Source organism: Streptomyces sp. NPDC058457, from assembly GCF_042720695.1.
GTDB lineage: Bacteria > Actinomycetota > Actinomycetes > Streptomycetales > Streptomycetaceae > Streptomyces.
Map to the genome: position 1 here is coordinate 1 of NZ_JBHXLU010000039.1, position 57,671 is coordinate 57,671.

A 57,671-nucleotide genomic window follows, 5' to 3' on the forward strand; every position below is an offset into this window, starting at 1 on the left:
GCACCCCCCCCCTGGCCCGCCCCCCCCCCGGCCCGACTGCCGCGCGAGGACGTCAGAGCGTCTTGGCGGGCTTCTCCTCGGCCGTCACCGGCCCCACGATCAGCCCCTCCCCGAACGCGTCCACCCGGATCGTGTCGCCGTCCTTGACCTCGCCGGCCAGGATCTCCTTCGCCAGCCGGTCGCCGATGGCGGTCTGCACCAGGCGGCGCAGCGGACGGGCGCCGTAGGCCGGGTCGTTGCCCTCCTCGGCCAGCCACGCCAGCGCCTCCGGAGTGATCTCCAGGGCGAGCCGGCGGTCGGCGAGGCGCTTGGCCAGCCGGTCGATCTGGAGCCGGGCGATCCGGGCCAGTTCGTCCTTGGCCAGGGCGGAGAAGACCACCAGGTCGTCCAGCCGGTTCAGGAACTCCGGCTTGAAGGACACCCGGACCGTCTCCAGGACCTGCCGCTTCTTCTCCTCCTCGCCGAGGACCGGGTCGACCAGGTACTGGCTGCCCAGGTTCGACGTCAGCACCAGGATGGTGTTGCGGAAGTCGACCGTGCGGCCCTGGCCGTCGGTGAGGCGGCCGTCGTCCAGTACCTGGAGGAGGATGTCGAAGACCTCGGGGTGGGCCTTCTCCACCTCGTCGAGGAGCACGACCGTGTACGGCTTGCGGCGGACCGCCTCGGTCAGCTGGCCGCCCTCCTCGTAGCCGACGTATCCGGGCGGGGCGCCGACCAGCCGGGCCACGCTGTGCTTCTCGCTGTACTCCGACATGTCGATGCGGACCATCGCCCGCTCGTCGTCGAAGAGGAAGTCGGCGAGGGCCTTGGCGAGTTCGGTCTTGCCGACACCGGTCGGGCCGAGGAAGAGGAAGGAACCGGTGGGGCGGTCCGGGTCGGCGATGCCGGCGCGGGAGCGGCGGACGGCGTCGGAGACCGCGCGTACGGCCTCGGTCTGGCCGATGAGGCGGCGGCCCAGCTCGTCCTCCATGCGGAGCAGCTTCTGGGTCTCGCCCTCCAGCAGGCGCCCGGCCGGGATCCCGGTCCAGGCCGCCACGACGTCGGCGATGTCGTCGGAGCCGACCTCGTCCTTGACCATGGTGTCCTTGGCCGTCTCCTCCTCGGCCTCCGACGCGGCCTCCAGTTCCTTCTCCAGCTGCGGGATCTCGCCGTACAGCAGCTTGGAGGCGGTGTCGAAGTCGCCGTCGCGCTGGGCGCGTTCGGCGGTGCCGCGCAGTTCGTCGAGCTTCTCCTTCAGCTCGCCGACCCGGTTCAGGGACTGCTTCTCGCGCTCCCAGCGGGCGTTGAGACCGCGCAGCTCCTCCTCCTTGTCGGCGAGGTCGCGGCGCAGCTTCTCCAGGCGCTCCCGGGAGGCCGGGTCGGTCTCCTTCTCCAGCGCCAGCTCCTCCATCTTCAACCGGTCGACGGAGCGCTGGAGTTCGTCGATCTCGACGGGCGAGGAGTCGATCTCCATGCGGAGCCGGGAGGCGGCCTCGTCGACGAGGTCGATGGCCTTGTCGGGGAGGAAGCGGGAGGTGATGTAGCGGTCGGAGAGGGCCGCGGCGGCGACCAGCGCGCTGTCGGCGATCTGGACCTTGTGGTGGGCCTCGTAACGGCCCTTCAGGCCGCGGAGGATGGCGATGGTGTCCTCGACGGTCGGCTCCGCCACCAGCACCTGCTGGAAGCGGCGCTCAAGGGCCGGGTCCTTCTCGATCCGCTCCCGGTACTCGTCCAGGGTGGTCGCGCCGACCATGCGCAGTTCGCCGCGGGCCAGCATCGGCTTCAGCATGTTGCCGGCGTCCATGGCGGAGTCGCCGCCGGCACCGGCCCCGACCACGGTGTGCAGCTCGTCGATGAAGGTGATGATCTGCCCGTCGGAGTCCTTGATCTCGGCGAGGACGGTCTTCAGCCGCTCCTCGAACTCGCCCCGGTACTTGGCCCCGGCGACCATCGCCCCCAGGTCCAGCGAGACCAGCCGCTTGTCCTTCAGCGACTCGGGGACGTCGCCCTTCACGATCCGCTGGGCGAGCCCCTCCACCACGGCGGTCTTGCCGACGCCGGGTTCACCGATGAGGACGGGGTTGTTCTTGGTCCGGCGGCTGAGCACCTGCACGACCCGCCGGATCTCCTGGTCGCGGCCGATGACGGGGTCGAGCTTCCCGTCCCGCGCGGCCGCCGTGAAGTCCGTCCCGAACTTCTCCAGCGCCTTGTACTGGCCCTCGGGGTCGGCGGTGGTCACCCGGCGCCCGCCGCGCGCCTTGCGGAAGGCCTCCACCAGCTTCTTCGCGGTGGCACCCTGCCGGTCAAGGACCTCGCCGGCCGCGCCGCCCTTGGCGGCGATGCCGATGAGCAGGTGTTCGGTGGAGAGGTAGTCGTCGCCGAGTTCGCCGGCCCGCTCGTCGGCGTCGGCGAGGACCGCGAGCAGTTCGCGGTTGGGCTGCGGGGGCGCGACCGTGGAACCGGTCACGCTGGGCAGCGCGGCCAGCACGCGTTCGGCGCCCTGGCGTACGGCGGCCTGGTCGGCGTCGACGGCCGCGAGCAGGTCGGTGATGTTCTCGTTGTCCTGCCCTGCCAGCAGAGCCAGCAGCAGGTGGGCGGGCGTCAGGTCCGCGTGCCCCTCGGTCACGGCCCGGCTGCTGGCCGCGTTGATCGCGTCCCGGCTCCTGTTGGTCAGCTCGGCGTCCACGTTCGCGTTCTCCTCCTCGGCGTCGTACGGCTGACTCAGCCAACGTACACAAAGTTGAGTCTATTCCACTCAAGGTGCGATCGGGAGCCCTTCCGGGGACTACCTTCCGGACCATGAGTACATACCGCGTGAACCCCGCCGCACCGGACGAGGCGTACCTGCGCTTCTGGCAGGAGCACCACCTGTGCACCCTCACGACCCCGCGCCCCGACGGCAGCCCGCACGTCGTCCCCGTGGGGGTGACCTACGACCCGGAGGCGGGGCTGGCCCGGGTGATCACGAACAAGGCGAGCGCGAAGGTGTCCCATGTGCTGGCCGCGGGGCCGGACGGGGCACGGGTGGCGGTGTGCCAGGTGGCGGGGCGGCGGTGGGCGACGCTGGAGGGGCGGGCGCACGTCCGGACCGAGCCGGCGAGGGTCGCGGAGGCGGAGCGGCGGTACGCCGAGCGATACGGGAGGACACCCGGGGAGAACCCGTCCCGGGTGGTGATCGAGATCACGCTGGAGCGGGCCATGGGGCGGGGGTGACGAACAGGAGTGAGGGGCGCGGGCGAGGGCGGGTGCGGGGCCGGGGTGACCGCCCCGTTCCGGCGGCTGGTTTCGGCCACCATGGGGTATGGCCGAAACCAGTCGATACGGCGAAATGTCCCCCCAAAACTGCAGCGGCGTCACCGTGTTCAGGTCACGGTGACGCCGCTGCCGGGGGAAGCACCTGAGCGATCTTTTACGACGGGGGAATCGCGTCAGGCACTGCGGGGGGTGGCCGAGATGGTCCTCACGTCCGGGACGTCCGGCTCAGCCAGCCGGTGGTCCCGTTGGTCCAGGTTCACAAAGATCATTCCGTACCGGATCGCACACCGCACGGGCTGCGGCGCACCCCGGGGCTTGCGCAGGCACCGGTACGCCCGTACGTCCTCGTCCTCGTCCCGCGTGACGACGACCGGCTCACCGAAGACGGTCACCATCAACGAGTCACCACTGTGGGGGATGGCGGTGACCAGGTCGATGAAGTGCCAGCCGGATCGGTACGCGGTGGCCATTTCACGGCGGAAGGATCGGTCGTCGGGTGGGGTGGTCACTTCAGCTCCCGGCTCCATCGGTCACGGAATCAGTAGTGCCGGCAGTCTCGGAGTCCGCGGCAACCGACGGCCAGCTGCTGTTCGCACGAACCTCACTCCCCCCGGCGGCCGAAAAGCCACTGAGCACCCCGAGAGCTGCGACGGCGGAGAAGGCGGCGACAAGCAGCGAGCGAAGCAGTTTGTTACGCATCTTCGGCTTCGTCCTCACTTGAAGGTCCCCTTTTCCCCCGTCACGTACGACGATGGCTCATTCGGGCACGTCGTGGCCACACAATCGGTGCATCATGTTCCTGCATGTTCAGGACCCTGGGGGGTGGAGTTTTGGTAACAAGTCACTCGAATGCGACACATCCCCACGCCTCGAACCAGCTGTGCGAGGAGGGCAGTCGTCTGTATGCGGCCGCTCTCCGTTCCGGGCGGATCGCCCGGACGGACGTGGAACCGGCTCCCTGCCTGATGGACTCCGCCCTGCTGCATCCGGATCCCGACGATCCGAACTGGCTGCGCCCGGTTCCGCCGGCCATCGCCCTGGCCCAGCGTCTGAACCCCATCGAGCGCGAGATCACCGAGCGCCGCCAGCTGGCCACCGACATCGCAGGCGTCTTCGAGCCCTTCATGTCCATCGGCGGTCAGGAGTCGGGCGGCGGCTCGATCACGGTGCTGGAAGGCGGTGAGCGCATCAACAACGCGCTCAACCTGGCCACCGCCCAGTGCCATACGGAGATGCTCACCGTCCAGCCGAGCGACCGGATGCCCGAACGCAGCGCCCTGCGCGGGCTGGAACGCGACAAACCGCTCATAGAGCGGGGCGTGCGGATCCGGACCCTGTACCAGCACACCGCCCGGTACAGCCAGGAGAAGCTGGCCTACGCGGCCCACCTCGCCGACGGCAAGGTCGAGTACCGCTCCATAGACGAGCTGGTGGAGCGCCTGATCATCTGTGACGAGACGGTCGCCTTCATCCCCATCCGGGACGACCAGCAGGTCGCCCTGGAACTACGCCATCCGGGCCTGGTCCGCTACCTGGTCAAGGTGTTCGAGTTCATGTGGAACCGGGCGGTCCCGCTGAGCGCCGGCGCCCCCTACGAAACCGCTCCCGACGGCATCACCGACATCCAGCACTCGATCGCCAAGCTGCTGGTAGAAGGGCACGTCGACGAGGCCATCGCGCGCCGCCTCGGCATGAACGTCCGCACCTGCCGGGCCCACATCGCCAAGCTGGCCCAGGCGCTCGGCAGCGGCAGCCGTGCACAGCTCGGCTATCTGATCGCCCAGTCCGGGATCCTGGACCAGAAGATCCCCGGGGAGGGCGGCTTCCGGTGACGTCGGCCCCGCACACCGAGCACGGCGCCGAGGATCTGTGCGTCGCGGGGGCGGAACTCTACGAGCGCGCACTCGGCCACGGGCACGTCTCCGTCCGGGACGCCGAGGAGGTGCCCTGCCTCGTCGGCCTCGGCCTGCTGCACCCGGTACCGGACGACCTCGCCCGGCTGGAGCCCCTGGCCCCCGCCGTCGCCCTGAACCGGCTGGTGCGCGGCGCCCGCGGCCGCATCACCGGCGAGTGGCGGCGGCAGGAGCGCCTGGCGGAGCTCTTCGCACCGCTGCTGCGCATCGCGCCGGAACCCGGCACGGTGCCGGACTCCCCGACCCTGCGGCTGCTCAGCGGCACCCGCCGGATCAACCAGGCCATCGACGAGGCCATGGCCCAGGCGCAGGACGAGGTCCTCTGCATCCAGCCGCACGCCGGTATGGTCGGCGCGCGCGGCAACCAGGCGGAATCCGCCGCCTACGACCGCGACAAGGCGTTCCTCGACCGCGGCGGCCGGTTCCGCACGCTCTACCAGCACACCCTGTTCCATGTGCAGGCGATATACACCTACGCCGCGGCCATGACGGGCGACAACGTGGCCCGCGGCCTCGACGAGGTGCCCGACCGGCTGTTCGTCATCGACCACACCGTCGCCTTCCTCCCCGCCGACGGCGACGGCAGCCTCGCCCTCGAAGTCCGCCATCCCGCACTGATCACGTACTTCGTCACCGCCTTCGACCGCCTCTGGCGACTGGCCACCCCCCTCTACCCCACCCTCGAACACCGCCCCACCGTCAACGGCATCACACCCCGCCAGCAGGCCATCGCCGCCCTCCTCGTCGAGGGCCACACCGACGCCGTCATCGCCGAACGCCTCGGCATGAACATCCGCACCGCCCGCGTCCACATCGCCAAGCTCGCCACCACCCTCGGCAGCGAGAGCCGCGCCCAACTCGGCTACCTCATCGGACGCTCGGGGATCCTTGATCAGGAAGACTGACCGCGGCCGGTGCCGCGCCGGTGCCGCCCGGCGGGCGGTCCAGGCCCACCTGCGCTATCCGCACGCCCAGTTGGGTACGGCTGGCCGCGCCCAGCGTCTCCGAGAGGCGGGCGATGTGGGCCCGGCAGGTGCGGACGCTGATGCCGAGGCGTTCCGCGATCACCGCGTCCTGGTGGCCCTCGGCGAGCAGCGCCGCGATGGACTGCTCCCGGTGCGAGATGCCCTCGATGCCGGTGTCGGGGAGCGGGGCGGTGAGCGGGATCGCCAGCCGCCAGAGGCGTTCGAAGACCGTGAGGAGGTACTCGACGAGGGCGGGGTGGCGCAGCTCCAGGGCCATCGTGCGGTCCGCGTTCGCGGGGATGAACGCCACCGTGCGGTCGAAGAGGATGAGGCGGTCGATGACCTCGTCGAGCGTGCGGGCCTCGACCGCGTCGCCCATCAGCTCCAGGTAGTTGAGCAGGCCCTGGCCGTGCCGGGCGACATGCGTGTACAGGTCGCGCATCCGCACGCCGCGCCCGCGCAGGGCGACGGCCCGGTGCAGCCCCTCGGTCAGCTCCGACTCGCGCCGGATACCGCCCGGCTGCACGGTCAGCACCTCCTGTGTGCAGGCCTCCGTGGCCTCGTCCATGGCCGCCTGGATCCGTGACAGCCCGTCGAGCACCCGGATGGCCGCCGTGCCCTCCGCGGACGCCGACACGGCCTGCAGATGCCGTCCCAGACCGGCGTACCACTCGAAGGCCGCGACCGCCGACCCCATCCGCCGCTGGCTGTCCGTCACCTCGTCGTACACCCCGCGCAGCAGCCGGGTCATGACCTCCTGCGGGGCGGTCGGCACCAGCCAGTCCATGTCATCGGGGTCGGGGTGCAGCAGCGCCAGCTCCAGCAGGCAGGGCACCGCGTCGGCGTCCGTGCGCGGCACCCGGCCCCGGCGCACGGCCCGGGAGTACACGCGGTCCCCGGCGGCGCACAGCCGGTCGGCACCGTGTGGATGCTCCTCCGTCCCGTGCCCGGCCATCGCCCATTCCACCCCCGGTTTGCTGCCTCTTCCGCAGCGCAACTATGAGCGGTCCGGACCGGGTCCGCAACACGGCTTCGCCTGCCCGGGGCGTCGTAATACCCGGATACGGCCGGATTTCACACCGCCTCCGCACGCCGCGTTGCAACAAGATGACGGTGGTGGCAGGGGGGTGTGCGGGGCAAGGTGGAAGCCGCTTCCCACGGGTGCCGACGTACACCCGGCGGGGCCCCGGGCCATCCTCCCCCGATCGGGCCGGGGCCCCGTGCAACGCACCAACGGGGGAGGTGCGTTGCAGGGAGGGTCGCTCGCGGGCGCGTGACGCGGCGGACCGGCGGATCCCCGAAATCCGCCAGTGATCGCCGTGTTACGTGCCCGCTCTAACGTCCCTACATGGCGGACATATTTGACGCGTACGCGTTGGCCGACGCGTGGGACGAGATGTTTGTGCGGCCGGGTGAGGTCAGGACCGCCTATGAGCCGGTACTGGCGGCACTCCAGCCGATCGAACCGAGTGAACTGCGGTTCCGGGCCGACCAGATGGCCCGGGCCTTCACCGACCGGGGGGTGACCTACGCCTTCGCGGGCGAGGAGCGGCCCTGGCCGCTGGACCTGGTGCCGAGGATCCTCGACGCCCTGGAATGGGATCTCATACGAAGAGGCGTGGCCCAGCGGGTCCGGGCCCTGGAGGCCTATCTGGCCGACGCCTACGGACACGCCCGGGCCTTCGAGGACGGGGTGGTGCCCTGGCGGCTGCTCCTCGGCTCGCCGCACTTCCACCGGGCGGCGCATGCGGTGGAGCCGCCCGGCGGGGTGCGCATCCATGTGGCCGGAATCGACCTGGTCCGGGACGAGGCCGGCGCCTTCCGGGTCCTCGAGGACAACGTGCGGGTGCCGAGCGGGGTGTCGTACGTCATCGAGAACCGCAGGGCGATGACCCGGATCTTCCCCTCGCTCTTCGCCGAGCAGCACGTCCTGCCGGTCGACGGGTACCCGCAGCGGCTGCTGGCGGCGCTGCGGGCGGCGGCGCCCGGCGGGGCGGCGAGCGATCCCCGGGTGGTCGTCCTCACCCCCGGGCCCAGCAACGCGGCCTACTTCGAACACGCCCTGCTCGCCCGGCTGATGGGCGTGCAGCTGGTCGAGGGGCACGACCTGGTGTGCCGCAGCAACCGGGTGTGGATGCGGACGACCCGCGGCGAGGTGCCCGTGCACGTCGTGTACCGGCGCCTCGACGACGACTTCCTCGATCCGCTGCACTTCCGCCCCGACTCGGTGATCGGCTGCCCCGGCATCCTGAGCGCCGCCACCGCGGGGAGCGTCACACTCGCGAACGCCGTCGGCAACGGCATCGCCGACGACAAACTCCTCTACACCTACGTCCCGGACCTGATCCGCTACTACCTCGGCGAGGAACCGATTCTCCCCAACGTGGAGTCCTACCGGCCCGATGAACCAGGCCAGTTGGAGGCGGTCCTCGACCAGCTGGACCAGCTGGTGGTGAAGCCCGTCGACGGCGCGGGCGGGCAGGGCATCGTCATCGGCCCGAAGGCCGACAAGGCGACCCTGGAACGCACTCGCAAAGCCGTCGCCGCCGACCCGCGCGGCTTCATCGCGCAGCGCCCGGTCGCCCTCTCCACCTCCCCCACCCTCTCGGGTGAACGCATGGCCCCGCGCCACATTGACCTCAGACCGTTCGCCGTGAACGACGGCGACGACATCTGGGTACTGCCCGGCGGCCTCACCCGGGTCGCCCTCCAGGAGGGCAACCTGATCGTCAACTCCAGCCAGGGCGGCGGCTCCAAGGACACCTGGGTACTCGCCGAGGGCCCCGCCGAACGCCCCGAGCCGGTCGACGCGGGCCCGATCCCCGCCGTCGCCCCGCGCCGCCTCGGCCCGGACGGGACCCGTGCCGTCGTACCGGAAGGAGCGCAGCAGCAGTGAACGACGTGATCCTCTCCCGTATCGCCGAGTCGCTGACCTGGACCGGACGGTACGTCGAACGGGCGGACGCCACCGGCCGGATCCTCGACGCCTACCTGCACCGGATGCTGGAGGACCCCTGGCGCGACGAGGACGCCGCCTGCCGGTCGCTGTATGCGATCCTCGGCGTCGACGCCGGTGCGGAGCGGGTCGACATGCAGCTGGTCCTGGACCAGCTCGCCTTCGACGCCCGCTCCACGTGCTCCATCGAGGGCGCCCTGGGCGCCGCCCGGCTGAACGCGCGCAGCGCCCGCGAGGCCGTCTCCTCCGAGATGTGGGAGTGCCTCAACTCCACCTGGCACGCGCTCGGCGACCGGCGCCGCGCGGCCCGCCGCACCGGCCCCTACGCCTACCTGGAGCTGGTCCGCAGCCGGGCCGCGCTCTTCTTCGGCCTCGCCGACTCCACCATGAGCCGGGACGACAGCTGGCGGTTCGTCGTCCTCGGGCGGAGCCTGGAGCGGGTGGACATGACCGTACGGCTGCTCTCGGTGCGCGTGCTGGACGCGGCGCACGCGCCGGACTGGCCGACGCTGCTCAGCGCGAGCGGCGCCGACGAGGCGTACGCACGGGTGCACAGCGGGTTCGGCGACACCCCGAGAGTGGCCGAATACCTGCTCCTGGACCGGGACTTCCCGCGCTCGGCGCTGCATGCGCTGACCACGGCCGAGGAGTGCCTGGCCGCGCTCGGCCGGCCCCGCCAGGACCCCGCCCGCTCCCCCGTCGGCCGGGCCCGCACCCGCCTCGAATACCTGGACACCGCCTCCCTGGAGGAGCAGCTGCCCGGCCTGCTGCGCGACCTCCAGCAGGCCTGCATGGCGTCCGCCGACGCGGTGGCCGAGCGGTTCTTCCCGTACCAGGGGCCCGTCGAGTGGGCCCAGGAAGGAGCCTGAGATGGCTCGTCGCCTCCGTATCCGGCACACCACCCGGGTCCCCTACGCCCAGCCCGCCACCTCCTCGCACAACGAGGTGCGGATGACCCCGCTGACCCTGCCGGGGCAGACCACCCTGGACGCGCGGGTCACCGTGCAGCCGGCCACCGCCGTCTGGTCGTACTGGGACTACTGGGGCACCCAGGTCACCGGGTTCGATCTGATCGACCCCCACGAGGATCTGACGATCACCGCGTCGAGCCTGGTGGAGACCTCGGCGCCGGGGCCGCTGCCGGCCGCGCCGGACTGGGCGGAGCTGGCCGAACGGGCCGCCGGGTCGCGGCTGCTGGAGTTCGCGGGCCCGACCTCGCGTACGTCGGTGCCGAAGAAGCTGGTGAAGAAGGCGCGGGCCGCCGCCGCGGGGCTGGGCCCGCACGAGGCCGCGGTGGCCGTCTCCGAAATGGTCGCCGACCGGGTGGCCTACCTGCCGGGGACGACCGGCGTGAACACCTCCCCCGCGGAGGCGTGGGAGCAGCGGGCGGGCGTCTGCCAGGACATCACCCACCTCACGATCGCCCTGCTGCGAGGGCTGGGGCTGCCCGCCCGGTACGTCTCCGGGTACCTGCACCCGGAGCGGGAGGCCGAGCTGAACCGGCCCGTCGCCGGGCAGAGCCACGCGTGGATCGAGTACTGGGCCGGCGACTGGTGCGGGTACGACCCGACGAACCGGGTGCGGGCCGGGGAGGACCACGTGGTGGTGGGCCGGGGCCGGGACTACGACGACGTCACGCCGCACAAGGGGATCTACCGGGGGGTGCCGGGAGGGGCTCCGGAGGTGACTGTGGAGTTCACGAGGGTGGCGTAGTCGGGTCGGGTGCGGGCCCGGTGGGGGCTGGTCGCGCAGTTCCTCCCCCAGCCTTCGGCCGGGGGTACCCCCAGCGCCCCTTTGGGGCGCGCTGCCCCGCCGTGTCTTTCATCTGGCCGCGGGCAGTCGTGCCGCTGGGGCGGCACGGGTGGGCGATGGGGGTCCCCCCGGCCGAAGGCTGGGGGAGGCACCCTGCCAGCGCCGGTAAGTGACACCCCGCCCGGCGCGCCCACAGCGGCCCCGTTCCCTGCGTGGGGAACGGGGCCGTCGGCAGGGGCTTACTTGAGGCCCGCCTCCGCGCAAGCGGTCTTGTAGGCGGCCGTGCAGATCTGCGAGATCTTGTAGATGCCGTCCGCGACGACGGTGTCCTTGATCTTGCTCTTGGTCACGGCGTTGACCTGGACCAGCTGGGACGGGATGTTCTTGTTGGTCGGGCTGTCGACGGTGTCCTGGGTGAGGGCGTCGAACTGGATGTCCTTGCCCTGCACCTTGTAGACGGCCATCTCGGCGGCGGCCTCGGCCTCGGACGGGTAGGGCTTGTAGACCGTCATGTACTGCTCGCCGGTGAGGATCCGCTGGATGGCGTCGAGGTCCGCGTCCTGGCCGGTGATCGGCGGCATGGTGGTGACGCCGGCCGCCTTGAGGGCCTTGACGACACCGCCCGCCATCGCGTCGTTCGCCGAGTAGACGGCGGCGATGTTGTCCTTGCCGATCGAGTTGACCGCCTTGGTGACCTCCTGCTGGGCGATCGTCGGGTCCCAGTCCTTGGTGTCGTACGAGAGGCCCGCGGTCGTCACCTTGCCGTTCAGCTCGGACATGGCGCCCGTCTTGAACTGCTTGGCGTTGGGGTCGGTCGGCGACCCGTTGATCATGATGACCTTGTCGGAGGTGTCGACGTTGCTGCCGAGGCCCTCCAGGAGCGTACGGGCCTGGACCTCGCCCACCAGCTCGTTGTCGAAGGAGACGTAGGCGTCGATGGGGCCCTCGGCGAGGCGGTCGTAGGCGATGACCGGGATGCCCGCGGCCTTGGCCTTCTTCACCGTGCCGGCGATGGCGTGCGAGTCGACCGAGTCCAGGATGATCACGTCGACCTTGTCGTCGATCATCTTCTGCATCTGCTTCGCCTGCGTGGAGGCGGTCGACGCGGCGTTCTGGTAGTCGACCCGGCCCTGCTTGTTGGTGAGCTCGGCGATCTTCGACTTCATGATCGGGTAGTCGAAGTTGGTGTACCGGGTGTTGATCTTGTCCGGCATCAGCACACCCACCGTGATGTCGTTGCCCTTCGTCGGGGTCGCGGACGTAGACGATCCTGTCGCGTTGAGCACGCCGCAGCCGGCAAGCGAAAGGGTCATCGTGGACGCGGCCACAAACATGGCTATACGACGCATACGGGGGCTCACTTCAGGTGCGTTCCGGACGTGGGCTGCTTTGCGACCCAGATGTCTGAAAAGCCAACGCGTACGCCACACCCGGCGTCAAGCGGAACTACTTAACGAGTGCGCAACACCACGCTCCGCTGCACCTGTGAAGGCGGAGCGGAACCCCCTCCAAACTCTCTTTACGGACCCTCCATCCAAAGGGAGTTCATGCGCAGGCAAAGATCAGTACAACCAAGTCGTTTCCTCACGAGTCGTGATCGTCGGCAGCCTGCCCTGCCGTACGGATACGACCAGAGGATCGAATGAAGCCAGCCAGAACCGCCGCGGCCGCCGCCGTGGCGCTCAGCACCGCCGGCACCCTGCTCGGCGGCGCCACCGCGACCGCCTCGGCGGCCACGTCCTGCACCTCCCCGGTCTACAAGCGGCAGTTGTTCGCGAACACCACGTTCAAGGGCACACCGGAGAAGACCGGCTGCGACTCCGCGATCGACGAGAACTGGAGCGGAGCGCCGGCGTCGGGGCTGCCGAAGGACAGGTTCGGCGTCCGCTGGACCGTGACCCGTGACTTCGGCTCCGGCGGGCCCTTCGCCCTGACCGCCTCCGGCCTCGACGGGATCCGGGTGTACGTCGACGGCGTCCGCAAGGTCGACCTGTGGAAGGACACCACCAAGGCGGTGAGCAGGACCGTCGACGTGACCCTCGCCAAGGGCAGGCACACCCTGCGGATCGACTACGTCAACTGGACCGGCGCCGCCAAGGTGAAGTTCGCCTACTCGCCCCGTACTTCCGCGAGTGCCGACAAGGTCGGGCCCCTCGCTCCCGGCGGAACCGCGGTGTCCTACGACTCCGCCACCGGCAGGGCCCGGCTGACCTGGTCGGGGAACAAGGAGATGGACCTCGCCGGCTACCGCGTCTACCGCCGCCCGGCGGGCGCCGCGTTCGGCGGTACGCCCCTGGCGACGACCGGCGCCACGTCGTACACCGACAGCTCGCTGCCCGCGGACGGGAAGACCTACTACTACGAGGTCCGCGCCTACGACAAGGCGGGGAACGTCTCGGCGGGCTCGGCCGACCAGGGCGTCACCACCGCCGACCGCACCGCTCCGGAGCGGGTGACCGGGGTGGCCGTGCGCGCGAGCACCGCGGGCAACGTGGTGACCTGGCAGGGCTCTTCGGCGAAGGACCTGGACCACTACGAGCTGTGGGCCTCGCGGGGCGGCGAGCCCGACCCGGACGGGCCCGAGTTCCTGCTCTCCCCGGACCACACCGACGCCACCGCGGAGGCCGGCACGCCCTACACGTACACCGTGCAGGCCGTCGACACCGCCGGGAACGTCTCCCCGGTCTCGGCGGGGGTCACGGCCGCCCGCCCGGCCGCGGCCGCCGTGACCGCCCCGGCCGGGCTGACGGGCACCCCCGCCGACGCCGCCACCGTGCTCGGCTGGACCGCGTCCGAGGACCCGGCCGTCACCGGCTACCGCGTCTACCGGCGGACCGTCCACAACGGCGGCTGGACACCGGTGGGGAGCACCACCACCGCGTCGTACGAGGACACCTCGGCCCCCCGGGGGAAGTCGTACTACTACGTCGCCGCCGTGGACGGAGACGGCGCCGAGTCGGCTCCCTCGGCAGAGCTGACCGTCGAGCGGCTCACCCCGGCCACCGCGACCGGGCCGGCCGCCCCGAAGCTGACCCTGGTCACCACCGGAGTTCCGGCCCGGTCCCCCGTCGAGGTGACGGCGGCACCCGGCGCGGGTGACGAGAACCGGGTGCTCCAGGGGTACTCCTGGGAGATCTCCGGAGCCTGCGGGGACAGCGGCGTCCAGCTGTCCGCCACCGGCGACATCTCCTGGAAGCCGCCCTACAACGGCCCCTGCACGGCGACCGTGTACGCCGTGGACGCCTACGGGCGGCAGAGCGGACAGAGCTCGTCGCTGGAGTTCTTCGTCGGCCGGTGACACGCGCAGGGCCCGGAGGTTCAGCCGAACCTCCGGGCCCTGCACATCGACTGCGCCTAGTCCTTCGCCTTCTTCGGCCGCCACACCACGAGTGCGCTGGTCTGCTGCACCTCCTGGTACGGGACCAGGTCGCGGCGGTAGGAGGCGTGGACGGCGGCCTCGCGCTGCTGCATCGCGGCCGCCGCGCCGTCGACCGCCGCCTGGAGTTCGGCGACCCGCTGCTGGAGCGCGATGACCTGGTTCTCCAGTTCGATGATGCGCTTGATACCGGCCAGGTTGATGCCCTCGTCCTGCGACAGCGCCTGCACCGTGCGGAGCAGTTCGATGTCACGGGCCGAGTAGCGGCGGCCCCGGCCGGCGGTGCGGTCGGGGGAGACCAGGCCCAGGCGGTCGTACTGCCGCAGCGTCTGCGGGTGCAGTCCGGAGAGCTGGGCCGCCACCGAGATGACGTAGACCGGGGTCTCCTCGGTCAGTTCATACGGGTTACGTCGACGGCCGTCCATCTCTGTCATGCTCCCTTCGCGGCCTCGAACAGCTCGGCCCGCGGGTCCTCGCCCGCGGTCGCCTCGCGATACGCCTCCAGCGCATCACGAGCCTTCCCCGACAGGTCCTTCGGGACACTCACCTCGACGGTGACCAGCAGGTCGCCGCGAGTGCCGTCCTTGCGGACCGCGCCCTTGCCACGGGCGCGCATGGTGCGGCCGTTGGGCGTGCCCGGGGGCAGCTTCAGGGTGACCGGCGGGCCGCCCAGGGTGGGCACCCTGACCTCGCCGCCGAGCGCCGCCTCGGTGAAGGTCACCGGGACGGTCACCGTGAGGTTGTCGTCCTTGCGGCCGAACACCGGGTGGGTGTCGACGTGGACCATCACGTACAGGTCGCCCGCCGGACCGCCGCGTTCGCCCGGCGCGCCCTTGCCGCGCAGGCGGATGCGCTGCCCGTCGGTCACCCCGGCGGGGATGCGGACCTGCATCGTCCTGGACGACTTGGCGCGGCCGCTGCCCTTGCACTCCATGCAGGGGTGCTCGGCGATCAGGCCGCGGCCCTTGCAGTCCGGGCAGGGGTCGGTGAGCGAGAAGCCGCCTCCGGATCCTCGCGCCACCTGGCCGGTGCCGACGCAGGTCGGGCACACCCGCGGGGTGCCGTTCTTGTCGCCGGTGCCCGAACAGGCCTTGCAGGGGGACTGCGAGGACATCCGCAGCGGGACCGTGGCGCCCTCGATGGCCTCCGTGAAACTCAGCGTGACCTCGGACTCGATGTCCTGGCCGCGCCGCGGCTGGGTACGGCCGGCCGTGCCGCCGCCCCGGTTGAACAGGCCCCCCAGGACGTCGCCGAAGCCGCCGCCGAAACCGCCGCCGCCCTGTTGCTGCGCGTTGCCCCCGAAGAGGTCGCCCAGGTCGAAGTTGAAGTTGCCGCCGCCCGCGCCCGGCCCCGGGCGGAAGCCGCCGTTGCCGAAGAGGGCGCGCGCCTCGTCGTACTCCTTGCGCTTCTTGGGGTCGCCGAGGACGTCGTTCGCCTCGGAGATCTCCTTGAAGCGCTCCTCGGCCTTGGCGTTGCCCTTGTTGGCGTCCGGGTGGAACTCGCGGGCGAGCTTCCGGTACGCCTTCTTGATCTCGGCCTCGGTGGCGTCCTTGGGAACGCCGAGGACCTTGTAGTAGTCCTTCTCGATGAAGTCCTTGGTGCTCATCCCCGACGCCCCTCCTCCCACTCGGTACTTATTACGTCAGCCCTCCTCAGGGCCGTTGTCCTTCTCGTCGGCCGCGGGGGCCTCTTCGGTCCCCTCGGCCTTCACCGCCGTCGCTCCCGGCTGCGGTTCGGCGACCGCCACCCGCGCGGGGCGGATGGTGCGCTCGCCGATGCGATACCCGGGCTGCAGGATGGCCACGCACGTCGTCTCGGTGACGTCCGGCGCGTAGCTGTGCATCAGCGCCTCGTGGATCGTCGGGTCGAAGGGCTCGCCCTCCTTGCCGAACTGCTGCAGGCCCATCTTCGCCGCGACCGTCTCAAGCGACTCGGCCACCGACTTGAAACCGCCGACCAGTTCGCCGTGTTCCCGGGCGCGGCCGATGTCGTCGAGCACGGGCAGGAGTTCGGTCAGGAGGTTCGCGATGGCGATCTCCCGGACCGTGATCCGGTCGCGCTCCACCCGGCGGCGGTAGTTCTGGTACTCGGCCTGGAGGCGCTGGAGGTCCGTGGTGCGCTCGCCGAGCGCGGTGCGCACCTGGTCCAGCTGTGCCGTCAGACCGGCAAGCTGTGCGCTGGAGTCCCCGGCCGGGGCCGCCCCCTGAGCGGGAGCGGCCTTCGGCGCGGCGTCGTCGGGGGTGGCGCCGGAGGGGACGTCGGGCTTCTCCTCGAAGCCCGGGGTCTCCTCCGTCACGCGGCACCGTCCTTGCGCTCGTCGTCGACGATCTCGGCGTCCACCACGTCGTCGGCGGCGTCACCGGCGGGGGCACCGGCACCGCCGGCGGCGGCCTGCGAGGCCTGGGCGTCGGCGTACATGGCCTGGCCCAGCTTCTGGGAGACGGCCGCGACCTTCTCGGTGGCGGTGCGGATCTCGGCGGTGTCCTCGCCCTTGAGGTGCTCCTTGAGCTCCTCGACGGCGGCCTCGACCTCGGTCTTGATCTCGCCCGGGACCTTGTCCTCGTTGTCCTTGAGGAACTTCTCCGTCTGGTAGACGAGCTGCTCGCCCTGGTTGCGGGTCTCGGCGGCCTCGCGGCGGCGGTGGTCCTCCTCCGCGTACTGCTCGGCCTCCTGGCGCATCCGGTCGACCTCGTCCTTCGGCAGCGAGGAGCCGCCGGTGACGGTCATCTTCTGCTCCTTGCCCGTGCCCAGGTCCTTCGCGGTCACGTGCATGATGCCGTTGGCGTCGATGTCGAAGGCGACCTCGATCTGCGGGACGCCGCGCGGGGCCGGCGGCAGACCGGTCAGCTCGAACATGCCGAGCTTCTTGTTGTACGCCGCGATCTCGCGCTCGCCCTGGTAGACCTGGATCTGGACGGAGGGCTGGTTGTCCTCGGCGGTGGTGAAGATCTCGGACCGCTTGGTCGGGATCGTCGTGTTCCGCTCGATGAGCTTGGTCATGATGCCGCCCTTGGTCTCGATACCGAGGGACAGCGGGGTCACGTCGAGGAGCAGGACGTCCTTGACCTCACCCTTGAGCACACCGGCCTGCAGGGCGGCGCCGATGGCGACGACCTCGTCCGGGTTGACGCCCTTGTTGGCGTCCTTGCCGCCGGTCAGCTCCTTGACGAGCTCGGCGACGGCGGGCATACGGGTGGAGCCGCCGACGAGGACGACGTGGTCGATCTCGCCGAGCTGGATGCCGGCGTCCTTGATGACGTTGTGGAACGGCGTCTTGCAGCGCTCCAGGAGGTCCGCGGTCAGCTGCTGGAACTGGGCGCGGGTGAGCTTCTCGTCGAGGTGCAGGGGGCCCTCGGCGGAGGCGGTGATGTAGGGCAGGTTGATCGAGGTCTCGGTGGAGCTGGACAGCTCGATCTTGGCCTTCTCGGCGGCCTCGCGGAGGCGCTGGAGGGCCATCTTGTCCTTGCCGAGGTCCACGCCGTGGCCGGCCGCGAACTGCTTGACCAGGTAGTCGACGACGCGCTGGTCCCAGTCGTCACCACCGAGGTGGTTGTCGCCGTTGGTGGCCTTCACCTCGACGACGCCGTCGCCGATCTCCAGGAGGGACACGTCGAAGGTGCCGCCACCGAGGTCGAAGACGAGGATCGTCTGGTCGTCCTTGTCGAGGCCGTACGCGAGAGCCGCCGCGGTGGGCTCGTTGACGATGCGCAGGACGTTCAGACCGGCGATCTCGCCGGCCTCCTTCGTCGCCTGGCGCTCGGAGTCGTTGAAGTAGGCCGGGACGGTGATGACCGCGTCGGTCACCTTCTCGCCCAGGTACGCCTCGGCATCCCGCTTGAGCTTCTGCAGGATGAACGCGGAGATCTGCTGGGGGTTGAAGTCCTTCCCGTCCAGCTGGATCTTCCAGTCGGTGCCCATGTGACGCTTCACGGACCGGATCGTCCGGTCCACGTTGGTGACCGCCTGGCGCTTGGCGACCTCGCCGACGAGGACTTCGCCGTTCTTCGCGAAGGCGACGACGGACGGCGTGGTCCGGGCACCCTCGGCGTTGGTGATGACGGTGGGCTCGCCGCCTTCAAGAACGCTGACGACGGAGTTAGTCGTGCCCAGGTCGATGCCGACCGCACGTGCCATGGTGATTTCCTCCAGCTGACTTGAGTGGAACGGACTCAAGTGTGCATCAAGCCTCGCCCTGGGTCAACAGACCTGAGTGGAGCAGACTCAAGTCTTATCCGCTCCTTACACGCAAGCGCCCGCCGACCTGGGACGATTCGGGATGCCGGGGCTCGTAGACCGGGACCCGAAGGAGTACGAGTACGACACCGAAGGTGACGCAGGCGACGCAGGTGGCGCCGGTCCGGCCGACCCAGCCGCCGTGCACGAGCACCGCGACGAACACCCCGGCGAAGGATCCGGCGCCGAGGGCGACGGTCGCCCCCTGCGAGGTGAGCCCGAGGCGCCGCAGCCGGTGCACGAGATGGTCCGGCCCGCGCCGCAGCACCGGCCGCCCGGCGAGCAGCCGCGACAGCAGGACGAGCAGCACGTCGGCGCTCGCGACGGCGGTGAGCGCGAACAGCACGCCCGCGCTCGCGGCGGGCTCGTGCCCGGTCCGGGTGACCAGCGCGGCCGCCGCCAGCACGAACCCGGCGAACAGCGAGCCGGTGGCACCGAGGGCGATCCGCGCGGGATGCCAGTTGTGCATCAGGAACCCGGTGAGCGCGGCCGCGAGCACGCTGAGCAGCACGGCGAGCCCGTCCATCACCTCGGCGGCGGCACAGGCCCCGGTCCCGAAGGCGGTCACCACCCCGACGGTTCCGGCCAGCCCGTCCGCGTGGTCGAGCCCCTTGAAGGCGACGGCGACGAAGGCGATCCATCCGGCACCGAGGAGCCCGCCGACGGCGCCGAACTCGCCGTACGGCACCACGCACGCGGCCGCCACCGCCGTACCGAACAGCAGGAACCGCGTCTTGAGCCGCCAGACGTCGGCGACAAGACCGAGCAGCGCCACGGCTCCCCCGGCGGCCACCAGCTCCCCGACGCCGGTGCCGAGCGGGGCGACCCCGGTCCAGTCGCCGGCGTACGCGACCAGGCAGGTGGCGCCGACCACGGCGAGGCCGCCGAGCGCGGGCACCCGCCGGGCCCGCCTGCGGTCGACGAGCCCGAGCCGCAGGGCACAGGGCCGGACGAGCGCGGCGAGGACGGCGGCGAGCAGGAAGGCGGTGGTGGCGGCGGCGATCCCGTAGAGCACGGGTCCAAATTAGACCTGAATGTAACAATTCTGTACGAATAACACGATCGGGTTGGGGCGTACCGCCCAGGCGGGCCTCAGGCAGACCTCAGCGATCCAGATCACCCCGCACCTGACTACAGTGCGAGTAAAGATGCGGGTAGTCTCAGACCGACTGCATAAGTTACCGCTTAGTAATTTCGGGCATCCTCGCGAAGAGACCCGAAGAGACCCCTCGCAGGCCCGAGGAGCCCCCATGCAACTCGCCGCGATCATCGTGTCGCTGGTACTCGCCGTGGTCGGCGTCGCGCTGTTCAGCCGCGCCATCGCGCAGATCTACCGGTTCGTACGGCTCGGCCAGGACGTCCCGGCGGGCACCCGCACCGACGACTGGACCGCCCGCACCGCCACGGTGATCAGGGAGTTCCTCGGCCACACCCGGATGAACCGGTGGGGCGTGGTGGGCGTCGCCCACTGGTTCGTCGCCGTCGGCTTCTTCTCCCTGGTGCTGACGCTGATCAACGCCTTCGGCCAGCTGTTCCAGGCCGACTGGACGCTGCCGGTCATCGGCCACTGGCTGCCGTACGAGATGTTCGTCGAGTTCATCGGCACGATGACCTCGCTGGGCATCCTCACGCTCATCGTCATCCGGCAGCTGAGCCACCCGCGCCGGCCGGGCCGCAAGTCCCGGTTCGCCGGCTCGAACTTCGGCCAGGCCTACTTCGTCGAGGCCGTGATCCTCATCATCGGCCTCGCCATCATGACCCTGCGCGGCCTGGAGGGCGCCCTCGCCGGCGTGCACGGCTACGAGGCCGCGTACTTCGCCTCGTACCCCCTGGTCGCGGCCTTCCGGGGCACGAGCGTCGACACGCTGCAGAACATGGTCTACCTCACGGCGATGATCAAGATCGCGACCTCCTTCATCTGGATGATCACGGTCTCGCTCAAGACCGACATGGGCGTCGCCTGGCACCGCTTCCTCGCCTTCCCGAACATCTGGTTCAAGCGGAACGCGACGGGCGAGACCTCGCTCGGCGGCCTGCTCCCGATGACCTCCGGCGGCAAGCCGATCGACTTCACCGACCCCGGTGAGGACGACGTCTTCGGCGTCTCCCAGATCGAGCACTTCTCCTGGAAGGGCCTGCTCGACTTCTCCACCTGCACCGAGTGCGGCCGCTGCCAGTCGCAGTGCCCGGCCTGGAACACCGGCAAGCCGCTCTCCCCCAAGCTGCTGATCATGTCCCTGCGCGACCACTCGCACGCCAAGGCGCCCTACCTGCTGGCGGGCGGCGGCAAGAACGCGGAGGGCGAGGAGAAGGCGTCCGAGGAGCAGCTGGCCGGGGTGCCCGCCGCGGCCCTCGCGGAGGCCGAGCGCCCCCTCATCGGCACCGCCGAGGAGAACGGCGTCATCGACCCGGACGTGCTGTGGTCCTGCACCACCTGCGGCGCCTGCGTCGAGCAGTGCCCGGTGGACATCGAGCACGTCGACCACATCGTCGACATGCGCCGCTACCAGGTGATGATCGAGTCCGCGTTCCCGTCCGAGGCGGGCACGATGCTCAAGAACCTGGAGAAGAAGGGCAACCCCTGGGGCCTGGCGAAGAAGCAGCGCCTGGAGTGGCTCAAGGAGGTCGACTTCGAGGTCCCGGTCGTCGGCAAGGACATCGAGGACCTCACCGAGGTCGAGTACCTGTACTGGGTCGGCTGCGCCGGCTCCCTCGAAGACCGCGCCAAGAAGACCACCAAGGCCTTCGCCGAGCTGCTGCACATCGCGGGCGTCAAGTTCGCGATCATGGGCGGCGACGAGAAGTGCACCGGCGACTCCGCCCGCCGCCTCGGCAACGAGCCCCTGTTCCAGGAGCTCGGCATGGAGAACGTCATGGCGCTGAACACGGCGTTCGGCGAGGAACTCGACGACGACGGCAAGGTGACCGAGGAGTCCCGCAAGCCGAAGTCGGCGAAGAAGATCGTCGCCACCTGCCCGCACTGCCTCAACACCATCGGCAACGAGTACCCGCAGCTCGGCGGCGACTACGAGGTCATCCACCACACCCAGCTGCTCCAGCACCTGGTGGACGAGGGCAAGCTGGTCCCGGTCACCCCGGTCGAGGGCATCATCACCTACCACGACCCCTGCTACCTGGGCCGCCACAACAAGATCTACACGCCGCCGCGCGAGATCATCGCCAGCGTCCCGGGCCTGCGCAACGAGGAGATGCACCGCCACAAGGAGCGCGGCTTCTGCTGTGGCGCCGGTGGCGCGCGGATGTGGATGGAGGAGCGGATCGGCAAGCGCATCAACAACGAGCGTGTCGATGAGGCCCTGTCCCTCAATCCCGACATCATCTCCACGGCCTGCCCGTTCTGCCTGGTGATGCTGACCGACTCGGTCAACGGCAAGAAGGCTGCAGCCGACAGCGGCTCCGCCGCGGGCGGCAAGGCCAAGGAGTCCATCCAGGTGGTGGACGTGGCCCAGCTGCTCCTCGACTCGGTCCGGACCCCGGTCGACCCGGCGGGCGAGACGGAGCAGGAGAGCGCTCCTGAGCCCGAGCCGGTGAAGTAACCCGTTCCGTACGCACAGCGCCCTCCGGCCCCAGCGGGCCGGAGGGCGCTGTGCTGTTCCCAGGACAGCTCCGCCCCCGGAAGCCGGCCGCGCCGTGACCCGGACGGCCCACTCCTGCTCGCGCGCGGGCTCCCCGGCGGTTCGGCTGGAGGAGGAGCGGAGCGACCTGGAGGTACGGGTGACGGAGGACAGCGCGCACGCGGACGGCGAAGCCGGCCGGTCCGACGACGTCCGGGAACTGCGGGCCCGGGTCGCGGCCCTGGAGAAGGAGCGGGCCCGGCCGCCCCGGCACCACGCCAGGTCCCTCCTCGCCGTCGTCCTGGTCGTCGTCGGCTGCCTGCTCGCCCCGCTCGCCGTGGTCGCCTCGTGGGCGGCGGACCAGGTGGGCGACACCGACCGCTACGTCAGCACGGTCGCACCGCTCGCCTCGGACCCCGACGTGCAGAACGCCGTGGCCAACCGGGCCACCGACGCGCTCATGAGCCACCTCGACCTGCCCGCCCTGCTCGCCGACGTGGCCCCCGCGGACCGGCCCCGGCTGCAACAGGCGCTGGGCGGCAGACTCGGCGACGCGCTCGAAGGAGCCGTGCGCAGCTTCGTCCACGACAAGGCCCGCGAGGTCGCCGCGTCCGACGCGTTCCGGACCGTCTGGACCGACGCCAACCGCCGGATCCACAGCAGCCTCGACAAGGCCCTCACCGGCAGCGGCGGCGGCGCGGTGCAGCTGACGAACGACAGCGTCACCCTCGACATCGGCCCCCTCGTGGACCAGGTCAAGCAGCGTCTCGTGGACGCCGGACTGACCCCCGCCGAGCACATCCCCGCCGTGCACACCGACTTCACCCTCGCCAGGTCCGACCAGGTCGGCAAGGTCAAGACCTACGTACGGCTGCTCCAGCTCGCCGGGAACTGGCTGCCCGTACTGGCCGTGCTGCTGGTCGCCGCCGGGGTGCTGCTCGCGGTCCGGCGGCGCCGGGCCCTGGTGGCGGGCTGCCTCGGGGGCGCCGTCACCACCGGGCTGCTCGGCATCGGGCTGCGCGTGTTCCGCGTGTTCTACCTGGACCGGCTGCCCGCGAGCGTCTCGCCGGGCGCGGCGGCCGCCGTCTACGACGCGCTGACCCACTTCCTGCGCACCGGAGTGCGCATGGTCGTGGCCCTGGCCGTCGTCGTCGCCCTGGCGGCCTGGCTCACCGGCCCCGGCCGGTACGCCGGGCTGGTCCGGGGCCTGTGGACGTCCGGGATCGGCGCGGTACGGGGCACCGCCGACCGCGCCGGACTGCGCACCGGCCCGGTCGGCCCCTTCGTGCGCCGGTACCGCACCTGGATCACCTGGGTCCTGGTGGCCGTGGCGGTGCTGGTCTACCTGCTGTGGTCGTACCCCACCGGCTGGGTGGTGGTCGGCATCGCCCTGTGCCTGCTGTTCGTGCTGGCCGTGGTGGAGTTCCTGGCGGCCCCGCCGCCCCCTCGGCCGGCCGGGGGCGAGACCCCCGCCAGGTCGCCCGCCTGACGAAGGCCACGGAACATCGGGATCCGCGCGGACCGTCAGGGCGCGAAGGCCGTCCAGGGGCCGAGCGCGAAGCCCTCGCCCTCCTTGCGGACCTCCACCACGCCCGGTCCGCCGAAGTGCGCGGGGATGACCAGTTCACGGGTGGCGGCGGCCCGTTCGAGGATCCGGCGGCGGCTGGCCGCCGCCTGCGCGGGGTCCAGGCAGAAGCAGCTGTTCCACTGCGGGTGGAGGATCTGCACCGGGCTGTGCAGCAGATCGCCGGCGAAGACCGCGCGGTCGCTCCCCGACGCGAGCCGGAGCACCGAGGAGCCGGGGGTGTGGCCGGGTGCCGACTCCAGGGTGAGGTGTTCGTCGATGCGGTGGGCGCCGTGCCACAGGACGGCCTGACCGGCCCGGTGGAGCGGCGCGACACTGTCCTCGTAGATCAGCCGGTCGTCCTCCCGCACCCCGTTTCCGTACCCGTTCTCCGGCCCGAAGTGGAAGTCGTCGGCGGTCGGGACGAAGTACCGGGCGTTGGGGAACGCGGGCGCCCAGCCGCCCTCCACGCCGACCGTGTTCCAGCCGACGTGGTCGGCGTGCACATGGGTGTTGACCACGACGTCGACGTCCTCCGGCCGCACCCCGGCCCGGGCCAGCAGCCCGAGGAAGTCGCCCTGCCACTGGTGGAACCCGGGCGAGCCGGGCCGCTCGCGCCCGTTGCCCACCGGGGTGTCGACCAGCACGGTCCGTCCGCCGCTGCGCAGCACCCAGGTGCCCAGTGCGACCACCGCCCGGTCGGCCGACGGGTCCCAGTGGTCCGGCGCCAGCCAGTCCGCGTTGTCCGCCCAGACCTCGCCGGTCGACTGCGGCAGGAGGGTGCGGGCCGGCGCGAACGGCCCCTGCCACTCGACGACGCGGATGACCTCGACGTCCCCCAGCACGGCGCGGTGCATGAGGCTCCCGCGCCGGGAATCGTCGCGTCCGGAACTCCCGCTCCGGGTACTCGGACTGCTCGGGATGCTCGGGATGCTCGGGATGCTCCGGGAATTCTCGCTCTCCATGGCATCGACCCTAGGAGCGCCCGGCGAGCGCCTCAATGCTCACAGGGCTCATCGGAATACGCGTCCTGCTCACCCCTGAGCACAGTGGGATAGCCTGCCGCCGTGGATGTGCTGAGCGACGCGATCGCGGCCGTCAGGGTCGGACAGCCCTCGTCCAACCGGGTGCGGGTGAGCGGCACCTGGTGCACACGGCTGGCTCCGTACGAGGGCGCGGGCTTCCACGTCGTACTGAGGGGGAGTTGCTGGCTGCTTCCCGACGGCGGTGCCCCGGTCTCGCTGGGCACCGGAGACGCGGTGCTGCTCCCGCACGGCACGGGGCATGTGCTCGCCGACTCCCCCGCCGACGCGGCGGCCGTGCGGAGCGCGGTGCCGTTCGAGCGCTGGGCGGCGGACGAGGGGCCGGCCGAGCGGACGGCGTACGGGGAGCACGGCGCGTACGGCGGGGTCGAGCTGCTGTGCGGCAAGTACCGGCTCGACCGCAGCCGCGCCCACCCGCTCATGGCGGAGCTGCCCGAGGCCGTCCACCTGCCCAACCGGGTGGGCAGCCACCCCGAACTCCGGGCGGCGATCGACCTGCTGGGCCGGGAGCTGGACGCGCGGCGGCCCGGGGCGGGCACGGTGGTCCCCAGCCTGCTGGACCTGCTGTTCGTCTACATGATCCGGTCCTGGATGGCCGAGGGCGCGACCGGCGCCTGGCCGGCCGTGCTGACCGATCCGGTCACCGCCGCCGCGCTGCGCGCGCTGCACGCGGACCCGGCCGCCGCCTGGACCAACGACCGCCTCGCCACCGAGGTGGGCGTCTCCCGGCCGACCCTGGCCCGCCGGTTCACCGGCCTGGTGGGCCGGGCCCCGATGACGTACCTCACCTGGTGGCGCCTGACCCTCGCCGCCACACTGCTCCGCGACACCGAGGAGCCCCTGGCCGCCGTCGCCCGCCGGGTCGGCTACGGCACTCCCTACGCCCTCTCGCACGCCTTCAAGCGGGAGTTCGGAGCGACTCCGGGGCGGTTTCGCACAGAGGTGCAGGGCCGTCAGGGCTCAGCGGCCTGATCGCCGCCCCCTTCCCACCTACTTCAGGCCGATCGCGGCGCACGCCGACCGGTACGCCGGGGTGCAGATGTCGGCGACGGTGTAGACGCCGTCCGCGATCACCGTGTCCTTGATGTTGTCCTTGGTGAGGGAGACCACCGGCACCAGCGTCGCCGGGATGTCCTTCCGGGTCGGGCTGTCGACCTTGTCCTGGGTCAGCGCGTCGTACTGGATGTCACGGCCCTGCACCTTGTACACCGCCATCTCGGCGGCGTCGGTGGCCTCCTCGAGGAACGACTTGTACACGGTCATGTACTGCTCGCCCGAGACGACCCGCTGCACCGCGTCCAGGTTCGCGTCCTGCCCGGTCACCGGGGGGATCGTGGTGGCGCCCGCCTGCTTCAGCGCGTCGATGACGGCGCCGGCCATGCCGTCGTTGGCCGAGTAGACGGCGGCGATGTTGTTCAGGCCGACGGCCCTGATCGCCTTCTTCATGTTCGCCTCGGCGACCTCGGGCGACCACTTGTCGGTGTCGTACTGCTCGGCTATGTGGACCTTGTCCTTGAGTTCGGCGAGGGCACCCTCCTTGAACTTCCCCGTGTTCGGGTCCGCGGGGTCGCCGTTCATCATGACGATCCTGCTGGTCGCCGCCTTGCCGCCGAGCGCCTCGAGGATGGCGCGGCCCTGGACCTCGCCGACGAGTTCGTTGTCGTGCGAGACGTAGGCGTCGATCGGGCCCTGTGCGAGCCGGTCGTAGGCGATGACCGGGATGCCCGCGTCCTTCGCCTTCTTGACGTCCGGCGCGATGGCCGCGGCGTCCAGCGCGTCCACCACGATGATGTCGACCTTCTTGGACACCATCTCCTGGAACTGCCGACTCTGCTTCTCCTTGCTCGCCCCGGCGTTGGCGTAGTCGACCTTGCCCTTGCCGTGCGTGAGGGAGGTGACCTCCTTCGTGAAGATGGGGCGGTCGAAGGCCTCGAAGCGGGCCGTGTCCTTGTCCGGCAGGAGCAGCCCCACCGTGATGTCGTCGCCCTTCGTCGGGGCGGCGGAGTCGCCGCTCCCGCCGATGCCGTCGACGACGCCGCACGCGGTGAGCGTGAGAGCGGACGCGGCGGCGGCCAGGGTTGTCGCGAGGCGGGGCAGGGGGGTCCCGCAGAGGGTAGGAACACTCACATCAGGCGCCTTCCAGATGGGGGGAGCGTCATGCGCAACCGATGGTGTGAAGGAAGCAAACGCGTAGTGGCGGGGTACGTCAAGACGTAAGGACAACAAGGCAGTTGGAGCGTGCCGCGCGTGCCACCCCGGGACCGGCGACCGGCACGGTGTTCTCGCAGTTCAGGCCGGCACGACGGGAGTTCGCCGGGGCGCCGGGCCGTGGACCACGGAGGGGCCCTGGCGGAGCCTGCCGGGCAACAGGCCGTCCGCATCCGGGACTTCGCAACCTCCGCAGCACCTTCGCAACACCTTCGCGATCTTCGCGGTCTTCGCGGTTGCTACTCCTCGGTATCGTCGCCACCGCCCGGCGGCCATGCGCCTTGAAGCGTTTTAAGAACTGCTATCATCAGTGCCCTCACAGGCAGATGACAAGGGCGTTCGTCGTCGCGAATCCACGGGAGGCCGTGTGGACCAGCCCGGCTCCACCGTCCCGGCGGGCGGCACCGGAGGGTCGGCCGCGCGCCCCCGGCTGGAGGACGTCGCCGCCCGCGTCGGCCTCTCGACGGCCTCGGTGTCCCTGGTGCTGCGGGGCGTGGCCGGCCCCAGCGAGCGCACCCGGCAGCGGGTCCTGAAGGCGGCCGCCGAGCTCGGCTACCGCCCCGACCGCACGGCCAGCGCCCTGGCCAGCAGGCGCAGCAGGCTGCTCGGCGTCATGGTCGACGTGCACAGCCCCTTCCATGCGGAGCTGGTCGAGCACCTGCACACCGCCGCCGAGGAGGTCGGCTACGACCTCGTGCTGAGCGCCCTGACCCGGACCCGCGACGAGAGCACGGCCGTGGAGACGCTGCTGGCGTTCCGCTGCGAGGCGCTGATCCTGCTCGGCCCGGTCGCCCCCGCCGCCACCCTCGCCGACCTCGACCGCAGGGCACCCGTCGTCAGCGTGGGCCGCCGGATCGCCCGCGCCCGTCTCGACGTCGTCCGCACCGCCGACGACGACGGCGTCGGCCAGATCGTCGACCACCTGGTGGGCCTCGGCCATCGCGCGATCGCCTACGTCGACGGCGGCAGGGGCGTCATCGCCACCGACCGGCGCGGCGGCTACCGGGACGCCATGCGCCGGCACGGCCTCCACGAGCACGTCCGGGTCCTGCCCGGCGGCAGCACCGAGGAGACCGGCGAGCAGACGGGCCGGCGCCTCCTCGACGACGGCGCGCTGCCGACCGCCGTCGTGGCGTACAACGACCAGAGCGCCATCGGCCTGCTGACCGCCTTCCGGTCGGCCGGGGTGGACGTGCCCGGCACCGTCTCCGTCGCCGGGTACGACGACGACACCCTGGCCCGGCTGAGCTGCTTCAACCTCACCACGGTCAGCCAGAACGCCCGGGAACAGGCCCGTCATGCGGTGACGGCCGCCGTGGAACGCCTCGACGAGGGCCGCACCGAGTCTCGCGAGATCGTCCTCGCGCCCACCCTGGTCGTCCGGGGGACCACGGCACGGGTGCGCTGACCCCGCGCCGGCGCGGCCGCGGGAGGCGGGGGCACAGTGCCGGGCGGGCGGCGCGGCGGTGGCCGGTCGGACCGTCCGGCGCGCCCGTCATGGCGTACTCCGCGACGTCTCGTGCCGACCGGCTCGTACGACACCCTGCACGCCCTGCACGCCCTGCACGCCTTGCGGGACTCACCGGCACAGGCCCCGCCGCACCCGGAACTCATCGCGGCAGGCGGTCGCGGGCGGGGCGCCGCCCGGCGGATCGGCCTGCGGGGGTACGGCGGCAGGCGCGGCGGGCACCCATGTTGTGCAATGCATTGACGGCTGCAATAAATGAGCCCTACATTCCTCGATGCCCTCGCTCAGCGCACAGAGCACCGCTCCCCCGTCCGTCGCCCCCGCGCGCAAGGAGCCGCTTCCATGTCCGCCAGCACCCGCACCCGCGCCTCCCGCACCCGACTGCGCATCGCCCTGGCCGCCCTGGCCACACTGACCGCCACGGCCCTCACCACCCTGCCCGCACCCGCCGCCCGGGCGGACACGCCGGCCGCCGGCAGCCTGACCGGCACCCTCTCCGACGGCGCCACCTGGATCGCGGACGTACCCGAGCAGTGGAACGGCACCCTGCTGCTGTTCAGCCACGGCTTCGGCCCCACCGTCGCCAGGGACGCCCCCACCGACGCCGTCCGCACCGAACTGCTCGCCGAGGGCTACGCGCTGGCGGGGTCGTCGTACGACCCCCATGGGTCGATGTGGGCCCTGGACAGCGCCGAGCGCGACCAGTTCGCCACCCTCGACGCCGTCACCGCGAAGATCGGCACGCCGCGGCGCACGCTCGCCGTGGGGCAGTCCATGGGCGGGCTCGTGAACGCGCAGCTGGCCCGGGACGGCGGCGGCCGCATCGACGGCGCGCTCGGCCAGTGCGGCCTGGTCGCGGGCGCCACGGACCTGGACAACTACCAGCTGGACGCCGAGTACGCCATCGCCCGGCTGCTGCTGCCGGCCGCGGACGTGCAGCTGGTGCGCTTCGGCTCCGCCGACGCGGCGGCCGCCGTCGCGAAGCAGCTCACCGACGCGGTCACCGCCGCGCAGGCCACCCCGCAGGGCCGGGCCCGGATCGCACTCGCCGCCGCCTTCCTCAACCTGCCCGCCTGGTCGCCCGGAAAGGCCAGGCCGGCCGCGACCGACTGGGCGGGCCAGGAGGCACAGCAGTACGACTGGTTCGCGCAGGGCATCCTGGCGTTCGTCGAGGGCGGCCGGTACGCCGTCGAGCAGTCGGTCGGCGGCGACAACTCCTGGAACCAGGGCGTCGACTACGCCGGTCTGCTCGCCGGTTCCGAACACGCGCCCCAGGTCCGCGCCCTGTACACGGCGGCCGGTCTCGACCTGGGCGCCGACCTGCGGACGCTGACCTCGGGCGCCGCGATCACCGCCGATCCCGCGGCGGTCCGCACCGCGCGGCAGACGTCCTCCGCGGGCCAGGGACTGGAGGTGCCGTTGCTCGACGTCCACACCACCGCCGACAACCTGGTCCCGGTGGAGCAGGAGAACCGCTTCGCCGAGCGGGTGCGCGCCTCGGGTGACGGCGCGCTGCTGCGGCAGGCGTATGTCGAGCGGCAGGGCCACTGCGCGTTCACCACCGCCGAGACCGTGGCCTCGCTGCACGCCCTCGAACACCGTGTGGACACCGGCCGTTGGGACGACGCCGCGACGCCGGACGCGCTCCAGCGGTCCGCCACCGCGCTCGGCCTGGACGGGGCGGCCTATGTGCCGTACGAGCCTGCGAGGTTGACGGTCGGCCGCGACGGCCGTGCGCAGTCGGCGGCCGACAGCGGCCGTGCGCAGTCGGCGGCCGGCGACGCCCGGCGCGGCTGAGGCCGGGCGGCGGCTGCCTTCCCGGGCGGCGCGGCGGTCACAGGCGGCGCGGCGGTCGCGGCGCCCCCGTGACCGCCGTGACCGCCGCCGTGACCGGCACCGTCACATGTCCGGCCCGGTGAGTCCGATCTCGGCCCAGATGGTCTTGCCGCCGGCGTGGTGGCGGGTGCCCCAGCGGCGGGCGAGCTGGGCGACGAGCAGCAGGCCGCGGCCGCCCTCGTCGTAGGTGCGGGCCCGGCGCAGGTGCGGGGCGGTGCCGCTGCCGTCGGAGACCTCGCAGAGCAGCGCGGCGCCCCGGATCAGCCGCAACTGGACGGGCGGCTGCCCGTAGCGGATCGCGTTCGTGACGAGTTCGCTGACCACCAGCTCGGCCGTGAACGCCACGTCCGGCAGGTGCCAGGCCTCCAGCCGGGCCAGTACCCGGGCGCGGGCGTCGGCGACCACGGCCGGGTCGGAGGGCAGGTCCCAGGTGGCCACCCGGTCGGCGTCGAGCGCCCGGGTGCGCGCGACGAGCAGGGCGACGTCGTCCTGGGGCTGCGGGGGCAGCAGCGTGCGGAGCAGTTCGTCGCACAGCGCCTCCAGCGGCCGGGCGGCGGCCCGGTCGAGGGAGCGGCGCAGCCGCGCCAGACCGTCGCCCAGGTCGTGCCCGGGCCCCTGGAGCAGGCCGTCGGTGTACAGCGCGAGCAGGCTGCCAGGGGCCAGCTCCCGCTCGGCGGTCTCGAAGGGCAGCCCGCCCGCGCCGAGCGGCGGGCCGGGCGGCACGTCGAGGAAGTACGCCGGGCCGTCCGGTCCGACGACGGCGGGTGGCGGGTGGCCCGCGCTGGCGGCCGTGCACCGGCGGGAGACCGGGTCGTAGACCACGTACAGGCAGGTGGCGATGAGATCGCTGCAGGGTTCGAGGTCGGGCTCGTGCTCCGCGCTGCTCTCCTCCTCGGCGGCCAGGAGGGTGACCAGGTCGTCGAGGTGGGTGAGCAGTTCGTCGGCGGGCAGGTCGACGTCGGCCAGGGTGCGCACCGCGGTCCGCAGCCGTCCCATGGTGGCCGACGCCCGCAGCCCGTGGCCCACCACGTCGCCCGCCACCAGCGCGACCCTGGCGCCGGAGAGCGGGATCACGTCGAACCAGTCGCCGCCCGGCCCCGCCCGGGTCCGGGCCGGGAGGTAGCGATGGGCGACCTGGACCGCGTCCTGGGCGGAGAACCGGTGGGGCAGCAAGCTGCGCTGCAGGGCCAGCGCGGTGCCGCGTTCGAGGGTGTACCGGCGGGCGTTGTCCACGGCGACGGCGGCGCGTGCGGCGATCTCCTCGGCCAGCAGCAGGTCGTCGCGGGTGAACGGCTCCTCGCGCCGGTGCCGGACGAGGACCGCCACCCCGATGGTGATGCCGCGGGCCCGCAGCGGAATGACCATGATCGAGTGGATCCCGAACCTGCGGACCACCCACGACCGCTCGGGATCGGCGAGCTCCCAGGCCCGGATCGCCTCGTCCCCGGTGTTGTGCAGCGAGGACCTGCCGGTGGCCAGGCAGCGGACGGGGGGTGCGGACGCGGGGTAGTCGTCCACGTCTCCCGGCTCGATCACCGCCTCGGGCGCACCGCGCAGCACGGACTGCTGTGCCGCGCGCCGCAGCGGGACCCGGCCCGTGCCGGACGGCTTCGGCTCGACGCCGCGGTACAGGGAGTCGAGCAGGTCGATGGTGATGAAGTCGGCGAGCCGGTCCACCGTCACGTCGGCCATCTCCTGCGCCGTGCGCATCACGTCCAGGGTGCTGCCCACCCGGGCGCTGATGTCGTTCAGCAGGGCGAGCCGCTCCCTGGCCAGGTACTGCTCGCTGACGTCGAGCGCGGCGACCTCCACGTGCCGCACCTGCCCCGCCGGTGTGACGAGCGGGGAGACGGTGACGGACCAGACCTTCTCGGGGGCGTCCGGCCGGGCCCGGCCCCGGATGTGGAACTCCTCGGGCTCGCCCGTCGCGAACACCCGGCCCATGCCGTTCTCGATCCGGTGGCAGAGGTGCGACGGCACGATGTCGGTGACGGGCAGACCGCGCATCCGCTCCTCGGGCAGGCCCAGTTCGCGTACGGCACCGGCGCTCGCCCGCACGACCCGCAGCGCGGAGTCGTACACCATCACGGGCAGCCGGCACTGGGCGAACGCCTCGTCCCCCGTCACCGCGTCCGGCTGTGCCGGCTGTGCCGGCTCCGGCGGGGTCACCACGAGGAGCCGCTGGTCACGGCCCTCCCGGTCGACCGAGGGATACGCCCGCACCCGCACCGCCACGGGCCGGCCGTCCCGGTGCCGGAGCAGGGCCGTCGTCGCGGCCCCGGTCAGGTCCGTGACGCCGTCCCCGCCGCCTGGTTCCGAGGCGATCAGACGACTGAAGGGGCTGCCGACGGCCTCCTGACGGGGGTAGCCGAGCAGCCGCTCGGCGCCCGCGCTCCATCCCGTCACGACTCCCCGGTCGTCGACGACCACCGTGGCCGGGTCCACCGGATCCACCGGGTCGGGCGGTACGGCGCCGCTCCCGCCGATCGGGGTGGCATCACGCATGCCGGTCACCGCCCGTTCTGCCGGCTCGGCCGCCGTGGCCCCGGACGGACGCCGAGGAGGCCACGGGACATCGCAGCCGGCCGGTCTCACCGCGTCGCCCTCACACCTCCACTCCATCGTCCTTCGCCCACCCCCACACGTCACCTGCACCGCCCCCGCCCACCCGACGGCACCGGCGGCTGAGGCGGAGGGTGTGGGTCAAGGAGGGGGCTCGGCTTGAGGAGAGGGCACAGCTCAGGAAGAGGGCGCGGCTCAGGAAGGGGCGCGGCTCAGGAAGAGGGCGCGGCTCAGGAAGAGGGCGCGGCTCAGGAAGGGGCGCGGCCGCGGAGACACGCACGGCCGAGGCTGAGGACGCCGCTGAGGACAAGCGCACAACCGCGCGGACACGCACGACCGAGGCCCAGGGCGCCGGTGAGGGCGAGGGCACGGCCGGGGCGGGACGGGAACGGCCCGGGTGTGGGACCCGGGCCGTCGTCCGTGTGGTGCGGGGAGTGTCAGGGCTTCTGCTTGACGAGGGCCGGGACGAAGCGCAGGGCGTCCACGGTGCCGACGCCGGTGGCGAGGTCGTAGCCGTTGACGGCCTTGTAGCCGGTCACGCCCTGGTAGCTGTTGTTCGTGCCGTCGTTGACGTCGACGATTCCGGTGCCCTTGGAGTGGTAGGAGGAGAGGTCGTACAGCCGCTTCTGGATGTTGCCGAGGCGGTGGCCGGCGGCCTGGTCGGCGAGGGCGACGATGCCCGCGAAGAGCGGGGTGGCCTCGCTGGTGCCGCCGCTGACGTCCCAGCCGGTGGCGGTCGGGTCGAAGCTGGAGTAGATCCAGGCGCCGCCGTTGACCGCGGCGGACATCGAGATGTCCGGGGTGCCGCGGCGGGTGCCGACCACCTTCTTCACGCCGTTCTGGAAGGACGGGCGGGTGAAGACGTGGGACTGGCCGCCGCCGCCGGAGCCGTAGTCGTTGTAGACGCTGTCCGGCTTGACGCGGTTGCCCTTGTCGTCCAGGTGGAGCTGGGTGCCGCCGATCGAGGTGACCAACGGGTCCGAGGACGGCCAGGAGTTGACGCGCTTGTTGTAGTACGTCTTGCCGTCCGCCTGGAGGTCGGTGGCGCCGCCGTCACCGGAGGCGGCAAGCACGGTGACGTGCTTGCGGTTGGCCTCCTGGAAGGCGTACCGCAGCTTCTTGATGCTGGAGAAGTCGCCCTTGGCGAAGCCGGGGAAGGTGTTCTCGGTGGCGCCGAAGCTCTGGCTGATGACGTCGCCGACACCGTGGTCGATCATGTACTTCTCGGCGTCCATCATCTCCGGCAGACCGGTGGTGCCCTCGGTCTCGGAGACCGCCGTCTCCACGACGACGATCTTCGCGGCGGGCGCCACCGCGTGCGCCATCTCGACGTCCAGGGTGGTCTCGCCGGCCCAGCCGGTCATGTCGGAGTTCTTCGGGTCGAAGGCGGGGACGTGCCCCCACTTGACGACCTTCACCTTGGTGCTGGGCAGCCCGAACTGCTTGCTGTAGACGTCGAGATCGTGCTGCACGGTCGGGGAGCCGTACGAGTCGACGATGACGATGGTGCGCCCCTTGCCCGTAACACCCTTGCGGTAGAGGGCGTTCAGGTCGTACGCGGTGCGGTACTGGAGCGGGCTGTAGCAGTTGATCTGCCACTTGGCCTGGCACTGCTCGCTGGAGAGCGGGCTGCTCACACCGTGCACCAGGGTGTGCCCGACGACGGCCGGTACCGCGAAGGTGTGCGGTACGGCGATGGGCGCGGCGGCCGTCAGCGCGGTGGCCGCGAGGGCGGCGACGGACGTGGCGGCCGCGACGGCCCGCCCGGTACGGGCTATGTGCATGAATCCCCCTGTGGTTCGGAGTCTCACGAAGTGGTCTCGGTCTCCGGAGAGATCTCGACGTGGTCTTCGCGCATCTCATCGAACGGGTCATGCACAGATCAAGTACGTTGAACGGACGATGCCGAACCCTTTACCCCGTGGTAACCCACCATTGACCGCACCGACGTCGGGCACAAGGCTGGAACCCGGACCGCAGCCTTTCCGTCTTCCTTCGTCGAACAGCACCCCAACTGTCCCGCAACCTCTAACAAATCGGCCGGACCTTGAGACACACACCACCGAGACTCTGGGCCGTGGCAACCGCCACGGCCTTCGCGTTCCTCGTCGCACTGGAGGTCGCCGCACGTCACTACGGCCTGCCGGGTCCGATCACCAACCAGGCGCGGGAGGTGATATGCCCTCCCAAATCCGGCTTTCTGCTGTACGCCGGGCTGGCGTTGACGATGGTGGTGCTCACCTGGCGGCAGCGGTTCGTCGCCCTCGGCGCCGCGATCGGCATCGACCTCGTCTTCTCGGCGGTCCGGTGGGCGTTCGGTGCCGAGGTGACCCGCGGACAGCCGTTCGGCAACGGCGCGTTGTGGGTGATGCTCGGCTGTGCGGTCGTCGCCGTGACCCGCCGCACCGGCCGCGAACGCGTCCTGCTGCTCAAGGGCGTCGGTCTTGGCCTGCTGCTGGTGACCGGCCGCAAGACGGGCGACGCCTGGCTGCTCATCACCTCGAAGACCCGCCCGACGGTGCTCGACCGGTACGTGGCCACCGCCGACCACGCCCTGGGCAACCCGTCGTGGCTGGTGGGCCGGGTCGTCACGGCCACCGGCCCGATCGGCTTCAACGTCCTCGACGTCGTCTACGGCCAGCTCGCCGTGGCCGCGGTCGCCGTCGCCCTGTACCAACTGCGCGACGTGGCGGCCGAGCGCCGCTTCCCGCGCCACCATCTGGTCCGCACCTTCCTGGTGATCGGTCTGCTCGGGCCGGCCGTCTACATGATCTTCCCGGTGGTCGGACCGGTCTTCGCCTACGGCACCGGCGCCGACCACTGGGCATCGGTCAGCCTCTGGCCGGAACGGCCGCCGCACGGCGGACACTGGCCGGTGACCGACCTGTGGCCGCGCACGGCGCCGCCGGTCACCGCCCCGCACCCGCTGCCGTACGACGGGTTCACCCCCCGCAACTGCATGCCCAGCCTGCACACGGCGTGGGCCACCGCGATCTTCCTGCATTCCCGGCAGGGCCCCCGGGTGCTGCGCTGGGCGGGCGCGTTCTGGCTGGTCGCCACGCTCACCGCGACGCTGGGCTTCGGCTACCACTACGGCGTGGACCTCGTCGCCGGCGCGGTGTTCGCGCTCACGGTCGAGGCGGCCCTGCGCTCGCACGACCGCGGCTGGGACCCGTCGGGCATCCGGCTGGTCGCCCACGGTACGGCGGTCTTCGCCGCGCTCCTGGTGTCCTACCGCTGGCTGCCGCTGGAGATGGCCAGGCATCCCTGGATATCCGGACCGCTTCTCCTCCTGGCGCTGGCCTCCGTGGTCCACGACTACGTACGGACCGTCAACCGCTGGGACCCGCGGACCCGACAGACGGCGCCCCGACCGGCGCCGCAACACGAACTGATCAGAAGCGGCCGGGGCGGGGCTCCGGGAGGCACCCTTCAGGGCCCGCCGGGTCCCGGGTAGGTGACCACCAGCATGGTGACGCCGTCCGGGGAGGTCCAGGGGCCGTGCGGCATCCCGGGCGGGCGGCAGGCGTACATGCCGGCGGTGAAGGTCCGGTCGAGCGTCAGGTCGTGCAGGGCGCCCGCCACGAGGTAGACCTCCTCCCAGAAGTCGTGGCGTGTCACGCCGGCCGCCGAGGTGTCGGTGCCCGGCGCCCAGCGGACCAGCGCCGTACGGGATCCGCGTGCGGGGTCGTCGGCCAGGACGCACTCCTCGACGCCCGGACCGGCGCCGGCCGGGGCCCGCCACGGCCCGTCGGGCAGATGGAACTCCAGTTCGGGCTTGCTCACCGCCGCACTTCCCCACGTCCGTTCCGCGCGTCCCTCTTCGACATGCCAGGCATGCTTCCCGTCCTCGCCCGATCGCGAACATCCGGGAGTGCCGGCACCCCTCGGCCGAGGCGGCCGCCGCGCCGCACAGCTGTGTCGCCGCACAGCTGTGTACGTCACACAACTGTGTCCGTCACACAACTGTGTCGCCTCACACCTGTGTACAGAGCCGCTGCTCGGTCCAGATGACCTTTCCCTCGGCGGTGTAGCGGGTCCCCCAGCGGTCGGCGAACTGGGCCACCAGGAAGAGCCCGCGGCCGCCCTCGTCCAGGGTGGCGGCCCGGCGCAGGTGCGGAGAGACGCTGCTGCCGTCGGAGACCTCGCAGATGAGGCTGCGGTCACGGATCAGGCGCACCCCGACGGGGCCGGTCGCGTGCCGGATGGCGTTGGTGACCAGCTCGCTGAGGATGAGCTCCAGGGTGAACGACTCCTCCTCCAGGCCCCAGTCGCGCAGCAGCTCGGTGGCCGCGGCACGGACACCGGCGACGGCCGAGGGCTCGGACGGCACGGTCCAGGACGCGGTGTGCTTGTCGTCCAGCATCCGGGTGCGGGCGACGATCAGGGCCACGTCGTCGCGGGGCGCCCCGGGCACCATGGCGTCGATCGCCGCCCGGCACATCTGCTCCGGCGTACGCCCCGCCACCGCGAGGGCCCGGCGCAGACGCTCGATGCCCTCGTCGATGTCCCGCCGCCGGTCCTCGATCAGGCCGTCGGTGAAGAGCACGATGCCGCTGCCCTCGGGCAGCACCACCTCGCCCTTCTCGTAGGGCATCCCGCCCAGCCCCAACGGCGGACCGGCCGGTACCCCGGGCAGGTGGGCGCGGCCGTCCGGGGGCACGATGATGGGTTCCAGGTGACCGGCCCTGGCCATGGTGCACAACCGTGAGACCGGGTCGTAGACCGCGTACAGGCAGGTGGCCCCGGTGAGCGTCGGGCTGCCGCCGTTGTCGTCGCGGTCCTGGTCCAGGCGGCTGACCAGCTCGTCCAGGTGCCAGAGAAGCTCGTCGGGGGGCAGGTCGAGCGTCGAGAGGTTGTGTACGGCGGTGCGCAGTTGGCCCATGGTGGCGGCGGCGTGCAGTCCGTGCCCCACGACGTCGCCGACCACGATGGCGACGCGCGCTCCGGGGAGCGGTATGACGTCGAACCAGTCGCCGCCGACTCCCCCGGGCCCCGCCCCCGCCGGAAGGTAGCGGTGCGCCACGTCGACGGCGTTCTGCTCCGGCAGGGCGTGCGGCAGCAGGCTGCGCTGCAGCGTGACCGCCATGGTGCGCTCCCGCGTGAAGCGGCGCGCGTTGTCGATGCTGATCGCCGCGCGGGCGACCAGCTCCTCGGCGAGCGAGAGGTCCTCCCAGGTGAAGGGGGTCGGCTCCTTGGAACGCCAGAAGGTCGCCACGCCGAGGCTGGCGCCGCGGGCCCGCAGCGGGGCGGCGATCATGGAGTGGATGCCGTAGGCCACCAGCTGCCGTGCCCGATCGGGGTCCTGGGCCTGCCAGCCGGAGAACGCCGCCATGTCGGCCTCCAGCACCATCCGTCCGGAACCGAAACCCTCGCCCTGCGGGGTGGAGGGGTCGAAGTGGATGAGCGCGCCGGGCGGGTAGAGCGGCACCCCCTGCCGGATGCCGTGCAGGGTGACCCGGCGCAGCTCCGCCGCGCTCACCTCGTCGGGCTCCTCGCCGCGCAGCACGTCGTCGGTCAGGTCGACGGTGACGTAGTCGGCGAACCTGGGTACGGCGAACTCCGCCAGTTCCTCCGCGGTGTGCCGCACGTCGAGGGTGGTGCCGATGCGCAGACCGGCGTCGTACAGCAGCTTGAGCCGTTCCTGGACCACCTCGACCCGGCCCATCAGCGCGCTGAGTTCGGTCGTGTCGCGCAGGGTGGCGACCCAGCCGCCGGGTCCGTGCGGCTGGTCCATGGGGCGCTGGCTGACGGCCAGCAGCCGGTCGTCGACCTCGACCACCTCGTCCGTGGTCGCTTCGCCGGACGCGAGGAGCCGCCCGGCCCCGGGGGCGATCCCCAGCTCCGTGACGGGCAGGCCGTCCACGTCCGCCGCGAGTCCCAGCAGGCGCCGCGCCTCGTCGTTGGCCAGGAGCAGCCGGCCCTGCGGACCGACGATGAGGACGCCTTCGCGTACCGAGTGCAGAACGGCGTCATGATGCTCGTACATGCGGGTCATCTGCACCGGCCCCAGACCGTGGGTCTGACGGCGCAGGCGCCTGCCGATGAGTGCCGTGCCGGCGGTGGCGGCCGCGAGCGCCAGCCCGGTGCCGGCCAGGACGAGCGGTGCCTGCCGGCCGGCCGCGGCACTCACCTGGCGGACGGTGATGCCCGCGGAGACCAGCCCGACGACCTTGCCCTCGGGGCTGGTCACGGGAACGACGGTCCTGACGGAGGGGCCCAGGGTCCCGGTCGTCGTCTCGGTGACGATGCCGCCGTGCTGCGCCGCCGCGATGCCGCCGATGTAACGGCGGCCGATCTGGGCGGGGTTCGGATGGGTGTAGCGGATGCCCGTGGGACTCATCACGACGACGAAGTCCACGTGCGAGCGTTCACGGGTCTCCTCGGCCAACGGCTGGAGCACGGCGGTCGGATGCGTGCCGGTCAGCGCCTGCCGCACGGTGGGATCCGAGGCGACGGCGGAGGCCACGGCGAGGGTGCGGTTGCGGGCCTCCCGCTCGGCGTCGGCTCGCGACTGCAGCAGGAGGACGGCGACCGCAGTCGCCCCCAGAACCAGGACGACTCCGACCTGCAGAAGAAACATCTGGCCGGCAACGCTGCGGATCCCGTACCAGGACCGCATCCGCCGGAGCAGTTGGTGCATACGGCTCATATAACACCAAATGGGTAAGGTCACATCACCCCTGCGGCGCATCCACTCGCGATATCGACGCGCTCCGCGTCCGGGCGCGTACGGCACGTGAGCGCGCGGCGGAGTGCGGCCGGTGCCGGGGCGGGCCTGCACGACACCTGCGCGGCACCGCGGCGCCCGCGGAACAAGGTCCCGCCGCCAGGCGGTGCGGGACGCTGTGTGACAATCCCCGCCTCGACATTCGAACAGAGATCGGGCTGCCATGCCTTCGCACAGACGCCGCTTCCTCGCCGTTCCGGCAGCCGCTCTCACGGCGCTGGCCGTGGCCCAGGCCATGACCTCGCTCCCGGCCGGCGCCGCGCCCGCGACCGAGGTGTCGGCGACGCTGGCCGCGCGGACGACCTCCGTGCCCGGCGCGCAGGACGTCTCCGGTTCCGGCCAGGCGGTCGTCTGGCGGCAGACGACCACCGCCGACACGGCGGCGCACGGCTGGCTCGCCGTCGCCGGCGGCACCCCCCAGGACCTCGGCCGGCTCGCGGACACCGACGAGACGGTGACCGTACACGGGGTGTCCGTGCAGGCCGGCGTGGTGGCCGTGGCCACCTCCACCAACCCGAACGGCGCTCTCGCCGACCACGTCACCCTGCGCCACCTGAGCTCCGGCGACGAGGACGTCCTCCCGGTCGCCCACGACAGTTCGGGGGCCGCCGGGGACGAGCGCTACCGCGGACAGGCCGGCGACGGCATCCTCGTCCAGCAGAGCTACCAGGACGACACCTCCGCCTACCTGGTGCGCCTGCTGCTGCGCACCCCCGGCGGCACGGACCGCACCCTCCTCTCCGGCGACGAGCAGTACGAGGTCCTCGACTCGGACGCCGACGGCGCCCTGGTGCTGCGGCGGACCGCGCCCGGCTGGGGCTACGAGATCGTCTACGTCGACTTCGCCACCGGCGCGACGGTCACCGTGGCCGAACCCACGACCGAGGAGCTGCCGCAGGCCCTGGAGTTCACCCCCGCCCATGTCGGCGTCGTCGACGGCGCGACCCTGACCGAGTGGCAGCGGTCGGCACCCGGGGACGGCCCGGCCACCGTCACCCTGCCGGTCGCCGGAGCACGCTGGATCAGCGACGACACCCTCGCCTGGTACCAGCGCAACGACTCGGACGCCTCGAACGAGCTGTTCGCGATGGACCGGGACGGATCGACGGCGGCGAAGGACCTCGGCGGCACCTTCCGCGACGTCGAGGTCGGCGACGACGGCAGGATGCGGGCGTCGCTGTACCGGCCCGACGTGGACGCCGCGGTCCAGACCCTCACCGACGGCCGGGTCTCCACCGCCGCGGGCGACGCCACCGTCATCCCCGCCGGACTCGCCCGGCTGGACGCCCTGGCCCTGTCCGGCGGCGCGCTCTACACGGCCGACGACTCGTCCCGGGAGGACGGGGTCCTGCTCCGCTCGGACCTGACGGCAAGCCCGTCCGGGGCCTCGGCGAGCGCGCCGTCCCGGGTACTGGCGTACTCCGGCGGCCCGGTGCACCAGACGCTGGCCGCGGCAGGCGGACGGGTCCTGGTCGACCAGACGGACGCCGCCGGTGCGGGGCAGTTCCAGGTCTACGAGAACGGCGCTCTGGTCGGCACACCGCTGGACCACGACGGCTCGTCGGTGACCGTGGCGGACTTCGACGGCGCGCACGCGCTGCTGTCGGACAAGACCACCGTGGCCAACGGCACCCTGCTCCTCTACACCTTCGCGGACGGGCACACGCAGCGGGTGCCGTCCGGCTCCGCCCTGTACGGCGGCGCCGTGTACTCCTCGGAGCGCAACGGCACCACGTCCACCTGGTCGATCCGCCGCACCGACCTGACGACCGGCACGGTCACCACCGCCGCCACCGTGAACTGCCTTCCCGGCGGCCTCCAGGTACGCGGCTCCCACATCCTCCTGACCACCTGCGGAGCCACCGCCACCACCGGTCTGCTCCTCACGGCGGGCAGCTCGGCGACCACCGTCGTGGACGCCTCCGTCCGCACCCCGATCCTCGGCACGGACGTCCTCTACACGTTCACCAAGTCGGCGGGCAGCGCCGACATCACCCTGAACGCCCAGTCCCTGACCGGCACGGACACCACCGCCCACCCCCTCTTCACCCTCCCCGACAGGGCCAGCACCGCCGCCGCCGAACGCTGGACGGTCGACCGTGACGCGCCCTGGGCGGCCTGGATGGACGACGCCGGCGTCACCCACGTGACCTGGGCGGGCGTTCCCACCGCGGCCTCGGCCACCGCACCCGCCGGCTTCAGCCCGAACGACGACGACTCGGCCGACACCTGGGCCCCCACCTGGACGTACAACCGTCCGGTGAGCTGGACGCTCACCCTCAAGTCCGGCAGCACGCAGGTGCGTTCCCTGACCGGTACGGCCGCCGACGGCAAGGTCGCACCGGTGTGGGACGGGAAGACCCAGACGGGCGGCACCGCCGCCGAGGGCGCCTACACCTGGACGCTGACCGTGCAGGACACGGTCACCGGCCGGTCGGCGGCCGACCTCACCGGCAAGGTCACCCTGCGCCGGACGGCCCCCGCCGCCACCGTCACCGCACCGGCCGTCGCGAGCAGCGCGGCGACCAGCGCGTCCGTGCCGGTCACCTGGTCGGCGAAGACCGCGGGCGTGAAGTCGTACGACATCGGCTGGCGCGTCGCCACCCGGGACAGCGCGGGTGCCTGGAAGCTCGGTCCCCTCCACACCTGGCGCACGGGCACCACGGCCGGCTCCGCGGTCTTCGGCAAGGCCGGCAGCCCCGTGCAGCCGGGCGCCGGACTCACCTACCGCTTCTACGTCCGCGCCCACGACGACGCCGGCCAGACCGGCGCCTGGAGCAAGGCGGCGGCCACCGGCATCCCGGTCGACGACCGTGCGTCGGCGCTGCACTACACGGGCACCTGGAAGTCGGTGTCGGCGTCCTCCGCCTGGGCGGGCACCGAACGCACCTCCGCCGCCAAGGGCGCCTACGTGTCCTTCACCGCCGACGGCACCCAGCTGCGCGTCGTCGCGACCCGCAGGTCGAACGGCGGGCGCTTCGCGGTCGTGGTGGACGGGAAGACGGTCGGCACGGTCGACACCTACGCCGCCACGACCGCCTACCGGCAGGTGGTGTTCACCCGCACCCTCGGCACCACGATCACCACCCACAAGGTCCAGCTGCGCATCCTGACCGGCAGCAGAACCGGAAGGTCCACCGTCACCCTGGACGCGGTGGCGGTCACCCGCTGAACCGCCGGACAGTCCGCGGGCGTGCGTTCACGACGCCCGCGGACTTCCCGGCAGGGCTGTCCTGGCGGTCAGTCCGCGTGACTGCCAGGCGTTGTCGCGGAGCTTGAACAGGGCCCAGTAGCGGGTGGGACACAGCAGCACGATGTTCATGAACACCGCCGCAGGTGTGCCGACGAGCCATGAGCGCCAGCGCTGGCGGGTGGTCAGGCCGGGCCGCATGAGCACGTACAGGCCTGCCTGGCCGTACCGGACGACGAGGTACGTTCCGAGATACACCAGGGCCACACCGGGGTTGTGGTACCGCCCGCCGATGGTCAGCACGGTCATGACGACGGTCCAGGCCAGCATGATCGGCGTGATGACGAGCTGGAGCAGACCGAACGTCGGCGATATGAGCTGCTTGAAGGAGAGCCGCGCGTACACGAACGGCAGCATCCACCACCAGGAGCGGGCCCAGCGCAGTCGCTGACGGTACGTCTTGCCGAGCGTGGTCGGCATGTCGGTGACCACGCCGGCCTCGTTGACGGCCACGACCTCCCCGCGCATGAGGGCCCGCAGCGCCAGCCACCGGTCGTCGCCGGTGCCGCACTCGACCTCGTAGGCGTCCAGGTGGTCGTAGAGCAGCTCGGCCCGGTAGAGGGCGAGCGCCCCCGAGGTGGTCTCCAGCGCCCCGAGCATGGAGCGTGAGGAGCGCATCATCACGCAGGACGTGCCGATGTCGATGTCCGCGGCCCGGGACACCCAGGTCTCCTCGAAGTTGCGGATGTAGATCATCCCGGTCGTGGCCTGGATCCTCGGATTGCTCATGGCCCGCAGCTGCTGTTCCAGCGCGTCCGGGAAGGGTTCGCCGTCCGAGTCGATCGTGAGGACGAAGTCGAAGTGCTTGCCCTGTCTCTGGAGGTGCCGGAGCACGGTGACCTGGGCCCCGCGCTTGCCCTTGTTCTCCTGGCGGTGCCAGAAGACCCGAGGGTGGTCGAAGGGCTCGACGGGGTGCTGCCGGGAGCCGTCGTCGATGACGTGGATCTCGTCGACGGGCCGCGTCTGGGCCAGCAGCGAACGCACCGTGCGGTGCAGGTTCTCCGTGGGTTCCTCGAACGCGGGCACGATGGCCACGGTGCGGCCGGGAGCGACCGGCAGGTGGGCGAACGAACGGCCCTTGAGGAACGAGAGCAGGCAGAGCAGGATCACCACCATGCCCAGCCACCAGTAGAACGTCAGGATCGGGCTCTTCGACTGCAGGTGCACCACCACGGTGGCGGCGGCGAGGGCTGCCGCCACGACTGTGGTCACCGCGGTGAATCCGGCCCGTGGTGAAGTGCTCAAGCCGCCACCCGCCTGCCGCGGGTCGCCAGTCGGAAGACCGCGACCCCGCCGAGCACCAGAAGCATCGCTCCCAGCACGATCCATCCCAGCTCCGTGCCGCCGGTGGCGGCCAGCGCCGCTCCTCCCGCGGCGGTACCGATCGCGGCACCCACACCGTTGTGTCCGTACATGTTTCCGTCCTTGGGTCTTGAGGTGCTCAGGTGCCTCAGAGCCGCTCGATGTGCGGCGCGGGCGCCATGACGCCCCGGGTGTCGAGCACGTAGGCCGCCTCGTCGGCGATCTGGGCGAGGTCGAATTCCGCGTGCGGCGTGAGCAGCACGACGGCGTCGAAGTCGGCGACGCTCTCGCCGTCCGCCACCGCGGCGAAGGGGATCCGCCGACGGCCGCTGTCGGTCAGATGGGGATCCACGACGACGACGTCGGCGCCCATCGCCCGCAGCCGGTCGGTGACCTGGACGGCCGGCGACTGCCGTGCGTCGGACGTGCCCGGCTTGTAGGCCGCGCCGAGAGCGAGAATCCGGGCGCCGTGCACGCTGCGGCGGAAGCGGTTGCTGAGCGCGTCCTGCAGACGACGCACCACGTAGTCGGGCTGGCTCTCGTTGATGTCCTGGGCCAGTTCGATGAGCCGGAACGTCTGTCCGTGCCGTGCCTTGACGTGGTGGCTGAGATAAACGGGGTCGATGGGCAGGCAGTGACCGCCGACCCCGGGGCCGGGCAGGAACCTGGTGAATCCGAACGGCTTGGTCGCCGCGAGTTCGAGCGTGTGCCACACGTCGACACCGAGGGTGTGGGCCATCCGTGACAGCTCGTTGACCAGCGCGATGTTCACGTGCCGGTAGGTGTTCTCGAACACCTTGGCCAGCTCGGCCTCTTCCAGCCCGGAGGCCGGCACGGTGATCTCGGTGACCGAGTCGTAGAAGGTCTTCACTTGCCGCAGGCAGGTGTCGGTGAGGCCGGCGACGATCTTGGGAGTGTTCTCCAGCCGCCAGTCCGCGTTGCCGGGATCGATGCGCTCAGGGCTGAAGCCGACATGGAAGTCACGGCCCGCGACGAGCCCCGAACCCTCCTCCAGCAGGGGTATGAGCACGTCGCGGGTGGTACCGGGGTGCGTGGTCGACTCCAGTACGACGGTGGCTCCGGGCTCCAGCCAGGCGGCCAGCAGCCGGCCGGCCTCACGTACGCAGGTGAGGTCCGGGGCTCTTTCGGTCAGCGGTGTGGGCACGGTGATGACCGCGACGTCGAAACCCTTGAGGTCCCTCGGGTCGCAGCTGGGCCGGTAGGCGTTCGAGCGCAGCACGCCCTGGAGGCGGTCGGATGCGACGTCCTCGACGTACGACGTGCCCGCGGCCAGCTTGTCGCAACGTTCCCGGTCGGGTTCGTAGCCGGTCACGACGTGTCCGGCCTCGGCGGCCCGGAGGGCCAGGGGCAGGCCGACATAGCCCTGCCCGAGTACACAGATGCGCATGGTGAATGTCCTCGCTCCTGAGCCGGCCTGCGGAAGTACGCAGACCGGAAGACGGCGCCCCGGAAATGCGGCTGCCTGCTCCTGAAGCAGGCGGCCGCGGCATCGGGTGCGGCACGGAATTCGCGGCGTGTCAGCGCCGCCTCACCGGTGGGTCTGAGGACCTCGTGCCTGATACCAGACACACAGAGCGCTCTTCACGATTCCCCCTTTTTTTGTGGACACCGCGCCATGACAGTGCGCCCGAAGCCCCCCTCGGCGGCCATGAACGGCCCGCGCCCTGTCGATCCGGCCGAACCGTGGCCACGCCGGTCGATCTACACGAAGGATTCCCTTTCGCGCATGTCCAAGATTTCAGCACACCCGCCACAAGCGGAAGCGGAGTTCCCATATCGCTGCCCCGAGATGGCGCGCACCAATGCTCGCGCGCTGTTGCGCACGCCCCATGCGCCGCCGCCCTTCGGCGCGCCCGGCCCTATACCGTGAGCCGTCTGTTCGAAAGGGGTGGGGCGCCACCGTGTCGTTCGGGGCCGATCGTGTGGCGCAGGTCACGGGAAGTCGGTGTCGGGTGCCGGACAGCTCATCGAGGTGAGTACTCATCTGCGAACCCGGGTACGGGCCGGGGATCCGAGCGCGTTCGGCGAGCTCTTCGACAGCTGCGCCCGCACGGTCTACAACCATGCCTTCCGGCTGACCGCGGACTGGTCGACGGCCGAGGACGTGATGGCCGCGACCTTCATGGAGGCGTGGCGGCTGCGCGACAGGGTCGACCCGGAGGGCGGCTCCCTGCGGCCGTGGCTGCTGGGCATCGCCACCAACACCGCGCGCAACCAGTACCGGAGCAACCGGCGCTACCGGGCGGCGGCGCAGGCGGCCGCGGCGGCCGAGCTGTCGGTGCCCGACCACGCCGAGGAGGTGGCGGACCGGCTCGACCTGCCCGGCCGACCAGGCGTTCGGCCGGGGTGTGACCATCGGGCTGCCGGACTTCATCGAGGTGGACGGCGCGGCCGGCAGCGCGGCCTCCGGCCTGATCACCGGGGTCGCGGTCGCCCGCTACCAGACCGACGGCGTCAATGTGAACGGCCCGGGTACGGGCCCGCCCTCACCCGTGCTGGTGAAGGACAACGTCGTCACCGGCGGTGCCCGGATCCCCACCGTCCAGGCCGGCATCGTCGTCGGGGCCGCGGCGGGCACGGAGATCTCCCGCAACCGGGTCTCCGACTCCGACGTCGGGCTCTACCTCTGATCTTGGCCAGTGCTCCGCCCTTCAGGGCGGGGGTGAAGGCCATCCTTGGCCCGGTGGCGCGAAGCGCCGGAGTGCTCTGCGCCTCTGGGGTGACGGTCAGACGGGGCGCTGCTGGTTTTCGATGTACTGCTTGACGACGGTCAGGGGTGCCCCGCCGCATGATCCTGCGAAGTAGGAGCCGGACCAGAAGTGTCCACTCCACAGGTAGCGGCGGACGTGGCTGTCGTACTCCTGGCGGAGTCTGCGGGAGCTGACGCCCTTGAGGGAGTTGACCAGCTTGGAGAGCTGGACCTTGGGCGGGTAGTGCACAAGCAGGTGGACGTGGTCCTGTTCGCCGTTGAACTGCTTCAGCTCGGCCTCGAAGTCGGCGCAGACCTCCCGCATGATCTCTTCTGTGCGGGTCAGCATGGCGTCGGTGAGCGCCTTCCGCCGGTACTTCGTGACAAAAACCAAGTGAACGTGCAGGTTATAGACAACATGGCGACCGGTTCTGACATCGGGATTAGGGTTCCAGCGGGGTGACATAAACCAATGGCTGGTTCTCGATTGTGAGTCACAACACCCTGGTCAAGCGGCAGTTCGGGCACCGTGTCCGGCTCGCGCTGTCGCCTGCTGAGGTGTTGAAGACGGACGACCAGGCGCACGCGGCCCGCACGATGTGGAACCTGCTGCACGCGTGGTGGCGGATGATGCCGAAGGAGAAGCGGACTCTCGCGAACGCGGACGCCGCGATCCGGCAGGCCCGCGAGGACATCGACTTCCTGGCCGTCCTGCCCGCGCAGGCCGCGCAAGCGGTACTCAAGACGTACTTCCGGGCGTGGAAGAACTGCTGGGAGGGCCGCGCCGGCGCCCCGGACTTCAAGGGCCGGTTCCGCACGGTGATGTCCGTGGACATCCCGCAGGGCCGGGACCTGAACATCAGCCGTGTGCACCGCCGCTGGGGCATGGTCAACATTCCCAAGGTGGGCCGGGTCCGCTTCCGGTGGACCAAAGACCTTCCGGTCGGCAAGCGTGCAGGCGCGGAGAACCGGATCACCGGGGCACGACTGATCAAGGACGCACTCGGCTGGCACATCGCCTTCCGTGTTCAGACCTTGGAGGTCAAGCCCGATCCCCACCAGGGGCCGGACGTCGGCATCGACGTGGGCGTCACCGTGCCCCTGGCCCTCTCGGACGGTGAAACGTACGAGCACGGCGAATGGCTGACCGGCAAGGAGAAGGCAAGGCTCCTGCACCTGGAGCAGCGTGCCGCGCAGCGTAAGCGTCACCGCAAGCCCGGCGAGCGCACCAGTCGCCGGCTGCACCGCACCTACGACCAGATCGCAGGACTGCGCGCGAAAGCCAAGCGCCGGGCCTTGGACTGGCAGCACAAGACGACCACCGTCATCGCCCGCGCATACGGCACCGTCGTGGTCGAAGCACTCAGCATCACGAACATGGTCAAGTCGGCCAGGGGAACCATCGAGGAGCCGGGGAAGAACGTTGCCCGCAAGGCTGGGCTGAACCGCTCCATCAGCGCGGAGGCATGGGGTCGGACGGTCACCATGCTGACGTACAAGACCGCCCAGCTCGGCGGCACCGTGGTCAAGGTCCCCGCCCCCGGCACCTCCCGGCGCTGCTCAGCGTGCGGCTTCACCACGTCCGGCAGCCGGGAGAGCCAGGCCGTGTTCGTGTGCAAGAACCCGGACTGCGGCTGGTCGGGCAACGCCGACCACAACGCAGCCCGGAACGTCTTGCATCTGTACCGGATGGGCCTCGCGCTCGTCCCGGCTGCCGGGAGGGCAGTCGTCAGGCGCGCGAAGCGCGTCAAGCCCGCTGCCGCGAGGTAAGCAGGAATCTCCCGGCTTCAGCCGGGAGAGCACTTCAACAGATCTTCAGCCCGAACTGCTGCCGGATCAGCGGCAATCTGCTGACCGGCAACCGGTTCTTCGGGATCGCCGTCCAGGACGGCGACGGCACGACCGACCACAACGAGATCACCGGCGGCCAGGTGGGCATCGGCGTCATCGCCGACGCCGTCGACACCACCGGCACCCTCCGCGGCGACCGGATCCGCAGAACGTCCGTCGCACCCGTCCGCGAGATCCAGTGCTGCGGATTCACGGCGACGGCCGTCGTCAAGCCCGGCTGAGAGACCCGGGTACCGCCGCCGGACGCGCCGTCCGCGGTCGGTCCGCGCCCGGTCGGTCACCGTCCGGCGCGCGGTCGCTCTCCGGCCCCTGTCAGCCGCCCTCGCGTTCGATCCACTCGCTGCCGCCCAGCGGGTAGTCGTATCCCGGGCGGCCCGCGTCGGCGCTGGTGCGGAACGCGGTGCCGGCGTTGTCGACGTGGACGGTGCCCCGGCGGCTCCCGCTGGACCAGTCCAGGGTGAGATCCCAGCGGACGTCGTGTGCCGTGGTGCGGGCGAAGACATAGAAGACCTCCGGGTCGGACTCGCTGACCTTGTAGGGGAAGTCGCGCTGGCCGTTCTTGGCGGTGACCGTGGGGCTGCCGTTGTCGAGGTCGATGTCGAACGACTTGGTCCCGACGCCGCCACCGCAGCCGACGCCCATCGAGTAGTCGTTCCAGGCGAGCGGCGCGCCCCTGCTGAGGACGCGGACGTGCAGCGCCTCCAGGACGACGGTCTCCGCGCCGGTGCCCTGGACGGTGAGGGCGACCTCCTGTTCGCCCGAGGAGACCGCCCCGTACGCCGCGGCCCAGCGCGGGGCGTCCTGCTCGTTCGCCGGCGGGCCGACCTGCGCCGGTTCGCTGTCGACGAGGAAGTGCTGGCTGCACGGGTCGTCGTAGACGTAGGGACGCGTGTTGACGGTGAGCGGGACGGCGGCGCCGGTGGTGGTGCCGTCGGTGTCCTGGGCCCCGCTCCCCTGCTTGGCGTCGCCGTCCGAACCGCCGGACCCGGTGGGGGTGGTGGAGGCCGATGCGGACGCCCGGTGCCCCTTCGCGGTCGGGGACGGGGAGGCGGACGTCGTCCCGGTGTCCGCCGTGCCGGTCATCGTGCCGGTGATCGTGGCGGTGTCACCGGCCGCCCGCCGGTCGCCCGCGCCGCCGTTCCCGCCGCCGAGCGGCAGCCGCGCGGCGAACACGACGGCCCCCAGCACGGCGGCCACCGCGACGGAGGACATCAGCACGGTACGGCGCCGACGCGGCGCCGCGGGCTCGCGCCGCAGGTCGACGACGACCGGCTCAGCGCCCCCGCCCTCGCCCTCGTCCGGCCCGTGCGATGCCTGCGATGCCTGCGATGCCTGCGATCCGGGATCCACCGTCGGGACGGTGTCCGGCGCCGTGGCCTGCTCCCCCCGGCTCCCTCGTGCCGCGTCCGCCAGGATCCACCGCCGGTGCAGCCCCACCAGCTCCTCCGGCGTCGCCCGGCAGACCCGTGCGAGGCGCTCCACCGGGGCGTAGTCGACGGGCACCGCGGTGCCGTTGCAGTAGCGGTGCAGCGTCGACGTGCTCATGTGCAGCCGCTTGGCAAGCACCCCGTAGCTCAGTCCCGAGCGGTCCTTGAGCTCCCGCAGCAGCAGCGCGAACGCCTCCGTCGCGTCGGCCCCTGTCGCCCCTGGCACCCGTTCCCCCATCCCCTCGTATTCCAGTCCCGCATTCCAGGGCCATCGCGTTCTCCCTGGTCAGAGCGCATTTCTGCGTTCCAGCGTCCCCAACTGCCCGCTGTGCCTGGCGGTTGGGACGGATCGCCTCACAGGCTTCGGTCATCCAATCACCACCGCCACCCGAACACCGAAGGGGCACGGCCACATGTCGAACCTCCGCACCTCCCGCACCCGTCTCGTCGGCGCCGCCACGACCGTCGTACTCGCCGCGCTCTCCCTGACCGCGTGCGACGACGGCACGGGCGTCCACGCCGAGGACGTCGCGGCGGCCTCCACCCCGGCCACGCACTCCTCTGCCCCCGCGAAGCCCTCCGCCCCCTCATCCGCCTCCGGCACCTCCGCCCCGGCGGCCAACGCCGCCACCGGCACGCCGAGGTCCGCCGCGGGCACTTCCACCGCCGCCTCCGCGTCGAAGGCGCCCGCCTCGGCCGGCAAGCCGGTCACCTGCGAGGGGTCCGTCACCAGGACGGTCGCGGCCCCGCTGAACCGCCCCGTGAACCACATGCTCCTCACGGTGACCAACACCGGCAGCAGGACCTGCTACCTCTACGGCTACCCGGCCGTCAGCTTCGGCGAGGCGCAGGCCGTGCCCCCGGTCATCGGGGACTCGCAGCCGCAGGCGGTCGTCACGCTCGCGCCGGGCGAGTCCGGCTACGCCTCGGTGAGCCTGTCCGCCACCGACGGCAGTGGCACGAACGGCCACACCGTGAAGTCCCTGACCGTCTACTTCCAGGGCCGCTCCGGCAACGAGAGCGTCGGCACGGGCGCGCACCCGGCGCTGCCCGCGAAGGGGGTCTACGTCGACGACTCGCTCAAGGTCACGTACTGGCAGCAGTCGATGGACGACGCCGTCAGCTGGTGACGGCGGCTCACCGGGTCCAGTACTGGGCGAGGGCCCCTTCCCGGTACGGGGCGGGGCTGACACTGAGGTCGCCGGCGAAGGGGCGGTCCAGGACGAAGACCAGGAGCAGGCTGAAGCCGACGAGCCCGGCGACCGAGGCGACGAACAGGATCTGGACCCTCAGTTTGCGCATGCCGTAGAGGAAGGTGAGCGGGACCAGGACCACGGCGCCGCCGATGGCCAGGACCTGCAGCAGCACGGGTAGCTCCTGGCTCGCCATGGTGATGCGGGCGCGCCGCTGGGAGGCGACGTCGTCGAGATGGCTGACGCTCTGCTCGTAGAAGACCTGCTCCTGCTCGGTCTTCGGGTCGTACGTCTGCAACACGTGGAAGGCGGCCCGGAGATGGGTTTCCGTGGCCCCGTAGCTGGGGTGTCCGGCCCGCATCCGGGGCCACTGGTCCTCGACGACCGCGTGCACGTAACCGCTCATGGCGGAGTCGAGACGGGCCTGCACCGCCGCCGGGAACGCGGCGGCGTCGCGGGTGATGAGCGCGGCGTCGGTGGCCTCGGAGGCGACGATGGTCTGGGTGTCCTCCAGTTGCGTCCACAGCGTGACGATCACGAACGCGAGGATGATCCCGTAGATGGCGCCGAACATCCCCAGCGTCACGCCGACCATGTCGTTGTGCTCCCCGCCGGCCAGCGACGGGTACCTGCGCCGCAGCAGCACGCTGCCGGTGACGGCCAGCAGAACGGTCCCGCCGACGATGACGACGGCCAGCGTGAAGGTGCTGAAATGGTTGAGCAGCCACAGCGACATGACCGTGGAGTCTAGGCCGGACAGAGCAACCCAAAACCACGTCTTCCCAGGCAACCAAGGGTGTTACGGGAAGAAGTTCACACCACCGGGTGACGCCCGGCGCCGGCGGGGAGGCCGGCCGGGCCGGGGGGTGCGGGGCGCTCGTACGACCTTCGGGCCGGCATCCGCCGCCCGCCGCCCGCCGCCCGGCGGCCGCACCGCCGGAACCTCCTCGGCACCGTGCACCCGCTTCGGCCGCGCGCCCTCCCGGGCGCCGGTGCGTCCGCGCCGCCGGGACCGGACACGGGGCGTCACCGAAGGGCGGCGGGCCGTGATGTGTGCCTATGGTGGGCGGGTGACGGGCGTCTCCCCGTGGACACAGGTGCGCCGCAGGCTGCGGGTGCAGGGGCCGACGGCGGCCCGGATCCTGGTGATCGCGGTGCTCTGCTGGCAGGTGGCGCTGTGGGCCGGCGCCACTCAGCCACCGGTGTTCGCGGCCATCGTTCCCCTGCTGTGCCTGCGCGGTGATGCCGCCTCCTCGCTGGCGGCACTGCTGCTGCGGATCCTCGGCGTGATGGCCGGAGTGGCCCTGGGCGTCACCGTGGTCAGTCTCTTCCGGCCGACCACGCTCGTCCTCGCCGTCGTGATGGGTCTCGCCCTGCTCTGCGGGACCGTCGTCAGTTCCGGGACGACGCTGAACGTGCAGGTCGCGGTGACCTCACTGCTGGTCTTCGCCAATCCCTCGCCGGACGCGTACGGCGTCGCACGGTTGTGGGAGAACGCGCTGGGGGGCGCGGTCACCGCCGTCCTCGGTCCGGTGCTCTGGCCGCGGGACCCCCGCCGGGAGGCGGCGACCCTGGCACGGGAGTGTGCGGCCGGTCTGACGGAGAGCCTGGTACGCGGCACGCGCGCGATCGGGTCACCGGACGCGGCGTCCGCGAACCGGGCGTCGGCGCAGGCGGAGGCGGACCGGCTGCGGCGCTACGGGGCTGCGGCGCGGGAGGCGGAGAAGGCCATGCGGTTCAATCCGCTGCGGCGCCGCCACCTGGACGAGGTGACCGAACTGGGCGACCGGATCGGCCGCGCCGTCCGGGCGGTGCCCCATCTCCTGGCCCTGGCCGCCGAGGTCGAGTTCTTCAGCGTGCGCGACGGGCCCACCCCGGCCCTCGCCCGGGCCCGGGCAGGTCTCCTCCCGGTCGCCGAGGCCACCGGGCGCGCCCTGGAGGCGATCCTGGCGGGGCGCGACCCGCGCGAGGACACGGGCGTCGCGCGCGCCGGTCTCGCCCGGTACGCCGAGGACGACACGGAGCCGATGGCCGTGGTGCTCCGCAGGCCGTTCACCAGGATCCTCGACCTCTGCGACGGCTCCCGGGACTGAGGAAACGAGAGATACCCCCCCTCGACGTCCCCGTGGTGGCACCCGGTGGTCGCGGGCGGCGGTGTTCAGGGGGATGACGACGGCCGGGCCGACGGCGTCAAGGGACCGCCCGATCCGGCGGGACGTCGTTCGTGCCGAGGGCGGGGCTCGATGCATACCACCAGCCAAGGCGACGCCGTGTTGCCGGCGCGTATGCGATTTTCGATACGCCGACGACAGGTGCCGACTCGTAGCCTCGAAGGCATGCGTGTGCTGATTGTCGAGGACGAGCCCTACCTGGCCGAAGCCATCCGCGACGGCCTGCGCCTGGAGGCGATCGCGGCCGACATCGCGGGCGACGGCGGCACGGCCCTGGAGCTGCTGGATGTCAACAGCTACGACATCGCCGTCCTCGACCGCGACATCCCCGGACCCTCCGGCGACGAGATCGCCCGGCACATCGTCGCCTCCGGCAGCGGCATGCCGATCCTGATGCTCACCGCGGCGGACCGTCTCGACGACAAGGCGTCCGGGTTCGAACTGGGCGCCGACGACTACCTCACGAAACCCTTCGAGCTCCAGGAACTCGCGCTCAGGCTCAGGGCGCTCGACCGCAGACGCGCCCACAGCAGGCCCCCCGTACGGGAGATCGCGGGTCTGCGTCTTGACCCGTTCCGCAGGGAGGTCTTCCGGGACGGCCGCTATGTCGCGCTGACCAGGAAGCAGTTCGCCGTGCTCGAAGTCCTCATGGCCGCCGAGGGCGGTGTCGTGAGCGCCGAGGACCTCCTGGAACGCGCGTGGGACGCGAACGCCGACCCGTTCACCAACGCCGTACGCATCACGGTCTCGGCGCTGCGCAAGCGTCTCGGCGAACCCTGGATCATCGCCACGCTGCCCGGCGCCGGGTACCGCATCGACACGCAGCCGGCGGCCGGACCCGAGGGGGGCGGGCGTGGATAGGGCACCCGGGCTGAGCGTCCGCGTCAGACTCACCCTCAGCTACACCGGATTCCTGCTGCCGGCCGGTGTCCTGATGCTCACGGCCGGGTGGGTGTACCTGAACCGGGTGAACCACGTCGGGCTCGTCCTCATCCCCGACTACCGCTACGCGGTCGTCCGTTCCTTCGCCCCGACCGCGGCCGCCGCGCTGACGTTCCTGCTGGTGTTCGGTCTGGTGGGAGGGTGGTTCCTCGCCGGCCGGATGCTCGCTCCGCCGACCCGGATCACGGACGCCACCCGCGTCGCCGCGAACGGATCGCTCTCCCACCGGATCCTGCTGCCGGGCCGCAGGGACGAGTTCCGCGAACTGGCCGACGCCTTCGACACGATGCTCGCCCGGCTGGAGGCGCACGTCGCCGGAGAGCAGAGGTTCGCGGCCAACGCCTCTCACGAGCTGCGCACCCCGCTCGCCATCTCGAAGGCACTTCTCGACGTGGCCCGCGCCGGACTTCGCCGTCGTCACACCGTGAGCTCAGCCCTTCACGGCCGAGCTGGCGACGCCCTGGACGAACCAGCGCTGGAAGAAGGCGAAGACGATCAGTACGGGGAGGACGAGGAGGACGCCGAAGGCGAGGATCTCGCCCCAGTCCACGGGCTGCTGGCCCTGGAAGACGCTCATCTCCAGCGGGAGGGGACGGACCGAGGGGTCGGAGACCATCAGTACCGGCCAGAGGAAGGAACCCCACTGGGTGAGGAAGGTGAGGATCGCGACCGAGGCGAACGCGGGCTTCGACATCGGGACGATGATCGCGAAGAAGGTGCGCCAGGGACCCGCGCCGTCCAGCCGGGCGGCCTCCTCGATGCTCGGCGGGATCGAGCGGAAGAACGTGTGGAACTGGTAGACCGAGAAGGCGTTGGCGATGAAGGGGATCGCCTGGATGTAGATGGTGTTGCGCTGGCCGTTGAACATGTAGAAGAGCGGGACCGCGACCGATTCGAACGGGACCAGCATCAGGAGCAGGACCAGCGTGAAGACGGCGTCCCGGCCACGCCACTTCAGCCGTGACATGCCGTACGCGGCCATCGAGTTCACGAACAGACCGCCGGTCACGACCACGAACGCGACGAGCAGCGAGACGCCCATGAAGCGCCAGAAGTAGCCGGTGCTGTCGGAGTTCAGGGCGTCGAGGACGTGGGCGTAGTTGGCGAAGGTCAGATGGGTGGGGAGGAAGCCGCTGAGGCCGTTCAGCACCTGGTCGGAGGGCTTGAGGCTGCCGAGGAGGAGGTAGAGGACGGGCAGGACGAAGACGAACGCCAGGACGCTGAGGACGGTGTAGTCGGCGAAGCGGCGCAGGGGGGCGCGGGTCGTGGCCATGGTCGGGGTCAGTCCTCGTTGTCGGGCCGGACGACGCGGCGCTGGACGATGGTCAGGGCGACGACGATCAGGAAGAAGACGACGGTGATCGCGGACGCCTGGCCGATGTTGTTCTGGTCGAAGGCGGTGGTGACGGCCTCGTACATGACCGTACGGGTGGCGTCCTCGTTGAGACCGCCGCCGTGGATGAGGACGTAGACCTGGTCGAAGACCCGGAAGGAGAGCACCGAGGTCAGCATGGCGACGAAGACGAGGGTGCCGCGGATGCCGGGCAGGGTGACGTGCCGGAACTGCTGCCGGCGGGTGGCCCGGTCGAGTTCGGCGGCCTCGTAGAGCTCGCCGGGGATCTGCTGGAGGCCGGCCAGCAGGATGACCATCTGGAAGCCCACCCCCTGCCACACCGAGAGCACGATGACCGAGGCCATCGCGGTGGCCGCGTCGCCGAGCCAGTCGAAGGCGCCCCAGTTGCCGAAACTCACCAGGTGCAGCGTGGAGTTGAGCAGTCCCTGGTCGCTGCGGGCGAGGATCAGCCGCCAGATGACGGCGACCAGGGTCATCGGGAAGACGACCGGCAGGAAGAAGAGGGACCGGAACACGCCGATCGCCTTCAGCTTGCGGTTGAGCAGGATGGCGAGACCCAGCGCCAGGCCCGTCTGGAGCGGTACGACGACCACGGCGAACGTCAGGTTGTTGAGCAGGGCCCGCAGGAACGGGCCGGACAGGTCCGGGTCGGTGAAGAGCCGCCGGTACTGCTCCAGGCCGAAGAACCTGGGCGCGAGCGGCGAGCCGAGGCGCACGTTGTAGAAGGAGAGGACGACGGCGTAGCCGAACGGGATGCCGACGAAGGCGACGAGGCCGGCGACGGCGGGCGTGGACATGAGCAGTCCGTGCAGCCAGTCGCGGTTCCTGGGCCGCCCGGCGCGCGCCGGCTTCACGGGGGTCACGGGTGGTCCTTCCTGCCTGCGGGAGGGCGCTGCTTGCGCGGGTTCCACGGTCTTCACGGGGGTGTCCTGTTCCGGTCCTGTTCCCGGCCGGGGCGGGTGCGCCGCCCGAAGGGTCGTACGCGCGCCCGCCCGGCCGAAGTGTCCTACTGGATCTGGTAGCCGTCGTTGTCGGAGAAGTCCTGGTCGATCGAGCGGGCGGCCTTCTGCAGGGCGCTCTTCACGTCCGCGCCGCCGTAGATCGAGTTCAGGGCCTCGCTGAACTTGGCCGTGACGGTGGGGTAGCCGGCGGTGACCGGGCGGGTCACGGCGACGCAGGACTTGGTGATGTCGCTGTCGCCGCACGGCTTGTCGAGCTGGTCGGCGAAGCGCTCCAGCGGGCCGCCCTTCTTGTACAGCGAGCTCTTGGCCAGCGCCGTCCTGGTGGCGGGCGGGGCGCCGTTGGCCGTCGTCATGGCGCCGACGTTGGTGTCGTTCAGGAGGTAGTCGAGGAAGGCGCCGGCGGCCTTGCCGTTCTTGGAGTCGGCGCCGATGCCCCAGGCCCAGGAGCCCTGGCCGGTCTTGGTGCCGTTGCCGAAGTCGGGCAGCGGCAGCACGACGAGGTCGTTGCCGAGGGCCTTGCTGTAGGTCGGGTACATCCAGTGGCCGACCCAGCTCAGCGCGACCCGGCCCTTGGCGAAGGCGTTGCCGTCGGTGTTGGGGTCGACATCGCTCTTCCAGGACTGGAAGGTCTTCAGCGCGGAGACCACGGACGCGCTGTCGAGGGCACCCTCGGCCTTGCCGTTCTTCAGCAGGGAGCCGCCGGCCGACCAGACGATCGGGGAGAAGCCGTAGGTCCCCCACTCGTTGGACAGGCCGTTGTTCTCCTGGATGTCGAGGACCTTGCCGTCGGAGTCCTTGGCCTTGAGCACCTTCAGCGCCTTGTCGAACTCGCCGACGGTCCAGGACTCGGAGGCGCTCTTCGGGTACTTCACCCCGGCCGCGTCCAGCAGCTTCTTGTTGGCGTAGATGCCGAGCCCGGAGTCGTACATGCCGAGCCCGTAGTGCTTGCCGTCGATCTCGCCCTGCGCCTTGCTGGCGTCGGTCGCGTTGGACATCGTCTTCGCGGAGACGTAGGAGTCGATGGGCGCGAGCTTCTTGTTGTAGACGAAGTTCGCCATCGTCGGGCCGTCGAACTCCATCACGTCCGGCAGCTG

Annotated in this window: 45 protein-coding genes and 2 pseudogenes (1 of these 47 running past the window's edge); 22 read left to right on the plus strand and 25 right to left on the minus strand. The window is 71.4% G+C overall.

All coding sequences use genetic code 11. The annotated features are described in order from the left end of the window. Positions 1-52 precede the first annotated feature (52 nt). Positions 53-2,665, minus strand: coding sequence for an ATP-dependent chaperone ClpB (gene clpB / locus ACFWPS_RS27615; protein WP_383709146.1), 2,613 nt, complete (start codon positions 2,663-2,665; stop codon positions 53-55). Between the two features lie 113 nt (positions 2,666-2,778). Between clpB and ACFWPS_RS27620 the strand changes: the two genes are divergently transcribed. Next, a complete protein-coding gene (locus tag ACFWPS_RS27620; protein ID WP_383709149.1) occupies positions 2,779-3,192 on the plus strand; it encodes a pyridoxamine 5'-phosphate oxidase family protein in 414 nt (137 codons plus the stop codon). Between the two features lie 215 nt (positions 3,193-3,407). Here the strand turns inward: ACFWPS_RS27620 and ACFWPS_RS27625 are convergent, their stop codons facing one another. Next, positions 3,408-3,704: a (2Fe-2S)-binding protein gene (locus ACFWPS_RS27625; protein WP_167449907.1), complete on the minus strand. Its 297-nt coding sequence runs from the start codon at positions 3,702-3,704 to the stop codon at positions 3,408-3,410. Positions 3,705-4,037: 333 nt separating this feature from the next. On the opposite strand from ACFWPS_RS27625, the gene ACFWPS_RS27630 reads away from it, so the two are divergent. Together ACFWPS_RS27630 and ACFWPS_RS27635 are read left to right on the plus strand one after the other, a co-directional pair. After that, a complete protein-coding gene (locus ACFWPS_RS27630; protein ID WP_383709152.1) occupies positions 4,038-5,066 on the plus strand; it encodes a helix-turn-helix transcriptional regulator in 1,029 nt (342 codons plus the stop codon). Beyond that, complete coding sequence (locus ACFWPS_RS27635; RefSeq protein ID WP_383709155.1) at positions 5,063-6,052, plus strand: LuxR C-terminal-related transcriptional regulator; 990 nt, start codon at positions 5,063-5,065, stop codon at positions 6,050-6,052. The genes ACFWPS_RS27630 and ACFWPS_RS27635 overlap by 4 nt, the downstream gene beginning before the upstream one ends. On the opposite strand, the gene ACFWPS_RS27640 is transcribed toward ACFWPS_RS27635, so the two are convergent. Beyond that, on the minus strand, positions 6,015-7,067 hold the full coding sequence (locus ACFWPS_RS27640) for a LuxR C-terminal-related transcriptional regulator (protein WP_383709157.1): 1,053 nt from the start codon (positions 7,065-7,067) through the stop codon (positions 6,015-6,017). The genes ACFWPS_RS27635 and ACFWPS_RS27640 overlap by 38 nt on opposite strands. Before the next feature lie 393 nt (positions 7,068-7,460). On the opposite strand from ACFWPS_RS27640, the gene ACFWPS_RS27645 reads away from it, so the two are divergent. Genes ACFWPS_RS27645 through ACFWPS_RS27655 form a run of 3 tightly spaced genes read left to right on the plus strand, consistent with a single transcriptional unit; the run spans position 7,461 to position 10,781 of the window. Continuing rightward, the gene (locus ACFWPS_RS27645; RefSeq protein ID WP_383709160.1) at positions 7,461-9,008 is read left to right on the plus strand and encodes a circularly permuted type 2 ATP-grasp protein; all 1,548 of its coding nucleotides are present in this window, start codon (positions 7,461-7,463) and stop codon (positions 9,006-9,008) included. Then, positions 9,005-9,937, plus strand: coding sequence for an alpha-E domain-containing protein (locus tag ACFWPS_RS27650; protein ID WP_383709162.1), 933 nt, complete (start codon positions 9,005-9,007; stop codon positions 9,935-9,937). Before ACFWPS_RS27645 ends, ACFWPS_RS27650 begins: the two co-directional genes overlap by 4 nt. Position 9,938: 1 nt before the next feature. Beyond that, the gene (locus tag ACFWPS_RS27655; protein WP_383709164.1) at positions 9,939-10,781 is read left to right on the plus strand and encodes a transglutaminase N-terminal domain-containing protein; all 843 of its coding nucleotides are present in this window, start codon (positions 9,939-9,941) and stop codon (positions 10,779-10,781) included. A 278-nt stretch (positions 10,782-11,059) separates the two neighbouring features. On the opposite strand, the gene ACFWPS_RS27660 is transcribed toward ACFWPS_RS27655, so the two are convergent. After that, complete coding sequence (locus tag ACFWPS_RS27660; RefSeq protein ID WP_383709166.1) at positions 11,060-12,169, minus strand: sugar ABC transporter substrate-binding protein; 1,110 nt, start codon at positions 12,167-12,169, stop codon at positions 11,060-11,062. A gap of 293 nt (positions 12,170-12,462) precedes the next feature. On the opposite strand from ACFWPS_RS27660, the gene ACFWPS_RS27665 reads away from it, so the two are divergent. Then, positions 12,463-14,118 (plus strand): fibronectin type III domain-containing protein, encoded by a 1,656-nt coding sequence (locus ACFWPS_RS27665; RefSeq protein WP_383709168.1) that lies wholly within the window; start codon positions 12,463-12,465, stop codon positions 14,116-14,118. Positions 14,119-14,174: 56 nt separating this feature from the next. Here ACFWPS_RS27665 and ACFWPS_RS27670 read toward each other — a convergent pair whose 3' ends face one another. The 5 genes from ACFWPS_RS27670 to ACFWPS_RS27690 form a co-directional block, all read right to left on the minus strand. After that, positions 14,175-14,621 (minus strand): heat shock protein transcriptional repressor HspR, encoded by a 447-nt coding sequence (locus ACFWPS_RS27670; protein ID WP_383709304.1) that lies wholly within the window; start codon positions 14,619-14,621, stop codon positions 14,175-14,177. A 5-nt stretch (positions 14,622-14,626) separates the two neighbouring features. Next, positions 14,627-15,802 carry a molecular chaperone DnaJ gene (dnaJ, locus tag ACFWPS_RS27675; RefSeq protein ID WP_383709171.1) on the minus strand — a complete coding sequence of 392 codons (1,176 nt, stop codon included), beginning with the start codon at positions 15,800-15,802 and terminating at the stop codon, positions 14,627-14,629. Between the two features lie 36 nt (positions 15,803-15,838). After that, entirely contained in the window at positions 15,839-16,492 is a 654-nt protein-coding gene (gene grpE / locus ACFWPS_RS27680) for a nucleotide exchange factor GrpE (protein WP_383709172.1), read from the minus strand. Continuing rightward, a complete protein-coding gene (gene dnaK / locus ACFWPS_RS27685) occupies positions 16,489-18,330 on the minus strand; it encodes a molecular chaperone DnaK (protein ID WP_383709175.1) in 1,842 nt (613 codons plus the stop codon). Before dnaK ends, grpE begins: the two co-directional genes overlap by 4 nt. 94 nt (positions 18,331-18,424) lie before the next feature. After that, the gene (locus tag ACFWPS_RS27690) at positions 18,425-19,444 is read right to left on the minus strand and encodes an MraY family glycosyltransferase (RefSeq protein WP_383709177.1); all 1,020 of its coding nucleotides are present in this window, start codon (positions 19,442-19,444) and stop codon (positions 18,425-18,427) included. Between the two features lie 235 nt (positions 19,445-19,679). Here ACFWPS_RS27690 and ACFWPS_RS27695 point away from each other — a divergent pair, with 235 nt between their 5' ends. Both ACFWPS_RS27695 and ACFWPS_RS27700 read left to right on the plus strand, forming a co-directional pair. Further along, on the plus strand, positions 19,680-21,986 hold the full coding sequence (locus ACFWPS_RS27695) for a (Fe-S)-binding protein (protein ID WP_383709180.1): 2,307 nt from the start codon (positions 19,680-19,682) through the stop codon (positions 21,984-21,986). 178 nt (positions 21,987-22,164) lie between these two features. Continuing rightward, positions 22,165-23,493, plus strand: a complete 1,329-nt coding sequence (locus ACFWPS_RS27700) for a hypothetical protein (RefSeq protein ID WP_383709306.1) — start codon at positions 22,165-22,167, stop codon at positions 23,491-23,493. Positions 23,494-23,528: 35 nt separating this feature from the next. Here the strand turns inward: ACFWPS_RS27700 and ACFWPS_RS27705 are convergent, their stop codons facing one another. Next, positions 23,529-24,425: an MBL fold metallo-hydrolase gene (locus ACFWPS_RS27705; protein ID WP_383709183.1), complete on the minus strand. Its 897-nt coding sequence runs from the start codon at positions 24,423-24,425 to the stop codon at positions 23,529-23,531. 210 nt (positions 24,426-24,635) lie between these two features. Here ACFWPS_RS27705 and ACFWPS_RS27710 point away from each other — a divergent pair, with 210 nt between their 5' ends. Beyond that, the gene (locus ACFWPS_RS27710; RefSeq protein ID WP_383709186.1) at positions 24,636-25,583 is read left to right on the plus strand and encodes an AraC family transcriptional regulator; all 948 of its coding nucleotides are present in this window, start codon (positions 24,636-24,638) and stop codon (positions 25,581-25,583) included. A gap of 18 nt (positions 25,584-25,601) precedes the next feature. On the opposite strand, the gene ACFWPS_RS27715 is transcribed toward ACFWPS_RS27710, so the two are convergent. Next, positions 25,602-26,738: a sugar ABC transporter substrate-binding protein gene (locus ACFWPS_RS27715; protein WP_383709189.1), complete on the minus strand. Its 1,137-nt coding sequence runs from the start codon at positions 26,736-26,738 to the stop codon at positions 25,602-25,604. A gap of 448 nt (positions 26,739-27,186) precedes the next feature. Between ACFWPS_RS27715 and ACFWPS_RS27720 the strand changes: the two genes are divergently transcribed. Then, the gene (locus ACFWPS_RS27720; RefSeq protein ID WP_383709191.1) at positions 27,187-28,227 is read left to right on the plus strand and encodes a LacI family DNA-binding transcriptional regulator; all 1,041 of its coding nucleotides are present in this window, start codon (positions 27,187-27,189) and stop codon (positions 28,225-28,227) included. A 402-nt stretch (positions 28,228-28,629) separates the two neighbouring features. Continuing rightward, on the plus strand, positions 28,630-30,084 hold the full coding sequence (locus tag ACFWPS_RS27725) for an alpha/beta hydrolase (protein WP_383709193.1): 1,455 nt from the start codon (positions 28,630-28,632) through the stop codon (positions 30,082-30,084). A 102-nt stretch (positions 30,085-30,186) separates the two neighbouring features. On the opposite strand, the gene ACFWPS_RS27730 is transcribed toward ACFWPS_RS27725, so the two are convergent. After that, positions 30,187-32,628: a SpoIIE family protein phosphatase gene (locus ACFWPS_RS27730; RefSeq protein WP_383709194.1), complete on the minus strand. Its 2,442-nt coding sequence runs from the start codon at positions 32,626-32,628 to the stop codon at positions 30,187-30,189. Between the two features lie 494 nt (positions 32,629-33,122). Beyond that, on the minus strand, positions 33,123-34,469 hold the full coding sequence (locus tag ACFWPS_RS27735; protein ID WP_383709197.1) for a S8 family serine peptidase: 1,347 nt from the start codon (positions 34,467-34,469) through the stop codon (positions 33,123-33,125). 293 nt (positions 34,470-34,762) lie between these two features. On the opposite strand from ACFWPS_RS27735, the gene ACFWPS_RS27740 reads away from it, so the two are divergent. Further along, positions 34,763-36,142, plus strand: a complete 1,380-nt coding sequence (locus tag ACFWPS_RS27740) for a phosphatase PAP2 family protein (protein WP_383709200.1) — start codon at positions 34,763-34,765, stop codon at positions 36,140-36,142. On the opposite strand, the gene ACFWPS_RS27745 is transcribed toward ACFWPS_RS27740, so the two are convergent. Further along, entirely contained in the window at positions 36,118-36,471 is a 354-nt protein-coding gene (locus tag ACFWPS_RS27745; protein ID WP_383709203.1) for a cupin domain-containing protein, read from the minus strand. The two genes, ACFWPS_RS27740 and ACFWPS_RS27745, sit on opposite strands and share 25 nt — an antisense overlap. A 190-nt stretch (positions 36,472-36,661) precedes the next feature. After that, positions 36,662-39,328, minus strand: a complete 2,667-nt coding sequence (locus tag ACFWPS_RS27750; RefSeq protein WP_383709205.1) for a SpoIIE family protein phosphatase — start codon at positions 39,326-39,328, stop codon at positions 36,662-36,664. A gap of 250 nt (positions 39,329-39,578) precedes the next feature. Here ACFWPS_RS27750 and ACFWPS_RS27755 point away from each other — a divergent pair, with 250 nt between their 5' ends. After that, a complete protein-coding gene (locus ACFWPS_RS27755; RefSeq protein WP_383709208.1) occupies positions 39,579-42,587 on the plus strand; it encodes a hypothetical protein in 3,009 nt (1,002 codons plus the stop codon). A 27-nt stretch (positions 42,588-42,614) separates the two neighbouring features. Here the strand turns inward: ACFWPS_RS27755 and ACFWPS_RS27760 are convergent, their stop codons facing one another. From ACFWPS_RS27760 to ACFWPS_RS27770, 3 genes are read right to left on the minus strand one after another with little or no spacing between them, the layout of a single operon-like run. Then, positions 42,615-43,910, minus strand: a complete 1,296-nt coding sequence (locus ACFWPS_RS27760) for a glycosyltransferase (RefSeq protein WP_383709210.1) — start codon at positions 43,908-43,910, stop codon at positions 42,615-42,617. Further along, a complete protein-coding gene (locus ACFWPS_RS27765) occupies positions 43,907-44,080 on the minus strand; it encodes a peptidase (protein WP_383709213.1) in 174 nt (57 codons plus the stop codon). Before ACFWPS_RS27765 ends, ACFWPS_RS27760 begins: the two co-directional genes overlap by 4 nt. 35 nt (positions 44,081-44,115) lie before the next feature. Then, positions 44,116-45,375, minus strand: a complete 1,260-nt coding sequence (locus ACFWPS_RS27770) for a nucleotide sugar dehydrogenase (RefSeq protein ID WP_383709215.1) — start codon at positions 45,373-45,375, stop codon at positions 44,116-44,118. Positions 45,376-45,960: 585 nt separating this feature from the next. On the opposite strand from ACFWPS_RS27770, the pseudogene ACFWPS_RS27775 reads away from it, so the two are divergent. Both ACFWPS_RS27775 and ACFWPS_RS27780 read left to right on the plus strand, forming a co-directional pair. Beyond that, a pseudogene (locus ACFWPS_RS27775) lies at positions 45,961-46,305 on the plus strand (RNA polymerase sigma factor); the annotation flags it as partial. A gap of 31 nt (positions 46,306-46,336) precedes the next feature. Then, positions 46,337-46,618 carry a hypothetical protein gene (locus ACFWPS_RS27780; protein ID WP_383709317.1) on the plus strand — a complete coding sequence of 94 codons (282 nt, stop codon included), beginning with the start codon at positions 46,337-46,339 and terminating at the stop codon, positions 46,616-46,618. 96 nt (positions 46,619-46,714) lie between these two features. Here the strand turns inward: ACFWPS_RS27780 and tnpA are convergent, their stop codons facing one another. Further along, on the minus strand, positions 46,715-47,143 hold the full coding sequence (gene tnpA / locus ACFWPS_RS27785) for an IS200/IS605 family transposase (RefSeq protein ID WP_383709216.1): 429 nt from the start codon (positions 47,141-47,143) through the stop codon (positions 46,715-46,717). A gap of 23 nt (positions 47,144-47,166) precedes the next feature. Here tnpA and ACFWPS_RS27790 point away from each other — a divergent pair, with 23 nt between their 5' ends. Beyond that, the gene (locus ACFWPS_RS27790; protein ID WP_383709219.1) at positions 47,167-48,447 is read left to right on the plus strand and encodes an RNA-guided endonuclease InsQ/TnpB family protein; all 1,281 of its coding nucleotides are present in this window, start codon (positions 47,167-47,169) and stop codon (positions 48,445-48,447) included. 34 nt (positions 48,448-48,481) lie between these two features. On the opposite strand, the gene ACFWPS_RS27795 is transcribed toward ACFWPS_RS27790, so the two are convergent. Further along, complete coding sequence (locus ACFWPS_RS27795; protein WP_383709221.1) at positions 48,482-48,616, minus strand: hypothetical protein; 135 nt, start codon at positions 48,614-48,616, stop codon at positions 48,482-48,484. On the opposite strand from ACFWPS_RS27795, the gene ACFWPS_RS27800 reads away from it, so the two are divergent. Further along, a complete protein-coding gene (locus ACFWPS_RS27800) occupies positions 48,609-48,749 on the plus strand; it encodes a hypothetical protein (protein WP_383709225.1) in 141 nt (46 codons plus the stop codon). The genes ACFWPS_RS27795 and ACFWPS_RS27800 overlap by 8 nt on opposite strands. A 91-nt stretch (positions 48,750-48,840) precedes the next feature. Here ACFWPS_RS27800 and ACFWPS_RS27805 read toward each other — a convergent pair whose 3' ends face one another. Further along, on the minus strand, positions 48,841-50,181 hold the full coding sequence (locus ACFWPS_RS27805; protein WP_383709228.1) for a helix-turn-helix domain-containing protein: 1,341 nt from the start codon (positions 50,179-50,181) through the stop codon (positions 48,841-48,843). A gap of 187 nt (positions 50,182-50,368) precedes the next feature. On the opposite strand from ACFWPS_RS27805, the gene ACFWPS_RS27810 reads away from it, so the two are divergent. Further along, positions 50,369-51,085 (plus strand): DUF4232 domain-containing protein, encoded by a 717-nt coding sequence (locus ACFWPS_RS27810; protein WP_383709231.1) that lies wholly within the window; start codon positions 50,369-50,371, stop codon positions 51,083-51,085. Positions 51,086-51,092: 7 nt separating this feature from the next. Here the strand turns inward: ACFWPS_RS27810 and ACFWPS_RS27815 are convergent, their stop codons facing one another. Further along, a complete protein-coding gene (locus tag ACFWPS_RS27815; protein ID WP_383709233.1) occupies positions 51,093-51,884 on the minus strand; it encodes a DUF4239 domain-containing protein in 792 nt (263 codons plus the stop codon). A gap of 334 nt (positions 51,885-52,218) precedes the next feature. On the opposite strand from ACFWPS_RS27815, the gene ACFWPS_RS27820 reads away from it, so the two are divergent. The 3 genes and pseudogenes from ACFWPS_RS27820 to ACFWPS_RS27830 all read left to right on the plus strand — a co-directional run. Further along, entirely contained in the window at positions 52,219-53,241 is a 1,023-nt protein-coding gene (locus ACFWPS_RS27820; protein WP_383709236.1) for an aromatic acid exporter family protein, read from the plus strand. 243 nt (positions 53,242-53,484) lie between these two features. After that, positions 53,485-54,180, plus strand: a complete 696-nt coding sequence (locus ACFWPS_RS27825; protein WP_383709239.1) for a response regulator transcription factor — start codon at positions 53,485-53,487, stop codon at positions 54,178-54,180. After that, a pseudogene (locus tag ACFWPS_RS27830) lies at positions 54,173-54,694 on the plus strand (HAMP domain-containing protein); the annotation flags it as partial. The gene ACFWPS_RS27825 and the pseudogene ACFWPS_RS27830, both read left to right, overlap by 8 nt. On the opposite strand, the gene ACFWPS_RS27835 reads toward ACFWPS_RS27830, so the two are convergent. The 3 genes from ACFWPS_RS27835 to ACFWPS_RS27845 all read right to left on the minus strand — a co-directional run. Further along, the gene (locus ACFWPS_RS27835) at positions 54,692-55,534 is read right to left on the minus strand and encodes a carbohydrate ABC transporter permease (protein WP_383709242.1); all 843 of its coding nucleotides are present in this window, start codon (positions 55,532-55,534) and stop codon (positions 54,692-54,694) included. The pseudogene ACFWPS_RS27830 and the gene ACFWPS_RS27835 sit on opposite strands and share 3 nt — an antisense overlap. Before the next feature lie 8 nt (positions 55,535-55,542). Further along, positions 55,543-56,535, minus strand: a complete 993-nt coding sequence (locus ACFWPS_RS27840) for a carbohydrate ABC transporter permease (RefSeq protein ID WP_383709245.1) — start codon at positions 56,533-56,535, stop codon at positions 55,543-55,545. Between the two features lie 86 nt (positions 56,536-56,621). Continuing rightward, positions 56,622-57,671 carry the 3' portion of an ABC transporter substrate-binding protein gene (locus ACFWPS_RS27845; RefSeq protein ID WP_383709247.1) on the minus strand. Its footprint extends 309 nt past the window's final position, so only the last 1,050 of its 1,359 coding nucleotides appear in the window; its start codon lies off the right edge, out of view; the stop codon is at positions 56,622-56,624.

Coding starts and splice junctions, on each gene's coding strand:
- ACFWPS_RS27645 (WP_383709160.1), top strand. CDS start 7,461: ATGGCGGACATATTTGACGCGTACGCGTTGGCCGACGCGTGGGACGAG.
- ACFWPS_RS27815 (WP_383709233.1), bottom strand. CDS start 51,884: ATGTCGCTGTGGCTGCTCAACCATTTCAGCACCTTCACGCTGGCCGTC.
- ACFWPS_RS27725 (WP_383709193.1), top strand. CDS start 28,630: ATGTCCGCCAGCACCCGCACCCGCGCCTCCCGCACCCGACTGCGCATC.
- ACFWPS_RS27835 (WP_383709242.1), bottom strand. CDS start 55,534: ATGGCCACGACCCGCGCCCCCCTGCGCCGCTTCGCCGACTACACCGTC.
- ACFWPS_RS27640 (WP_383709157.1), bottom strand. CDS start 7,067: ATGGCCGGGCACGGGACGGAGGAGCATCCACACGGTGCCGACCGGCTG.
- ACFWPS_RS27655 (WP_383709164.1), top strand. CDS start 9,939: ATGGCTCGTCGCCTCCGTATCCGGCACACCACCCGGGTCCCCTACGCC.
- ACFWPS_RS27695 (WP_383709180.1), top strand. CDS start 19,680: ATGCAACTCGCCGCGATCATCGTGTCGCTGGTACTCGCCGTGGTCGGC.
- dnaK (WP_383709175.1), bottom strand. CDS start 18,330: ATGGCACGTGCGGTCGGCATCGACCTGGGCACGACTAACTCCGTCGTC.
- ACFWPS_RS27620 (WP_383709149.1), top strand. CDS start 2,779: ATGAGTACATACCGCGTGAACCCCGCCGCACCGGACGAGGCGTACCTG.
- ACFWPS_RS27670 (WP_383709304.1), bottom strand. CDS start 14,621: ATGGACGGCCGTCGACGTAACCCGTATGAACTGACCGAGGAGACCCCG.
- ACFWPS_RS27765 (WP_383709213.1), bottom strand. CDS start 44,080: ATGTACGGACACAACGGTGTGGGTGCCGCGATCGGTACCGCCGCGGGA.
- ACFWPS_RS27795 (WP_383709221.1), bottom strand. CDS start 48,616: ATGCCCACCTGGCCGCCGGTGATCTCGTTGTGGTCGGTCGTGCCGTCG.
- tnpA (WP_383709216.1), bottom strand. CDS start 47,143: ATGTCACCCCGCTGGAACCCTAATCCCGATGTCAGAACCGGTCGCCAT.
- ACFWPS_RS27810 (WP_383709231.1), top strand. CDS start 50,369: ATGTCGAACCTCCGCACCTCCCGCACCCGTCTCGTCGGCGCCGCCACG.
- ACFWPS_RS27770 (WP_383709215.1), bottom strand. CDS start 45,375: ATGCGCATCTGTGTACTCGGGCAGGGCTATGTCGGCCTGCCCCTGGCC.
- ACFWPS_RS27630 (WP_383709152.1), top strand. CDS start 4,038: ATGTTCAGGACCCTGGGGGGTGGAGTTTTGGTAACAAGTCACTCGAAT.
- ACFWPS_RS27825 (WP_383709239.1), top strand. CDS start 53,485: ATGCGTGTGCTGATTGTCGAGGACGAGCCCTACCTGGCCGAAGCCATC.
- ACFWPS_RS27750 (WP_383709205.1), bottom strand. CDS start 39,328: ATGCACCAACTGCTCCGGCGGATGCGGTCCTGGTACGGGATCCGCAGC.
- ACFWPS_RS27735 (WP_383709197.1), bottom strand. CDS start 34,469: ATGCACATAGCCCGTACCGGGCGGGCCGTCGCGGCCGCCACGTCCGTC.
- ACFWPS_RS27705 (WP_383709183.1), bottom strand. CDS start 24,425: ATGCACCGCGCCGTGCTGGGGGACGTCGAGGTCATCCGCGTCGTCGAG.
- ACFWPS_RS27660 (WP_383709166.1), bottom strand. CDS start 12,169: ATGCGTCGTATAGCCATGTTTGTGGCCGCGTCCACGATGACCCTTTCG.
- ACFWPS_RS27730 (WP_383709194.1), bottom strand. CDS start 32,628: ATGCGTGATGCCACCCCGATCGGCGGGAGCGGCGCCGTACCGCCCGAC.
- ACFWPS_RS27665 (WP_383709168.1), top strand. CDS start 12,463: ATGAAGCCAGCCAGAACCGCCGCGGCCGCCGCCGTGGCGCTCAGCACC.
- ACFWPS_RS27755 (WP_383709208.1), top strand. CDS start 39,579: ATGCCTTCGCACAGACGCCGCTTCCTCGCCGTTCCGGCAGCCGCTCTC.
- ACFWPS_RS27625 (WP_167449907.1), bottom strand. CDS start 3,704: ATGGCCACCGCGTACCGATCCGGCTGGCACTTCATCGACCTGGTCACC.
- dnaJ (WP_383709171.1), bottom strand. CDS start 15,802: ATGAGCACCAAGGACTTCATCGAGAAGGACTACTACAAGGTCCTCGGC.